The sequence below is a fragment of the Paenibacillus sp. FSL M7-1046 genome (assembly GCF_038007405.1).
Lineage (GTDB): Bacteria > Bacillota > Bacilli > Paenibacillales > Paenibacillaceae > Paenibacillus_AQ.
Map to the genome: position 1 here is coordinate 173,015 of NZ_JBBOXB010000001.1, position 57,671 is coordinate 230,685.

General features: G+C 50.0%; 44 protein-coding genes (2 of these 44 running past the window's edge). 7 read left to right on the forward strand and 37 right to left on the reverse strand.

The features are described from left to right. On the forward strand, window positions 1-195 hold the 3' portion of the coding sequence (locus NYE29_RS00645) for a sensor domain-containing diguanylate cyclase (RefSeq protein WP_340893823.1). The gene continues 1,407 nt to the left of window position 1, outside the view; the window shows 195 of its 1,602 coding nt (coding positions 1,408-1,602); the start codon falls outside the window, past its left edge; the stop codon is at window positions 193-195. Between the two features lie 108 nt (window positions 196-303). Here the strand turns inward: NYE29_RS00645 and pulA are convergent, their stop codons facing one another. From pulA to NYE29_RS00710, 13 genes are all read right to left on the reverse strand, one after another. Beyond that, window positions 304-2,697: a type I pullulanase gene (gene pulA, locus NYE29_RS00650; protein ID WP_340893825.1), complete on the reverse strand. Its 2,394-nt coding sequence runs from the start codon at window positions 2,695-2,697 to the stop codon at window positions 304-306. 380 nt (window positions 2,698-3,077) lie between these two features. After that, window positions 3,078-4,790 (reverse strand): phosphoenolpyruvate--protein phosphotransferase, encoded by a 1,713-nt coding sequence (ptsP, locus tag NYE29_RS00655; RefSeq protein ID WP_340893826.1) that lies wholly within the window; start codon window positions 4,788-4,790, stop codon window positions 3,078-3,080. Continuing rightward, window positions 4,783-5,058, reverse strand: coding sequence for an HPr family phosphocarrier protein (locus tag NYE29_RS00660; RefSeq protein ID WP_038599075.1), 276 nt, complete (start codon window positions 5,056-5,058; stop codon window positions 4,783-4,785). Before NYE29_RS00660 ends, ptsP begins: the two co-directional genes overlap by 8 nt. Before the next feature lie 98 nt (window positions 5,059-5,156). Next, on the reverse strand, window positions 5,157-7,217 hold the full coding sequence (ptsG, locus tag NYE29_RS00665; RefSeq protein WP_340893828.1) for a glucose-specific PTS transporter subunit IIBC: 2,061 nt from the start codon (window positions 7,215-7,217) through the stop codon (window positions 5,157-5,159). Between the two features lie 251 nt (window positions 7,218-7,468). After that, a complete protein-coding gene (gene glcT / locus NYE29_RS00670) occupies window positions 7,469-8,341 on the reverse strand; it encodes a glucose PTS transporter transcription antiterminator GlcT (RefSeq protein ID WP_340893829.1) in 873 nt (290 codons plus the stop codon). A 124-nt stretch (window positions 8,342-8,465) separates the two neighbouring features. Continuing rightward, a complete protein-coding gene (locus tag NYE29_RS00675; protein ID WP_340893831.1) occupies window positions 8,466-10,079 on the reverse strand; it encodes a hypothetical protein in 1,614 nt (537 codons plus the stop codon). After that, window positions 10,072-10,782: an ABC transporter ATP-binding protein gene (locus NYE29_RS00680; protein WP_340893833.1), complete on the reverse strand. Its 711-nt coding sequence runs from the start codon at window positions 10,780-10,782 to the stop codon at window positions 10,072-10,074. The genes NYE29_RS00675 and NYE29_RS00680 overlap by 8 nt, the downstream gene beginning before the upstream one ends. A 74-nt stretch (window positions 10,783-10,856) precedes the next feature. After that, complete coding sequence (locus NYE29_RS00685) at window positions 10,857-12,425, reverse strand: flotillin family protein (protein ID WP_340893836.1); 1,569 nt, start codon at window positions 12,423-12,425, stop codon at window positions 10,857-10,859. Further along, window positions 12,425-12,961, reverse strand: coding sequence for a hypothetical protein (locus tag NYE29_RS00690; protein ID WP_038588227.1), 537 nt, complete (start codon window positions 12,959-12,961; stop codon window positions 12,425-12,427). The genes NYE29_RS00685 and NYE29_RS00690 overlap by 1 nt, the downstream gene beginning before the upstream one ends. Before the next feature lie 231 nt (window positions 12,962-13,192). After that, entirely contained in the window at window positions 13,193-14,356 is a 1,164-nt protein-coding gene (locus tag NYE29_RS00695) for an iron-containing alcohol dehydrogenase (protein WP_340893839.1), read from the reverse strand. Window positions 14,357-14,526: 170 nt separating this feature from the next. Continuing rightward, entirely contained in the window at window positions 14,527-16,107 is a 1,581-nt protein-coding gene (locus tag NYE29_RS00700) for a UDP-glucose--hexose-1-phosphate uridylyltransferase (RefSeq protein WP_340893842.1), read from the reverse strand. Window positions 16,108-16,202: 95 nt separating this feature from the next. Then, the gene (galE, locus tag NYE29_RS00705) at window positions 16,203-17,192 is read right to left on the reverse strand and encodes a UDP-glucose 4-epimerase GalE (protein WP_076111435.1); all 990 of its coding nucleotides are present in this window, start codon (window positions 17,190-17,192) and stop codon (window positions 16,203-16,205) included. A 1-nt stretch (window position 17,193) separates the two neighbouring features. Next, entirely contained in the window at window positions 17,194-18,372 is a 1,179-nt protein-coding gene (locus tag NYE29_RS00710; RefSeq protein ID WP_340893845.1) for a galactokinase, read from the reverse strand. 222 nt (window positions 18,373-18,594) lie between these two features. Here NYE29_RS00710 and NYE29_RS00715 point away from each other — a divergent pair, with 222 nt between their 5' ends. Further along, entirely contained in the window at window positions 18,595-19,461 is an 867-nt protein-coding gene (locus NYE29_RS00715) for an AraC family transcriptional regulator (RefSeq protein WP_076111431.1), read from the forward strand. A gap of 583 nt (window positions 19,462-20,044) precedes the next feature. Here the strand turns inward: NYE29_RS00715 and mgrA are convergent. The 4 genes from mgrA to NYE29_RS00735 all read right to left on the reverse strand — a co-directional run bounded on the left by mgrA (window position 20,045) and on the right by NYE29_RS00735 (window position 23,499). Then, a complete protein-coding gene (gene mgrA / locus NYE29_RS00720) occupies window positions 20,045-21,049 on the reverse strand; it encodes an L-glyceraldehyde 3-phosphate reductase (protein WP_340893847.1) in 1,005 nt (334 codons plus the stop codon). Between the two features lie 128 nt (window positions 21,050-21,177). After that, complete coding sequence (locus tag NYE29_RS00725; protein WP_340893849.1) at window positions 21,178-21,915, reverse strand: NAD-dependent protein deacylase; 738 nt, start codon at window positions 21,913-21,915, stop codon at window positions 21,178-21,180. Window positions 21,916-21,949: 34 nt separating this feature from the next. Further along, window positions 21,950-22,714: an HAD family hydrolase gene (locus NYE29_RS00730; protein WP_340893852.1), complete on the reverse strand. Its 765-nt coding sequence runs from the start codon at window positions 22,712-22,714 to the stop codon at window positions 21,950-21,952. A 44-nt stretch (window positions 22,715-22,758) separates the two neighbouring features. Then, a complete protein-coding gene (locus NYE29_RS00735; protein WP_340893854.1) occupies window positions 22,759-23,499 on the reverse strand; it encodes an alpha/beta fold hydrolase in 741 nt (246 codons plus the stop codon). Between the two features lie 193 nt (window positions 23,500-23,692). Here NYE29_RS00735 and NYE29_RS00740 point away from each other — a divergent pair, with 193 nt between their 5' ends. Beyond that, a complete protein-coding gene (locus tag NYE29_RS00740; RefSeq protein WP_340893855.1) occupies window positions 23,693-24,733 on the forward strand; it encodes an acyltransferase family protein in 1,041 nt (346 codons plus the stop codon). A gap of 200 nt (window positions 24,734-24,933) precedes the next feature. Here the strand turns inward: NYE29_RS00740 and NYE29_RS00745 are convergent, their stop codons facing one another. From NYE29_RS00745 to NYE29_RS00785, 9 genes are all read right to left on the reverse strand, one after another. Further along, complete coding sequence (locus NYE29_RS00745) at window positions 24,934-25,881, reverse strand: ArsR/SmtB family transcription factor (RefSeq protein ID WP_076111420.1); 948 nt, start codon at window positions 25,879-25,881, stop codon at window positions 24,934-24,936. Window positions 25,882-25,926: 45 nt separating this feature from the next. Beyond that, a complete protein-coding gene (locus tag NYE29_RS00750) occupies window positions 25,927-27,351 on the reverse strand; it encodes a family 43 glycosylhydrolase (protein ID WP_340893858.1) in 1,425 nt (474 codons plus the stop codon). Window positions 27,352-27,388: 37 nt separating this feature from the next. After that, window positions 27,389-28,270, reverse strand: coding sequence for a glycoside hydrolase family 2 TIM barrel-domain containing protein (locus tag NYE29_RS00755; RefSeq protein ID WP_340893860.1), 882 nt, complete (start codon window positions 28,268-28,270; stop codon window positions 27,389-27,391). Window positions 28,271-28,381: 111 nt separating this feature from the next. Continuing rightward, complete coding sequence (locus NYE29_RS00760) at window positions 28,382-29,137, reverse strand: sugar-binding domain-containing protein (protein WP_340893862.1); 756 nt, start codon at window positions 29,135-29,137, stop codon at window positions 28,382-28,384. Window positions 29,138-29,160: 23 nt separating this feature from the next. Then, entirely contained in the window at window positions 29,161-30,948 is a 1,788-nt protein-coding gene (locus NYE29_RS00765; RefSeq protein ID WP_340893865.1) for a glycoside hydrolase family 2 protein, read from the reverse strand. Window positions 30,949-31,003: 55 nt separating this feature from the next. Further along, complete coding sequence (locus NYE29_RS00770; protein ID WP_076111414.1) at window positions 31,004-31,939, reverse strand: carbohydrate ABC transporter permease; 936 nt, start codon at window positions 31,937-31,939, stop codon at window positions 31,004-31,006. A 15-nt stretch (window positions 31,940-31,954) separates the two neighbouring features. Then, window positions 31,955-32,854: an ABC transporter permease gene (locus tag NYE29_RS00775; RefSeq protein ID WP_340893866.1), complete on the reverse strand. Its 900-nt coding sequence runs from the start codon at window positions 32,852-32,854 to the stop codon at window positions 31,955-31,957. An 11-nt stretch (window positions 32,855-32,865) separates the two neighbouring features. Next, window positions 32,866-34,611, reverse strand: a complete 1,746-nt coding sequence (locus NYE29_RS00780) for an extracellular solute-binding protein (RefSeq protein WP_340893868.1) — start codon at window positions 34,609-34,611, stop codon at window positions 32,866-32,868. 447 nt (window positions 34,612-35,058) lie between these two features. After that, window positions 35,059-36,012, reverse strand: a complete 954-nt coding sequence (locus NYE29_RS00785) for a glycoside hydrolase family 43 protein (protein ID WP_340893869.1) — start codon at window positions 36,010-36,012, stop codon at window positions 35,059-35,061. Between the two features lie 547 nt (window positions 36,013-36,559). Here NYE29_RS00785 and ilvD point away from each other — a divergent pair. After that, window positions 36,560-38,245, forward strand: a complete 1,686-nt coding sequence (gene ilvD, locus NYE29_RS00790; protein ID WP_340893871.1) for a dihydroxy-acid dehydratase — start codon at window positions 36,560-36,562, stop codon at window positions 38,243-38,245. A gap of 789 nt (window positions 38,246-39,034) precedes the next feature. Here the strand turns inward: ilvD and NYE29_RS00795 are convergent. Then, the gene (locus tag NYE29_RS00795) at window positions 39,035-39,817 is read right to left on the reverse strand and encodes an AraC family transcriptional regulator (RefSeq protein WP_340893872.1); all 783 of its coding nucleotides are present in this window, start codon (window positions 39,815-39,817) and stop codon (window positions 39,035-39,037) included. 363 nt (window positions 39,818-40,180) lie between these two features. Here NYE29_RS00795 and NYE29_RS00800 point away from each other — a divergent pair, with 363 nt between their 5' ends. After that, window positions 40,181-42,637, forward strand: coding sequence for an Ig-like domain-containing protein (locus NYE29_RS00800; protein ID WP_340893873.1), 2,457 nt, complete (start codon window positions 40,181-40,183; stop codon window positions 42,635-42,637). A gap of 170 nt (window positions 42,638-42,807) precedes the next feature. On the opposite strand, the gene NYE29_RS00805 is transcribed toward NYE29_RS00800, so the two are convergent. Beyond that, complete coding sequence (locus tag NYE29_RS00805; protein WP_076111406.1) at window positions 42,808-43,632, reverse strand: NAD(P)H-binding protein; 825 nt, start codon at window positions 43,630-43,632, stop codon at window positions 42,808-42,810. 120 nt (window positions 43,633-43,752) lie between these two features. Here NYE29_RS00805 and NYE29_RS00810 point away from each other — a divergent pair, with 120 nt between their 5' ends. Beyond that, window positions 43,753-44,577, forward strand: a complete 825-nt coding sequence (locus NYE29_RS00810; RefSeq protein ID WP_340893875.1) for a MerR family transcriptional regulator — start codon at window positions 43,753-43,755, stop codon at window positions 44,575-44,577. Between the two features lie 138 nt (window positions 44,578-44,715). Here NYE29_RS00810 and NYE29_RS00815 read toward each other — a convergent pair whose 3' ends face one another. Then, a complete protein-coding gene (locus NYE29_RS00815) occupies window positions 44,716-46,095 on the reverse strand; it encodes a polysaccharide deacetylase family protein (RefSeq protein ID WP_340893877.1) in 1,380 nt (459 codons plus the stop codon). 256 nt (window positions 46,096-46,351) lie between these two features. Between NYE29_RS00815 and NYE29_RS00820 the strand changes: the two genes are divergently transcribed. After that, the gene (locus NYE29_RS00820) at window positions 46,352-47,545 is read left to right on the forward strand and encodes an AI-2E family transporter (RefSeq protein ID WP_340893878.1); all 1,194 of its coding nucleotides are present in this window, start codon (window positions 46,352-46,354) and stop codon (window positions 47,543-47,545) included. Here NYE29_RS00820 and NYE29_RS00825 read toward each other — a convergent pair. The 8 genes from NYE29_RS00825 to tnpA all read right to left on the reverse strand — a co-directional run. Continuing rightward, window positions 47,506-49,311, reverse strand: coding sequence for a peptidoglycan D,D-transpeptidase FtsI family protein (locus tag NYE29_RS00825; protein WP_445322143.1), 1,806 nt, complete (start codon window positions 49,309-49,311; stop codon window positions 47,506-47,508). The two genes, NYE29_RS00820 and NYE29_RS00825, sit on opposite strands and share 40 nt — an antisense overlap. 173 nt (window positions 49,312-49,484) lie before the next feature. Then, window positions 49,485-51,554: a methyl-accepting chemotaxis protein gene (locus tag NYE29_RS00830; RefSeq protein ID WP_340893880.1), complete on the reverse strand. Its 2,070-nt coding sequence runs from the start codon at window positions 51,552-51,554 to the stop codon at window positions 49,485-49,487. A 47-nt stretch (window positions 51,555-51,601) separates the two neighbouring features. Beyond that, window positions 51,602-52,564, reverse strand: a complete 963-nt coding sequence (locus tag NYE29_RS00835; RefSeq protein WP_076111397.1) for an acetylxylan esterase — start codon at window positions 52,562-52,564, stop codon at window positions 51,602-51,604. Between the two features lie 27 nt (window positions 52,565-52,591). Further along, window positions 52,592-53,614 (reverse strand): glycoside hydrolase family 130 protein, encoded by a 1,023-nt coding sequence (locus NYE29_RS00840; RefSeq protein WP_076111396.1) that lies wholly within the window; start codon window positions 53,612-53,614, stop codon window positions 52,592-52,594. A gap of 73 nt (window positions 53,615-53,687) precedes the next feature. Continuing rightward, the gene (locus NYE29_RS00845; protein WP_038588146.1) at window positions 53,688-54,521 is read right to left on the reverse strand and encodes a carbohydrate ABC transporter permease; all 834 of its coding nucleotides are present in this window, start codon (window positions 54,519-54,521) and stop codon (window positions 53,688-53,690) included. A 5-nt stretch (window positions 54,522-54,526) separates the two neighbouring features. Further along, window positions 54,527-55,408: a carbohydrate ABC transporter permease gene (locus NYE29_RS00850; protein ID WP_340893882.1), complete on the reverse strand. Its 882-nt coding sequence runs from the start codon at window positions 55,406-55,408 to the stop codon at window positions 54,527-54,529. 159 nt (window positions 55,409-55,567) lie between these two features. Then, the gene (locus tag NYE29_RS00855; RefSeq protein WP_076111393.1) at window positions 55,568-56,938 is read right to left on the reverse strand and encodes an ABC transporter substrate-binding protein; all 1,371 of its coding nucleotides are present in this window, start codon (window positions 56,936-56,938) and stop codon (window positions 55,568-55,570) included. 402 nt (window positions 56,939-57,340) lie between these two features. After that, window positions 57,341-57,671, reverse strand: partial view of an IS200/IS605 family transposase gene (gene tnpA / locus NYE29_RS00860; protein WP_438495773.1) — the 3' portion only. The gene runs 155 nt beyond the window's last position; 331 of the gene's 486 nt are visible here — the last part of the coding sequence; the start codon falls outside the window, past its right edge; it ends in the stop codon at window positions 57,341-57,343.

A 57,671-nucleotide genomic window follows, 5' to 3' on the forward strand; every position in this document is an offset into this window, starting at 1 on the left:
TCTGTCAACCAAGGCTCCAGCTTTCATACTTCCGCCAGCATAGGCGTAGCTCTTTATCCGCAGCATGGCGGCAGTATCAACGAACTGCTCCGTGCCGCCGACCTGGCGATGTACCGCTCCAAAAACAGCGGCGGCAACGAAGCCAATCTATACAATAAGCTTGTGGATGAAGAACATTCAGACAAGCATAAATAAAGAAACAGGCAGCAAAACAGGCTGTTCCGGAATCACTGCCCAAACGGCGGCGATGCTGGAACAGCCTTTATCAGCTGAGTGGCTATCTGTTTAATCTATAGCTTAACTTCAGCTGCTTAACTGAAGCGGATTATCTCCATCGCCGCTGCTTGCACTGCTGCGGTCTTGCACCACTACCTTAAGTAGCGCTTCATTGCCGGAGCAGTCAATAAAGCGGTCCCCGCTGCCCTTCTCTTCCCAGTCATTCAGCCGCAAAATATATCCAACCGACTCTGTTCCCGGCACCACTTCGATCCGCGCTACCGCACGTCCATCCTCCATCTGCCGGAAATCGCACTGCCCATCCTGGATGCCCGTACCCCACACCCAAAGATTCCAGCCGCGGTAATCGCCGTCGGGGCGGTCATAATGAACCTCAATGATCTTTGCCCGCGGTGCAGGCTCGCCGTAGACATCATACAGTACCATCATCGACAGTCCTTCAAGCTGTACTGTATGATCTGTAGCAATACGGAAGGCTTCTGTACCGGCACCGGAATGATCTACCACAATGTTCCAGCAGCCGCCTGTCTCAGGCAGCTGCTGAGTAACAGGCCCCCAATTGGCGTTGAAAATAACAACGATATTGTTCCAGACATCACCGCCTGCATTATCCTTCAGCTGATAAGCGACGACGCCGTCTTCACAGCGCAGGAACTCCAGTGAGCGCTCGATCTCCTGCCGTCCATGCAGACGGAAGGCCGGATGCTTCCGCCGCAGTTCAATAAGCCCTTTATAATATTGAAAGACAGGCATAAATGTCTCTTTGTTATCCCAGCGGATCGCATTGACCACATCAGGGGAACGGTAGCTGTTATGATCCCCATATTTGCTGCGCAGCATTTCATCTCCGGCATGCAGAAAAGGAATGCCCTGGGAGGTTAAAATGATCCCGTTAGCCAGCAGGGAGCGGCGCACAGTTTCATTGTCAAGAACATCCTGCGGGTCGATTGCGAAGTACGGATTTGCTTTAGCAACCGCCTTTTCGACCTCTCCGCCGCCCTTCAATCTTCCGTTCTCCAGTTCAGGCAGATCCGCCGCCTGGCGCTGGCCTTGGGAAGCAAGCACCTTATCCCACAGATTCAAGTTATCATGAGCGGTTACATAATTCACAGTTTCGACAGGCGAGTCGGTAAATTCATGAATCGCTCCTTTTATTCCCGACGCCACTGCACCTTCTTTGCCGTATTCACCGGTTGCGAAGCCTTTGCCCCAACCATCGCTGTCGCCTTTTATTGCCGCGCGGAAGTTGTCATTGAACACCGCATAACCTTTGCCCCGCTGCACACCCTTCAGCGTTTTGTCCGCCAGCGGAGAGTCCCCTCCTGTCCACGGCTCCCCGTAGATCAGCAGATTCGGATTAATGGCAAGGCGCAGCTCTTCCGTAATTTCGCGCATGGTTACGCTGTCCATCAGACCCATCAGATCAAAGCGGAACCCGTCGATATGATACTCCGAAGCCCAGTATAACAAGGAGTCCTTAATATATTTGCGCACCATAGGCCGCTCTGTGGCAATTTCGTTGCCGACGCCCGAACCGTTGGACAGTCTACCCAAATAATCATGACGGTAGAAATACTCCGGCACCAGCGGCTCGAATGGCCCCTTCTCAACAGAATACGTATGGTTGTACACCACATCCATAATGACCGAAATGCCTCGGCTATGCAGTGCCTGCACCATTTCTTTGAATTCACGGATCCGGGTCCCGGGTTCAGCCGGATTCGTACTGTAGGACCCTTCAGGTACATTATAATGCTGTGGATCATACCCCCAGTTATATTCTGAGTAATGTCCCGCTTCGGTGTCCAGACCATTTGCATTCAGTTCGTTTACCGTCTGGAAATCGAATACCGGCATTAGATGCACGTGGGTAATCCCCAGTTCAGCCAAGTGATCAATTCCCAGTGCATTCCCTGCGGAATCACGTAATCCGGTTTCCGTAAAAGCTTTGAACTTCCCCTTATGCAACATGCCAGAGCTCTCATGGGCGGAGAAATCACGCACATGCAGCTCATAAATTACCGCATCTGCGGGATGTGGCAACTGGGGTGAACGGTCCTCTGCCCAGGAGGGCGGATCGGTTTCACGCAAATCCACAATCGCCGACCTCACCCCGTTTGCCGAAACAGCAGTTGCATAGGGATCGGCGGCCTCCCTTATACTTCCGTCGGCAAATACGGTGCGGTACATATAATATTTGCCTTTCAGATCTCCGGTAAGCTGCGCCTGCCAAACACCGCCGTCCTGGCGCTGCATGGGGATAATCACTCCACTGTCTTTGGAATAAACGGCTGATACATCTGCGCCGTTCCCGCCGGTCTCGTACAATACAACCGATACGGTAAAGGCCGTCGGGGCCCATACTTTAAACTGGCTGCAGCCTGCAGTGTAGGTTACTCCAAGGTCCTTGCCTTCATAAGTTTCTATTATTATCTCTGTATTTATATAATTGCTATTCATTATTCCACCATCCCCCTGTTCTCCGCCATATTGCCGGATAACGGTTTACTTCACTTAAATCCAACTATTTCCACTACGGAAGAAATTAATACTTGCACAGATCTGCAAGCGAAGTCTATAGAGTACTGTCTTTCTTTTGAATCATAATATAATATGTAACACTATGTTCACAGGTTTGGGTTCCACCCGTTTTATGTGCCCACATTCTATTATCGGCTGCTGCGCCCAGGCATTTGAGCTTGTCCTTATAAAGGACAGCACGAACAACAGATGATGTACTGCCGCTGACAACAAAAAAAAGGCCTCCAATAGAGGAGACCGGCAGTAGTAGTTGGAAGAGTGAATTGCCTAAACGGATAATGCAAAAAATCTTTGCGAATTTACTTCACGCTGCTCTGCACAAGTGCAGCAACTTCCTCGGCGGTGCCAAGCTGAAGTGCTTTAGCAGCCATTTCCTTCATGTCTGCAGCGGACAGCTTGGAAATCTGGCTGCGTGCAGGCAGGATGGAGGTTGCGCTCATGCTGAACTCATCGAGGCCCAGACCGAGCAGCAGCGGAATCGCTGTGCTGTCGCCGGCCATTTCGCCGCACATGCCGGTCCATTTGCCTTCAGCATGGGCTGCGTCGATAACGATTTTGACCAGACGCAGGATCGCCGGATTGTATGGCTGGTACAGGTAGGATACCCGTTCATTCATACGGTCGGCAGCCATCGTATATTGAATAAGATCGTTGGTACCGATACTGAAGAAATCCACTTCTTTGGCGAACTGGTCAGCCAGAACCGCCGTTGATGGAATTTCTACCATGATGCCCAACTGAATGTTGTCCGATACTTCCTTGCCTTCTTCGCGCAGCTTAGCCTTTTCTTCCAGCAGCAGATCGCGGGCTGCACGGAATTCGCCGAGCGTAGCGATCATCGGGAACATGATGCGCAGGTCACCGTGAGCACTTGCTCTAAGCAAAGCGCGCAGCTGGGTGCGGAAAATATCCTGACGGTCCAGACACAGGCGGATCGCACGGAATCCAAGGAACGGGTTCATTTCCTTCGGCAGATCCAGGTAAGGCAGCTCCTTGTCGCCGCCGATATCCAGTGTGCGCACAACAACCGGCTTGCCGTTCATGTTCTCAAGCACGGTGCGGTAAGCATTGTACTGAATTTCTTCGGAAGGCAGCTTGTCGCGGCCCATGTACAGGAACTCGGTGCGGTATAGACCTACACCTTCGCCGCCGTTCTCGATCACACCGTTCACATCATTAGGTGTGCCGATGTTGGCAGCCAGTTCTACATGTTTGCCGTCAGCCGATACGGTCGGCTCATCGCGGAGTTTTTTCCACTCGGCGATTTGCAGATCATAGGCTTCCTGCTTAGCTTTATATTCGGCGACTTCAGCATCGCTCGGGTTGATTAGAACATCTCCGCTCAAACCGTCGACAATCACCAGATCTCCCGCCTTGACTTCAGACAGTACATTCTTGGTGCCGACTACCGCCGGAATTTCCAGGGACCGGGCCATGATGGCCGAGTGCGAGGTGCGTCCGCCGATATTCGTCGTGAAGCCCTTCACGTATTTACGATTAAGCTGTGCCGTGTCGGATGGAGTCAAATCCAGGGCAATGACGATAACCTCTTCATTGATTTCCGCAGGACTTACATAGTGAATACCCAGCAGGTGATTCAGGATGCGTTTGGTTACATCGCGCATATCAGCGGCACGTTCCTGCAGGTAAGCACTTTTCATATTTTCGAACATTTCGATAAACTGAGTGGCTACTTCATTTAGGGCATAGTCCGCATTAACCGATTCCTCGCGGATTTTATCCATTACGGGACTGATGAGTTCGGGGTCTTCAAGAATCAGCAGATGGGATTCGAAAATCTCCGCCTTCTTCTCGCCCAATTCAGCGAGCGTGCGCTCCTTAATGGCCTGAAGCTCGCCCTTGGATTTCTCCAGGGCGCTCTCCAGTTTGGCAATCTCGGCTTCCACATCGCTAACAGCAGTCTTCGTGATTGTATAATCCGGATGTTCCAGGATAAATGCACGGGCTACGGCAATACCTGCTGAAGCCGCGATTCCTGAAATTTTATTCATGGAGCTCTCCCAGCCCTTCTTTAATCATCACATCTTGCAGTGCGCTCAGTGCTTCCGCTTCTTCACTGCCTTCAGTAATCAGACTCAAGGTATCGCCAGCTTCAAGGCCCAAAGACAATACGCCGAGAATGGATTTAAGTGTTACTTTTTTACCTTTGGCTTCCGCGAATGCTTCTGTGCCTTTAAACTTTGTTGCTGTATTTACCAGCGCTGTTGCTGGGCGTGCGTGAATTCCGTCTTCGTCAATAATTCTGAATGTTTTTTGCATGATAATATCCAACTCGCTTTCTGTTAATTTGAATGTTTGTCTTATGCGAAGGCCGCACTCCCCTCCATTATAAGGGAAGCGCCATGCCAATGCACATGTTACTGAATGCTGATGATGTCTTTATCGCCTACAGCCACTTTACCCGGCTTCTTCAAGGTAACCGTGGACCCTTCAGGCAGATTGGAGAAGATGACCGGTGAAATAACGGAAGGCGCATGGGCTTTCACGTATTCCAGATCCACTTCCATAATCGGCTGTCCTGCAGCTACAAGGTCGCCTTCTTCTACTAGAATCGTGAAGCCTTGGCCTTTAAGCTTTACAGTATTAACACCAATATGCACGAGCACTTCCTTGCCGCCGTCGGACATAATCCCGATGGCATGCTTGCTCGGGAATACATTGAACACTTTACCGTATACCGGTGAAGCAATCTTGCCGTCATCTGACAGGAAGGCGAATCCGTCACCCGTCATCTTCTGGGAGAAGACAGCATCTGGAACCTGCGTAATATCAAGCAGCTCGCCGTTTACCGGGGACACGATGTCCTCAGGAATAATTGCTGCGCCTTCTTCACCGGCCTGCTTCTCAAGCTCAGGCTGCGGTGCGGCAGCAGCTGAAGCAGCTGGTATTCTGCCGTTCATGACATCCTGTATCTGTGACTTGATTGTATCTGAACGTGTACCAAAGATCGCCTGAACGTTATTACCAACCTCAAGCACACCGGAAGCACCCAGCTTCTTCAGCCGGTTCTTATCTACGCCTGCCTTATCCTTAACCTCGACGCGGAGGCGGGTGATGCAGGCGTCCAGGTGGGTGATGTTTTCTTTGCCGCCCAGTGCGGACAAAATGTTGCGCGGCAGATCATCACCGCTTGTAGATACATTCCCCGTGTTGACGTCTTCCGAATCATCGGATGCATCTTCACGGCCCGGAGTTTTCAGATTGAACTTCCGGATGACATAGCGGAATCCAAAGTAGTAAATCACGGCAATAACCAGACCTACCGGGATAACCAGCCACCACGCAGTACGGTTCGGGATAATACCGAACAGCACATAGTCGATAAAGCCGCCGGAGAAGGTCATTCCGATCTTAACATGAAGGATTTGCATAGTCATAAAGGAAAGACCTGCAAAGACAGCATGCACTGCGAACAGAAGCGGAGCTACGAACAGGAATGAGAATTCCAGCGGCTCTGTAATCCCCGTCAGGAAAGAAGTAAGGGCTGCAGAAATCATCAAGCTGCCGACAATCTTTTTGTTCTCAGGTTTGGCTTCATGGTAGATCGCCAGTGCCGCTGCCGGCAGACCGAACATCATGAACGGATATTTACCTGTTGTAAATGTACCCGCTGTGAAATCCACCCCGTCGCGCAGCTGCTGCATGAAGATCCGCTGATCCCCGCGTACCAGTTCACCGGCTTTATCGACATAACTTCCGAATTCATACCAGAACGGCGAATAGAAAATGTGATGCAAGCCGAAAGGAATCAGTGAACGCTCAATGACACCGAAGATAAAGGCCGACAGCGTCAAGTTCGTGTTGATCATGCTTTGCGACACATAGTTCAGGCCGTGCTGGATCGGCGGCCAAACAGCCGTCAATACAAGACCAAGAATCAGAGAGGTTACTGCCGTCATGATCGGCACAAACCGTTTACCCGCAAAGAAACCGAGATACGACGGCAATTCTATGCGGAAGAACCGCTTATACATCGACGCAGCCAGTATCCCGACCAGGATACCGCCGAAAACCCCTGTCTGCAGCGTCGGTATTCCCAAGACACTGGAATAGGAGAAATCCTTCCAGGTCAATACATAAGCGTTAATGCCCAGTACCGTTCCCATGGTTACATTCATGACGAGGAAACCGATGATTGCCGCAAGACCGGCAACCCCTTCACCACCGGCAAGACCGATGGCTACCCCGACCGCAAACAAGAGTGACAGGTTATCAAAAACAATTTGTCCCGAGTTCATCAAAACGTTGGCAACGGCCTGAACCCCGCTGTTTTCCAGTGCCGGTACGTATTGGAGGAAATCCGGGTTAACCAGCATGTTGCCGATCCCGAGCAGCAAGCCCGCCGCAGGCAGGATGGCTACAGGAAGCATAAGCGCTTTACCGACTCTTTGCAAAACGCCAAACAACTTTTTGAACATTTAGGCCACTTCCTTAATAGTAATTTCGTACAAACAGAAAACCAAAAAAGGCATGAGCAACACAGCATTTAGGTTTGTCTCTCTAACACTAAGGTTAGATTGCCCCAGCTTGGGGCCTGACAACCAAAATACTGTAAATCACTCATGCCTGATCGTATCAGTTACACGTAGGTATTCTGTTTTATTGGAACAGGGAACATTGTAGCACCGATTTTTTGAAGTTGCAAGCATGTTTTTGTAAGGGGTTCATTTCAACCCTCATGCTGCTCCATATCCTCTTCATCCTCTTTCTTCTGGGCCAGGCGCTGCAGATGAATAGTCAGGTAGCTCACTTCAGCCGGATATACCGGAATACGCACCCGCTGCTCAATGACCTTAGTCAGCTTCCAGGCCAGCATGTACATTTCAGGATATTCGCGCTTCATTAAACCGTCCAGAGAAGAAGTCTCCCGCACACTCTCACCACGGCGCAGTCTTTCCAGAACAAAACGCAGGTGGGTGACCAGCCGGGAATAATCCAGAGAATCCCGCGGAACATGATAACTCAGATTATCCTCCACCAGCCCCACGAGATCACCGATCAGCACGGAATGCTGCTTCACCTCGGAGATATGACGGTTGCTCAATGCGCTTACAATATGCAAAGCGACAAAACCGATCTCATCAAAAGGCAGCGTTACCCCCATCGCCTGATTGATCCGCCCGACTGCATATTCGGCCAGACTGTATTCCTCAGGATAAATTTCCCTGGTTTCGTACAGAAACGGATTATGTATGGCGATATCTTGTTCATGACGGCGGATGGCAAATGAAATATGGTCAGTGAGTGCAATATGAATATGTTCATTCAGCGGTTGGCGGCTGCTCTGCATGATATGCAATACAATCTCCTGAACTACCTCGATCAGCTTCTCGTCCACCTGCGGAACGAGCTGCTTGTATTGCTCCTGCTCCTCCTGGCTGCGGAGAATAAACATCTTCTCCACGGAAGACAGACTGATCCGATCACGTATTTTCCGGTTAAAGCCTATGCCCTTGCCGATCACCACAACCTCGGCGTATTGGGGATGCTCGGCAATAATCACATTGTTATTGAGTACCTTAGCCACTGTTATGCTGCTCACTGCTTACACCTCTTTGAATTCTGAATACCTTTGCCGCTGCGGCAGCTGCATAACTTGACAGCATGTGTAGATTATACTTGGCTACCGCCATAACATCAAGATTTCGACTGTGGAAGAGGCTGGATCATTTTACCCGGAAGGTTCTGCCCGAGTATTTATAGACCAGGAATAAGGCGATGGTCATGTAGGCTAACGTGGTCAGCAGTACCATTCCCGCAAAATAAGCCGGAGTACTCTCCAAGCGGAGGCACACAATGGTTGCAGCCAACACAATGCTGTTGACAATGGTAAAGAACGGATTCTTCAAATTCAGCTCTGTGCTGTAAGGCTGGAAAATATAATACATGAACAAGTGATGCACGGAGAAGAACAGGGATAGGCCGAGGATAGCCCCGCAAAAACCAGCTGCATCCGCAATCCCCCAGGTTTCATCCGAAAGCAGAATGAGCAGATTCACAGCTATACAAATAGCTCCGGCCGGAATCAAATTCAGAGCGGTTATTCTCAGCAGCCGAATCCGGAAATTGCTTAGCACCGCCGTCCGTTCCCGGTAGAATCCATACCGCAGCAGACTAATATCGCAGTTGTAAAACATCGCTTTGCAGACCTTCTCACCGATCGAGGTAAAGTTCATAATAAATACAAAATAAGAAAGGCTGCCGATTAAAAAATGTGCCATCTTGGTAAACATTGCCGGTGAGACCATCATCGACAGCAATCCGGCTGCGAACAACACGCCAATGATGAGCATCCGCCGCTGAATCGGCTGTATTAAAAAACGTTTATGCCGGGAGAAAAAGATCGCATTCAGGTAAGCATAGCCGCTTTTCTCCTGAAATTGACCGGGACTCAGCTGTTCCGCTGAAAAATCCTTTTCTTTCGTCTCGACATCCTTCACTCTCGACTCCTTCATCATACGCCCCATATCCAGCAGCGGATCGTCTATTTTGGTCACGGCATCAACCGCACTGCGGTAACGGGGATAACGCGCAATATAAACGGCGGCAACCACTCCTATAGCCGCAATGGCTAAACCTGCCGGCAGGTTGAACAACGTAGAGCTGTCCACATAGGACACTTCTGCATACAGCAGAGCATAGGCAAGCAGAAATCCCACGCCTATGACGGTCCACACCCACCCTGTTTTTTTGACAAGCACAATGTCAGTACGGTCGAAGAGCCATAAATGCAGTGCCTCACTTCCCAAGCGCCAGGCTGTTAACAGCAGGGCAAGCAGCACTCCCTGCCAGACCGGGGCCTGCAGCAATGAAGTGAAGAGACACATGGCCGGTATATAATAAACAAAGAAACTGAAGGTCCGAAGCGACATAGTAGCGTGCATGTACTGATCTGCAGGCAGCCGCATCAGCTTCACACAAATATATTTATCCCGCTTCGGTTCCAGGATGACCGCATTTGATACTGCGGCTACGACACAACTGATTATGACCAGCACTTGCAGATAGAGCTGATACTGTTCAGCAGGCGGCAGTTCCTTGCCGATTGTGATCACCGGCCAATAGACTACAATTCCCAAATAAGCGAATTTGGTCAGAAAGCCCCATATTATCTTCAGAATAAGCACGATTACAGCCAGCGTCTTTTTGAGTCCTGTCCGGGAATACAAGTCATTCTTTGCCATCTTCCCAATTACCGGCAACCGCTGGAGATAATAGATCAGCCGGTTCGCCCCGGATGCGCCCCTGATATCCAGTATGGTGTTCAGCGTCTTAATCATTGCTGCCCTCATCCTTTAGCAAGGTTATGATTCTCTCCTCGAATTCCGGGCTGTGCAGGGTGTCGGCAGGAATCTCCTGAAGTGTCCCGTTATTCAGAATAACGAGCTCGTCGCACAAGTCGGCTGCAAGCTGCAAAATATGGGTGGAGAAAATAATGATATGATCCTGCTTCATCTCCCGAAGCAGCTTCTTGATCTCCAGCGCCACCACAACGTCAAAAGAAGTCAATGGTTCGTCTAGCAATATCAAGGGCGGACGTGTAATGATAAAGCAGAGCATTTGGATCTTGTTCTTCATGCCATGAGAATACCCTTTGATCAGGCGGTGGCGGTCCTCCTGCTCAATCCGGATAATGTCGAAATAGTCTTCGACGCTTTTGCCAGGTTCAATCTTATCGCGGTTAATATCCATATAGAATTTCACAAACTCATAGCCTGTAAGAAATTCCGGCAGAATGGGCAAAGAAAAAACATACCCGATATCCGCCTCGCGGAGCGGACTGCTTACGTCGTTTTCCCGTAAAAAAGCCCCGCCGCTGTCCATTCCGATCTCCCCGCTCAAGCAGTTGAACAGCGAGGTTTTACCGGCACCGTTGCGGCCGAGAAGACCGTAAATCTTGCCTTTTTCAAAAGTGTAATCAATGCCTTTGAGCACTTGTTTATCTCCGAAGCTCTTACGGATGTTATCCAAGAGCAGCTCCATGCGAAGTTCCCCACTCTCCATAAAATTCAAGGTATGGCAGGCAATGCGCCTGTCATACCTTGAGTTATCCCGCATTATCCTTCAAGTTTATCAGTTGGAACCACTGGCACTGTCGGTACTGCAGGTACTGCCGGTACCGCAGGTGCAGCCGATACTGCCGGTCTGTGGTCCGGAGTTCCCGTTTTCCCTTTAGTCAAACCTTTAATCAATGCCTCTACATCAATTCCCGAGACACTCTTCAGCATTTCCGGAGCCGTCGACATCAGCTGGGTCACATAATTGCTGACCCTGGCCGCTCCTTCACCGTTGCCCGTATCCACCACAGTGAGCTTGTCGATGGATGCCAGCGGCTCGGCAATCTTACCGGCCAGTTCAGGCAGCATCTTCACGATGATGTCGAGCACGGCAGCTTCGCCGAATTTCTGGAACGCTTCCGCCAGCTTCTCTTTGGCTTCTGCTTCTGCGAGACCGCGCAGGCGGATAACTTCGGACTCCGCTTTACCTTTAGCCAGCTCTGCGTCGGCTGTTGCCTGGCCTTCCAGACGTTTCTGCTCGGATGTCGCCTTCGCCTGGGTCTCAATGCTGTACTGCAAGGCATCGGCTTCGCGCATCCGCTTGGCCTTATCGGCTTCTGCCGCCTGTTCCACTGCGTAGCGGTCGGCTTCCGCTTTCTTCTTCACTTCCGCATCGTACTGCTTCTCGCGCACCTGGATCTCTTTGGACTGCAGGTCTATCTCGCGTTCCTTACGAACCAGTTCGACCTTCATCTGCTCTTCCACCACCGTCTGCTTGGCGCGCGCCTCCTGGATGTGATAAGCCTGATCGGCTTCCGCCTTGGCTGTATCCTGATCCCGTTTAAAGGCTGCAACCTTCAGCTGATTGTCCTTGGAGGCTTCGGCGATGTTCGTATCCCGCAGCAGTTCAGCCTTTTGCCCTTGCTCCTCGGCGTTCGCCTTCTGGATCCGCGCATCCCGCAGCGCTTCCGCTTCGGCGATTTCCGCATCCCGCTTCACTGCAGCAATCCGCGGTTTACCTAGAGCTTCCAAGTATCCGTGCTTGTCGCGCACATCTTTGATGGTGAAGGAGACAATCTGCAGTCCCATCTTCTTAAGATCGCGCGCTGCTACGCCCTGAACCTCCTGGGCAAACCGGTCACGGTTGCGGTAAACCTCTTCCACGGTCATTGAGCCGAGAATCGCCCGCAGATGCCCTTCAAGCACTTCCTGCGCCTCGCTCTTCAGCCCTTCTATCGGCTTGCCCATGAACTGTTCGGCTGCCGTTGCCACATCTTCGGTAGAACTGCCTACCTTGATAATAGCCACACCGTCGGCGATAACCGGCACCCCTTGCTCAGTGTATACCTCCGGTGTCGTCACATCGAGCTTGTGTGAGAGCAGTGACATGAACTCGGCCTTCTGGAAAACAGGCAGAATGAACGCCCCGCCTCCGCGGACTATCTTGATTTTGCGGCCCGAGCCATCATCTGAGATATGATTGCTGCCGAGAAAGGAACCGGTGACAATCATTCCTTCATCGGGTCCGACCGTCTTGTAACGCGCCCAGAACGCAATCCCAAGCACCAGCAGAACCGCTACAACCACAACAGGAATAAACAAATAATCTGGAATGTCTAAGCCTAACATTAAGAATCCACTCCTTTTCTCTCTTCAAATTCAGTTACCAGCGCAACACCTTCCCGGACCTCTACCACTACAACCTTAATCCCGGCCGGGAGGGAAAGCTGCTCAAAGCTGGCTGCCGTATGCAGGCTGTTGCCTGCACCGAACTTTACCATGATTTCGCCATAGCCCTGTGCCGGAATAGGAACGGTAATTTCTCCGATCTTGCCAGGCAGCTCGCTCATGGAGAATCCGTTTGACATCTCGCTTTTGTCCATCGGTTTGACGACTCCCAAGTAAAGAACCACCCCCATAAAGGCTGCGATCAGCAAGGACAAGGCAAGAACAGCGCCATCTTCCAGCCTGCTGTAACGCGTGAGCAGAATTCCTGCTCCGCCAAATACGGTTACTCCCCCGGCCAGCACAGCAGGGTTCAGGAAATCAAAGGAAGCCACATCAAATATCCCATCCAAAACATTGCCGATCAGATCTCCCACAACTACGCTGACTACGGCAAAAATGACGCCGAGCGCCAAACAGCCCAAATACAGCGTTTGCATTATTTTCTCCTCCCGTCTATAGTTCCGGACTGTCATACTAGTATAAACGTTCAAACCATGTCCTTGGTTTCACAAACTTGGATGATTATCTCAATATTGTATCGTGGAAGCAGCCTTGAACCCAAGCCGGCCTATGCCAACAGTTTATGCAAAAAAGCCGTCCCCATTACCGGGAACGGCTTGATTTCCTGCCCGGAGCTGCAGTTCTGCAGCCCCTTTATGATGGCGTTCTTACAGCGCCATTGTATAAATTTCTACGACATCCTCACGCTCCAGCTTGCGGAAATTACCGAACGGTCCGAAACGTACCGCTTTGTCGGCCATGTTTCCGATTTCGCTGTCATTGATATCATAGTCGCCCAGGGTCTTCGGAGCACCGATGGAATCCCAGAAGCGGCGCAGTGCTTCAATGCCTTCAAGACCGGCTTCTTCATCGCTTTTGCCGGACGGATCAATGCCGAATACGTTCACGGCCAGCTGGCGGAAGCGGGCAGGGTTCGTACTGAGATTGTACTTCATCCATTGCGGGAAGAGGATAGCCAAACCGCCGCCATGCGGGATATCGTAGACTGCTGATACGGCATGCTCGATGTTATGTGTTGCCCAGTCTCCGGCGAAGCCCATGCTGACCATGCCGTTCAGAGCCATTGTGCCGCAGTACATAATCGTTTCGCGCAGCTCGTAATTGTTCAGGTCCCCAATCAGCTTCGGTGCCGTTTCAATAACGGTGCGCAGCAGCGTCTCACAGAAGCCGTCCTGTACAGGCGTGTTGCCGTCGGTATGGAAATAATGCTCCAGAACATGCGACATGATGTCCACCATGCCGTAGACGGTCTGGTCACGCGGCAAAGTGAAGGTGTTCTCGGGATCAAGGATGGAAAATGCCGGGAAGGCATGAACGCTGCCCCAGCCCATTTTTTCCTGGGTGACTTCGTTGCTGATGACAGAGCCGTTGTTCATCTCGGAACCTGTAGCAGCCATCGTCAGCACTGTGCCCAGCGGCAGCGCGGCTTGCGGAGCAGCCTTGCGTTCCACAAAGTCCCACATATCCCCTTCATATTTCGCGCCTACCGCAACTGCCTTGGCACAGTCCAGTACGCTGCCCCCGCCTACGGCAAGGATCAGCTCAATATTGTGCTCCCGGCACAATGCCACACCTTTATGTACAGTGGACAGACGCGGGTTCGGCTCGACTCCGGCCAGTTCGGTCACGACAGCCCCGATGGAATTCAGCTCAGCCAGCACATTATCGTACAGACCGCTGCGTTTGATGCTGCCGCCGCCGTACATCAGTAATATGTTCTTACCGTATTTCGGGACTTCGGTCTTCAGAGCCTGCAATGTTCCTTGTCCAAAAATCAGCTTGGTAGGATTATAAAATTCAAACTTGCGCATATGGGTAAACCTCCATTAGTTGATGAATGTGATGCAATTTCATATTATAGACCTCCGGCGTGTGTCATTCAAATCACAGCGGCTTCCCGTATCACGCCAAGCTGAACGAACTGATAAAAAAAGCCCCCAAACCTGCATGGCCGGGGACATTAATACTAACATTCAGTTGTTTATAGGGCTCCGAAGCTCTGCACAAACCGGCGGAAAGCGGCTTGTCCTTCCGCTGTCCGTTTGTAGACCCCGGCATGCTCCAGAATATGGGTGAATTTGATACCGACCTCATTCTGCACGATTTTGACAGCTTCTTCGTGGTTGTGACCTGTGCCAAAACGTTCGGCCAGCTCTTGTATCCACGAGGCATGCTGTGCAAGCGCGTGATCCGCTTCACTCTTCACGGCGGCCAGCAGCGGGAGATCTCCGGCAAGCACGCCTGCGATAGCATCCAGCTCTTCCTTCAGTCGTCCCGGCAGAATAGCCAGACCCATAACCTCAATCAGGCCGATGTTCTCCTTCTTGATATGGTGCATCTCCCGGTGCGGGTGGAATATCCCTTCGGGGAATTCCCCGCTGGTCCGGTTGTTGCGCAGCACCAGATCCAGCTCGAAGCCGCCGTCTTCCGCCCGCCGCACGATTGGAGTAACTGTATTATGCGGGGTTTCCACACCGTCAACTTCACTGAAAGCCAATACCTCAGCCTCAGGATCGCTGTAGGATTTCCAGGCTTCATAGAGATCGTTGCCGCATTCCAGCAACACTGCAGGGTCCGCTCCATGCAAACGCAGGACCGACATCGGCCACTTCACGATGCTGAGGCTGACGCCCGGGTAGGAGGCATGGGTGAACGTCTGCTCTTTCGGTGCTTTCTGGATCGGGAAGGTGTGGCGCCCGCCCTGAAAATGATCATGGGTCAGAATCGACCCGCCGACAATCGGCAGATCGGCGTTCGAGCCAATGAAATAATGCGGGAAAGCTTCCACAAAGCTGAGCAGACGCTTCAGCGACTCCTTGGTCAGCTTCATCGGCACATGATCGTGATGGAACACAATGCAATGCTCGTTGTAGTACACATACGGCGAGTATTGTAAGAACCAATTCTCATTGTTCAGCTTCAGCGGAATTACACGCAGGTTCTGGCGCGGCGGGTGATTCAACCGTCCGGCATAACCCACATTTTCGCGGCAGAGCAGGCATTTCGGATAGACCGGCGGAGGGAGCAGCCTGGCCATGGCGATTTCCTTCGGGTTCTTCTCGGGCTTGGACAGGTTAATCGTCATTTCGATATCCCCGTATGGTGATTCCTGCAGCCAGAACACATTCTTCGAGATCCGGTCCATGCGGATATAGTTGGAATCGATGCTTAATTTGTAAAAGCGGTCGGTTGCCGCCTCAATCCCCTTCTCAGCCGAGAGGCTATAGAATTGGGCATTGACTTCAGATGGCCGTGCCATCAGCAGGCCCATAATCTTCGCATCCAGCAGATCACGGTACGTATCGGTATTCTCCGGGATCAATCCGATTTCGAAGCCATAATCAATCAGAATGTCCAGCGGTCCCTGCGGGCTCTCAAGCGGTGTTTCACTGAATTCAAGGGCATACGGCTCACTGAAGCCGAACTGGTCCAGCAGTTCATTGCGGCTATAGTCAACATCGGCAGGCTGGATCAGCTCCTGGTGCAGCGCAAACAGCACAAGCTGTTCGATGGCATGCAGCGCCTTCTCTCCGGCCGGAGCGGTATTAATATCGTTAGGCATTTAAATTCTCCTTAATGTGGTGTAGCGAGTTGTCTGCGTCCTTTTGGGGGGCAGCTGGTTCAATAGAAAGCCAGACTACCCCGGACAGCCGGGAGTTATTCTTCTCCGTATCCTTGCGGATTCGCTGAATGCCAGTTCCAGGCGCTCTGAATAATATCCTCAAGGTCCGCATGCTGTGGAGTCCAGCCGAGAATGGAGCGGGCTTTGTCAGAAGAAGCTACCAGCACAGCAGGATCACCGGCGCGGCGCTCTTGAATGACAACCGGAATGTCCAGCCCGGTCACCTTCTTGGCGGTTTCGATCACTTGTTTGACCGAGAAGCCGAGGCCGTTGCCAAGGTTGAAGATATTGCTTGCACTGCCGCTGCGCAGATAGTTGACCGCCCGGACATGGGCGTCAGCCAAATCGCTGACATGGATATAGTCGCGGACGCAGGTTCCGTCTTCGGTCGGATAGTCTTCGCCGAAGACAGCAATGCTCTCCCGCTGCTTCAGCGCGGTTTGCAGCACCAGCGGAAGCAGATGGCTCTCCGGACGGTGGTCTTCGCCAATCTTGCCGCTGGCATGTGCCCCTGCAGCATTGAAGTAGCGCAACGCCACGTACTTGATGCCAAGCACCTTGTCAAACCAGGCCATCATGCGTTCCATCGTCAGTTTGGTTTCACCGTACACATTCGCCGGCTCTGTGCGGTCGGTTTCCTCGATCGGCACCTTTTCCGGTTCGCCGTAGGTTGCGGCCGTGGAGGAGAAGACGATTTTGTCCACACCTGCATGCTGCATCGCTTCCAGCAGACACTGTGTACCATATACGTTGTTGTCATAGTATTTGACCGGGTCCTTCATGCTCTCGCCCACCAGCGAGCTTGCGGCAAAATGGATCACCGCTTCAATCTTGTTCTCCGAAAACAGCTTGGCCAGCAGCGCCTTGTCCCGCAGGTCACCTTCATACAGCTTGCCGCCCAGCAGCGCCTCACGGTGGCCTGTCAGCAAATTGTCGATAACCACAACTTCCTCGCCCCGCTCCAGCAGTTCAGCTACTGTATGAGAACCGATATACCCCGCTCCACCTGTTACCAAAATCGCCATCTCACTTCACTCCTTTCAATTCTTCCACACCATTGCCGATACCGCATACGTAGAATTCGCCTACCAGACCGGATCTGGTGGTATAGGCTTCACCGACTTGACGGATAAAGCGTTCGACATCATCCTCATGCACCAGTGATACCGTACATCCGCCGAATCCCGCACCGGTCATCCGCGAGCCAAGGGTTCCGGGAATCCGCTGCGCTTCTTCAACCATAATGTCCAGCTCCTCGCAGCTTACTTCATACAGATCACGAAGCGAGACATGGGAGTCATTCATATATTGACCAAACTGCTTCAGGTCATTGTTCTTAAGTACTTCAACCGAGTCAAGCACACGCTGGTTCTCTTCCACTACATGGCGGGCGCGGCGTCTGACGGTTTCATCTGTAATTTTGTGCTGATGGATTTCAAATTGCTGAGGTTTCAGCTCTGCCAGGTAAGACAGGGAAGGAACCTCCTGCTTCAGAATGGACAATGCTTCGTCGCACTGGCTGCGGCGTTCATTGTATTTGGAATCCACGAGACCTCTCTTCTTGTTCGTGTTGCCGATCACCAGCTTGTAGGCGCCGGTCACAAATGGAATCAGGTTGTACTCCAGCGTATCGCACATCAGCAGAATCGCGTGGTCGCGCTTGCCGTTGGCTACGGCGAACTGGTCCATAATTCCGGAGTTTACGCCGACATACTTGTTCTCCGCACGCTGGGACAGCAGCGCAATTTCTACTGTATCCGTATCCCCACCCAGCAGTGTCAGGAACGCGAAGCCGGTAACCACCTCAATGGAAGCGGAGGAAGAAAGGCCCGAACCGTTCGGAATATCACCGTGGAACAAGAGATCGTAGCCGCCGGAAACCGGAAGGTCCTTCTTCGCCAATTCCACCATGACGCCAATCGGATAGTCGATCCATTCCCCTGTTTTGGCCTTGCCGATTTCGCTGAAGTCCATGGAAGCTTCATAAGGAAGATTCGTCGATGCGAATTGAACCTTGCCGTCGCTGCGCGGGCGTACAATCAGTGTTGTGCCGAATTCCAGCGCTGCCGGCAGTACATAACCCCCATTGTAATCCAGATGCTCTCCAATAAGATTGACACGGCCCGGTGCGTAGAAGACGCGTGCCTCTTCGGTACTCTCCCCGTACTTCTCAATAAATTTGCTGTTAAGTTCCTGTATGCTCATTAGTGCCACTCCATCCTTTCGCTGCTCTTGCTTCAACTTGGAATCAGTCTTGCTGTCTTCATGGTTATATTATAATAAAATCAGACTTGCCCTGATAATGCAATCATGTGTGCAATGCATGGATAAATGTGACTTCCGTGTTATAATCGGAGGACGGGCATTTCCAGCGATTACCCGTTCCCAAAGCGGTGACAGCGTTAACTCCAGAAAGGAAGCTTCTTCGTGGAACATACTTATTCCGTAGGGTCAAATCCCGTCTATTATGATAAGCAAAATCTGCATGTACTGTTTGCCGGCGAAAGCCAGACCTTGCCGCTGCATCAGGCCGGTCCCAAAATCTATGATTATTACCTGCTTCACTTCATTGAATCCGGCTCCGGGACCTTCCGCACCGAGCAGCGCAAATATGAGCTGGGACAAGGCGACTGCTTCCTGATCCATCCCGGCCAGCTGGTCAGCTATCTCTCGGACGAGAAGCAGCCCTGGCGCTACCGCTGGGCCGCTTTCACCGGTGCGGAAGCCGACGCGCTTGTGCTGCAGACCGGCTTCACGCCGCAGAAGCCGGTGCTCTCCACTGCTGAAGGCAGTGTCATCCCAGCCGCGATGGCCGGGATGATGCAGGCATTTTACGCCAATAAGGAGAGCGCCCACCTGACTTCACTCGGCTATCTGTATCTGATTGTCGGAGAAGCCGCTGAGCGGCATATCTCCTCCTCCAGGCTGTCGGGGGCAGAATCACAGGTCAAGCGCACCGTGAAGCAGATGATCCACTATATGGCCTCCCAATATGCTCACCCGGTCTCAATTGAGCAAATGTGCGGCAGCCTCGGCTATAACCGCGCTTACCTGTCGCGGATCTTCAAGCAGGAGACCGGTCTCTCACCGGTGACCTATCTGCTTAAGCTGCGCATCGAGAAATCGCGCCAGCTGCTGCGGGAACGTCCAGAATTATCCGTAGAGCAGGTTGCGGCATCCGTTGGACTGACAGATGCCCTGTATTTCTCCCGCCAATTCAAACGCTTCTGTGCCCAGTCCCCAACCGCTTACCGCATCTCAACGGCCAGACCCGGGGAGAAGCAGCAGCCTTGAGATCTGTGTTATTGAGGCCAGAATTCTGTACACCATCCCGAACCCAATAAGACACTGCGGCTCGCGATAGCCGCGTTGATCTCAGTCCACCCGGCAATCCTGCTGAATTCTCTGCACCTTGCCGTGGCCCGCGCTGAACCCTCTCACCTTATTGTGTGATGCGCTACCACACGGTATCAAGCTGATTAGTTAACCTCGTATCCCTCCGGAGATAACATGCTGCAAACGGACTCCATAGCCACTATTACGCTGATCCACCTGTCTTTTACACAAATTCGGACCTCAGAGGCGTTATTTCCAATATTGCGCGTGTTCTGCCACTTTTCAGATAGAATAACGGCTATACGGTCCGTTTGTGTAAGTTTTGGATGTTTCTCCCCGAAATAACGTCCCCTCAGTCCGATTCGCACCTCACTTCATCCCCCTCTATTCCCTATGTTATGTCCATCCCTTTCCCAGGTTGCCCTATTCCTAATTGTCCAACTACAGCAACAGCCCGTCTTCCGGTCAGGAAGCGGGCTGTGCAGCAATAGGCCCCTAAACGGGATGCATATGGAGGCCATACATGTAGTGGATGTGAAGCTTACACATCACTCTCTGTCTTGAGGATGGTCTCGATCCGATCCAGCTCCTCCTGGGTAAAGTCCGCATGGGACAACGCGGCGATGTTCTCTTCGATCTGGCTCACCCGGCTTGCGCCAATCAGCGCGGAGGTCACTCTGCCGCCGCGAAGTGTCCAGAGGAGCGCAAACTGGGCCAGACTTTGGCCGCGCGCGACAGCCATCTGGTTAAGGGCCCGGATCTTGCGCTGCACCTCCGGTGTAATCCGGCTTTCATTCAGCGCGGTGGATGGGCCGGCCGCCCTTGAATCCTCAGGGATGCCATTCAAATATTTATTGGTCAGCAGGCCCTGGGCCAGCGGAGTAAACGCAATGCTGCCTATACCGTTCTCTTCCAGCACATCCTGCAGTCCACCTTCGATCCAGCGGTCCAGCATCGAATACCGCGGCTGATGAATCAGGAGCGGAGTGCCGAGACCCTTCAGAATGCTGACCGCCTCCACGGTCTGCTCCGCCGTATAGTTGGATAATCCGATATATAGCGCTTTGCCTGACCGCACGGCATAATCCAGCGCGCCCATCGTTTCTTCCAGCGGTGTCTCGGGGTCCGGACGGTGAGAATAGAAAATGTCGACATAGTCAAGACCCAGCCGTTTCAGGCTCTGATCCAGACTGGACAGCATATATTTGCGTGAACCCCATTCCCCATAGGGTCCAGGCCACATATAATATCCCGCCTTAGTAGAAATCACCATCTCATCACGGTAGGGGGAAAGGTCACGGGCGAGCACCTTGCCGAACAGTTCCTCTGCCGAGCCTGCGGGCGGGCCATAATTATTGGCCAGATCAAAATGGGTAATGCCGAGATCAAACGAACGGGTAATCATCTCCCGGCCATTCTCATAAGTGTCGATCCCGCCAAAGTTATGCCAGAGTCCCAGTGATATCGCCGGAAGCTTCAGTCCCGATCTGCCAGAGCGGTTGTACTGCATAACTTCATACCGTTCATCGCTAGCCACATATACCATTGCTTATCCCTGCCTCTCGTATCCTCAGTTGTCACATTACCCTATTTTAAACCACTGGAGGCCGTTGTAATCTTGTAATCTGAAATCACCTGCAGTAATACGCACAGGATGTGAGATCTATAAGATTCTCAGAGCTGTTCCTGAACGGCTCCCATCACTTTCCCGATCCGGTCGGTAATAATCAGATCCGCCCTATGGTCATACGGTGTCGGGTCACGGTTCAGCAGCACCGTATGCCGCCCCCGGAAGTAGGTGACGAGGCTGGCTGCAGGCTGAACGGTCAGCGAAGTGCCGCCGATAACAAGCAAATCTGCAGCCGCAATCGCTGCGACCGCCCCAACCAGCACATCATGGTCCAGCTGTTCCTCATAGAGCACCACATCCGGCTTAATGATGCCGCCGCATTCCGGGCAGAGGGGCGCGCGTTCAGCAGACTGAATCACCTGCTCCAGACCGTAATAACGGTTGCAGCCCATGCAGTGATTGCGGTGGATAGAGCCATGCAGCTCCAGCACCACACGGCTGCCGGCCAGCTGGTGCAGCCCGTCAATATTTTGCGTAATGACCGCCTTCAATTTGCCTTGCCGCTCCAGCTCTGCCAGCAATAAATGAGCACCGTTTGGCTCTGCCTCCGGGTGAATCATTTTGCTGCGGTAGAAATCAAAAAAAATGTCCGGCGAGGACATAAAAAAACTGCGGCTCAGCATCACCTCGGGCGGATAAGGCGAGTTATGCTCAGTCTGGTATAAACCCGCCGCTGAGCGGAAGTCCGGAATACCGCTCTCCGTGGATGTTCCGGCTCCTCCGAAAAAAACGATGTTTCCGCTATCCTTGATCCAGGAAGCCAAAGTTTGCAATGGATCCATAGTCTGCACACGCACCCTTTCTACGAGTTATTTGTTAACAGGTAATGCGGAGCTCATGAAAGCCGGAAACGACGATGTCGGCATCCTGCAGATGTCCAGCCGCTCCGGCAGAAGAGATGCCGACCGATAAGCGCAAGCCCGCACCTTTGCCGAGCTGCATATCCGCATTGCTGTCACCGATAATAACAGTCTGCTCCGGCAGCAGGCCCAGTTCCCGGCAAGCGGTTTCGGCCATCTCGGGATCCGGTTTGCCATTCGATACCCGGTCCCTCGTGACAATAGTATGGAAGTAACCGGTTATTCCAAGTAAGTCCAGCTGCTCACCTGTGGTCTTGTCACCATCGGATGTAACTACACCCAGCTGCAAGGAAGCATCGGCACATTGCTGCAAGAACGGCAGCAGGTCCGGCAACGGCTCGATTGTGCGGCGTCCGCGTATTCCATTCATCGCATCCTTGGCAATGGCCTTCACACGGACCAGCGCTTCATTCCAGGGAACTCCGGCAGTGTACAGCTGCCACGCGAGAATGCCATAACTCTCTTCCGTAGTTGCCATAGAGAGAGGCCCGGCGGGATCATAGCCTATTACCTTACCTTCAGCATTATGAGATGTGCCAAGCACCTTGGACAGATCAACATGCGATCTGGTGCCGATAAGGGCAAGCTCATTGCCGAGACCTAGCAGCACCTCCTCTGCCCAGCTACCCCAAGTGGCGAGCAGGTCGAGCAGTGTTCCATCCTTGTCAAACAATATGCCTTGGCAAGGCACGGAGAGATCCTTTACATGCAGCAGTGGCATCATACGTCTCCTCTCATCTATCTATAGCCATGATGAATAGCCCGCTACCGCAGATTCCCCATCCAGTCCAGCATCGTTCGTGCTGTGCGGGCCTGCTGATCATCCTCGGTAATCGTTGCAGTACCGTCACCTTTTTGTGGCCCATAACTTCCAAACTGGGCATGATTTCCGCCCAGAATCGAGAAATATACCGTATTGCCCGGCAGATAGGAACGTCCCTCGTTGTATTTGTCCCTGTCAACAACCTCATCCTCCGTACCGAGCAGGGATAATACGGACAATGTAGTGTCCTTCAGACTACCTTTCTCATCGGGATAGGAAGCGAGAAAAAAAACACCCTTCAGCTGATCCGGATGCTCTGACGCATAACGGGACGCCATCACACCGCCCAGCGAATGACCGCCGAGCACAAAAGACTGCTTGGGATGCACGCGGATGATTTCATCTGCGGCATCGCCCTTGATGACCGCGAGATTCAGCGGCATGCGGGCTATATAGAATGGATGCCCGGCAGCGGCAATCCGTTTGGCCAGCGGGGCATAAGCCTCCGCTTCCACCAATGCGCCGGGGTAAAAAATTACCGCCGTCCCCAAAATGACCGTGGGCTCAAAAGAGATCCAGTTGTCGTTCTGTTCAACAGACACACCTCCGGCGGACACTAGCGCAGACTCGGCCTTCTCTGCCGGAGTATAAGGGGTTAAGTATTTCCACAAGAGCAACCCCGCCACAATTAAAAACAAAAGCAGTGCTATGAGGATGCTGCGTCTGGTGATTCTTTTTTTCAATAGTGTTCACTCCCGGGTACTGCATACAAAAATTATAGAGGAATCAAGTAAATCAAACAACCTTCAACACATCGCCACAATTGAGTCTTGTGATAGCGCTTACCATTGTGATGTATTTCACAATTTATTCTTCGAAAATCTTGTATTTTAAAATTAAAGTAATTTCCACAGTGCATAATTTGGAGGTTAGGTCATGACCAGGGAAAACACGCTGGAAACGCGCGGAGAAACTTTTTTCCTTAACCTGCGTTTCATGCTTATTGTTACCGTATTTGTAGGCAACGCCATTGAACCTTTAATTAGCCGCATGGATGGAATGCACAGTCTTTATCTGTGGATCTTCAGCTTTCATATGCCGCTCTTCGTGCTGGTAACAGGCTATTTCGCCAGAAAGAGCCTCACCGGGTCCGCAGGCCGCAAGGTGCTGCTGCAGATCGCAATGCAATATCTTATTTTTCAAAGCCTATACTCAGCCCTGGACGTTTCCCTCTTCCATGTATCCAATATCCATCATTCCTTCTTCGCCCCTTATTTGCTCCTATGGTTCCTGGCCAGTCATGCCTGCTGGCGTCTCCTGATGCTGGGGATGGGCAAATGGTCCCGAGCGGCACAAATCACCTTCGCCGTAGCGGCGGGAGTGGCCGTCGGATATTTACAGCTTGACGGGGTCTGGTTCAGCATCAGCCGCACCTTCGTATATTTACCCTTCTTCGTAATCGGCTATCATTTTTCATTTAGTACCTTTGCCAAATGGGTTCAGAAGTATGTCAAAATTGCAGCAGCCGCATTCTCTGTCCTGATTTTTGCCCTCCTGGCTGTACTGGGCTCCGGGTTTCCAATGGGCTGGCTGTACGGGAGCATGACTTATATGCAGCTTGGGGCAGGCGAATGGTATGCGGGTCTGTACCGGCTGGCTGTCTACGCTCTGCAAATCACCGCTTCCCTGGCTTTTCTGGGCTGGGTGCCTTACCAGGTTAGCCGTATGACTGACTGGGGCCGCCGCACACTCTATGTCTTTCTGCTGCATGGCTTTATCGTGCGTTTGGCCGCCATTTCCGGAGTCTACGCCTATATCGGCAACGCCGCCGGGACAGCTCTTCTGCTGCTCTGCGCAATCCTCTCTACGGTGCTGCTGGCCCAGCCCGGGGTAAAACGTCTGCTTCACCCGATTGTCGAGCCTTCTGTCGACTGGATGATCACCCTGCAGCGGACCGCCCTGCGCCGCACACCCTGACTCTAGCGTGCTATAGAGGCAGCAAGCTCCGTCTTCTAACGATACGCACAGCTGTTATTTTCCTTATTGAATAGTGAACATTCGCGGAACGTCCACTCAAGCTCTTATCTATGATCGTTCGAAACAATAAAAGGGGGTGTCTAAAAGCCAATTCCTTCACGGCTTTTAGACACCCCCTTGATGATGGAGAGTAGATAGAGCTACAAGTTTGCTTCATCCTGCTCCATCGTATATTTCACCTGCATAATAATATGCTGTTCGTAATCTCCAAATTGGCGGCCAAAAAGGTTCAACCCGCCCTGATGAACAGCATCAGGATTGATTCCAATGCGCAGCCGCAATTTGGGGCTGCGGTTAATCAGAAGATCATCTAAGGTAACACCCGATACCTTCTCCATATCGAGCGTCGTCTTTTCATGGTCAACACGCCAGGTCTTGAGAAACCCGTATTGTGTGGATCCATCCCACCACCAATTCGGATTCAGTTTGCCGCGCCGGTCACCGAAATCACCGGGACTGGTCCACATGCCGATCTCCGAACCATTCACCCATACGGAAATATTCGAAGGCCAGTTCTGGTCATAATTCGGAGCTTCGGAACACATCTCCATAGACAGCTCAAGCGATTCAATTCGCGCTCCGGAGGGGATATCCATAGGCAGCAAATATTCCAGGAATCCTTTACGGAGCCAGATCAGCTGTGCGTTGACATGTTTAGGGTGATAAAAGCTTGACGGTTCATCATCTCTGATAATAAGGCCCTCGCTATTCGCCATCCCGCATGTAGGAGATACCTCACAATCGCTGTAATGGCCGATCGGCATCTCTACTTCATAGACATGGGTAACTCCCGTCGACATCGGCTCTTTCAGATTCAAGGCAATGTGGAGATCATCGTAATTCCTGCTGCAGACTTTCATCGCCCCGCGGGAGGCCGGAACTAATTCTGTATGAATTAATTCAGCTGCTTCCAATACTTTGATATTGCTTGCTACCGTCGAAACCGGAAGCTTCAGCTTCTCGGCTATTTCGATAATATTTAAGTTTTTAGAGTTTAAGAGCCGAAGAATATCAACCCTGGAACGGGTGGATAAGGCATGGGTCACCGTGACCAGTTTGTCCGGGTCATTTAAGCTAAGTTCCAGCACAATTCAGCTCTCCTTATTTCCTAATCATCATACTTATCTTACTTCTTAATGAATTGAAAAACAATTAGGTCTGCTGTTCACAGGCCTGATATCAATGAAATCAATTTCTCCGTATCCTTCGCCTTTCGCAAACCGGATCTTGTTCTGTCCTGCCTTCAATTGCACCCGGGCTGTGGAGAGCCCCCAGTTCTCCCAGCCTTTATTGGTGATGTAAAACGGGCTGGAAGGTCCTGAATTGACACTAAGCTGAAGATTGGACCAATTCCCGCCAGCCGTTCCGTTCGCCGTCCGGGCCAAAAGAATATATTCGCCTGCAGATGCCGCCTGAACTGAAAATTCCACGTAGCTCGCCGCTGTATCCAGATGACCCGCTTTAAGACCTCCCGAGCCCTTGGGACTGGCTGAGGCATAAGCCTCTCCACCAAATATCCCCTCTTCCCCTTCATAACGGAAATGAGGGGCTTCGCCGGATGGCAAAGCAATCGGGTGATCAGGATCTGTGGGAGCACCGAGATTAGGCGTCTGGTCGGCATTCCAGCTGAAGGGCTGCGTGCGAACCTCGCGGTTCCATCCAGCTCCCCTGTATTTGGCGACATGGTAGACGATCCAGTCCTCCGTGCCATCTACAGATGTAGTAAACGAATGATGCCCCGGCCCGTAAAGTCCGTTTGCTGAACTGAATATAGGCTGGCTGCGTTTAACCCATGATGCGGGATTCATTAGATCACTCGATGTGTCTGCTGTGATCAGTCCCAGACAGTAATCATCGGTCCAGCTTCCGCTTGCCGAATAGACCAGACTGATGACACCCCCGCGCACTATCACCTGCGGGCCTTCATTTACATGCGGGGAATGGTTGGTTTCCCAGCTATGGGTGGGTCTTGAAATCTCTATGCGGCCGGAATCAATCGTCCAAGGATTGCTCATATGGGCAATGTAGAGATTTTGCCGCACATTGATATCACCCTCCCAGCCCGACCAGATAAAATACAGCTCGCCATTCACCTGCAGCACAGTGCCGTCTATAGCCCATTTGTCGGATGCATCTGTGATCTGGCCCTTAAACTGCCAGGTTCCCGTTGTCGGATCAGCGGAGGTATTCTCCATGACATACATCCGGTGGTTCACATTGTCTCCGTCATCCATCGCGTAGTAGATGTACCAAACCCCGTTAATATAATGCAGCTCAGGTGCCCATATGCCGCTGCCGCCTGTATTCACAACCTTAGTGGGAGCAGCATCTATCGTAGTCAGCTGGGCGGACTTCCAGAGGGTAACATTGCCGCCGGTTGTTTTGGTGAAATAGTAGAACCCGTCTGTATGCTTATAAACCCACGGGTCCGCTCCATCCTGCATGACTACGTTGTAGAAGTTGTTATGGCTGGGGACGGCATATGTCTCCTGACCCATTGGAAGAATTAGGAGTACGCCTATGGCCAGCAGCCACTTATTGCGGACATTTCCCTTCATAACCCTTCACGTTCCTTTCGGATGATGTTAGAAGGCTCTACTCTTCGATGGCTGCCTTGCGCGAATTAATGCGGCGAATCACTTCGGGATCAAATTTCGGCTGCCGGTCATAGGTATACAGGCCATTCACTTCCTGCTCCACGTCATATAGCTGGGTATAGCAGAAGCCGAACATCATCGGATGATCCAGCAGAACCTGGGTCAGTCCCTCGTAGCGTTCAATAAACGCTTCTTCAGTTGCCGGCCGGTCCCCATAACCCCAGGACTTCTCGTCTTTCTGCTGCGGATTCCACCAAATTCCGCCGTACTCGCTGATGAAATAAGGCTGGCCTTCATACGTTTGCCGATCCGGGAAGGTATTGAACACTTCTCCGCCATCCTTCATCGGTTCATATCTTTCCCGGAATGTCTGCGGGTTCTGATCATAATCATGCAGATCAAAAATATCCGTCACCACATGGAAATTGCCGCTTGTATCAATTACGGGACGCGTCGGGTCCATTCGTTTCGTAACCTCGTATACAATCCGCAGTACATCGTTATTTTGCTTGGTGCCGTCTCTGTCCCAGGTTTCGTTAAAAGGACACCAGCCGATCAGCGCAGGATGATTGTAATCCCGCTGCATGCCCTCAAGCCATTCCGGAAGGAATTGGGCCAAGCTCTCCGCTCCAGTGATATTCAGCCCCCAATTCGCATGCTCTCCCCATACCAGATACCCTAATTGGTCAGCCCAATACAGAAAACGCGGCTCGAAAATCTTCTCATGAAGTCTCGCACCATTAAAGCCCAGTCCCATGGAGATTTCGATGTCTTTGCGCAGATCCTCATCGCCTGGAGCGGTATAGATCCCCTCCGGATAAAATCCCTGATCCAGCACAAGACGCTGAAACACCGGTTTTCCGTTGATCAGGAATTTCATTCCATCCAGCAATACGGTTCTGAGGCCAAAATAAGAATCGACCGTATCGCTCTCCCGGCCCTGGGTATGCAGGGACAGCTTCAGGTCATACAGTCTGGCATTGCCAACCTTTCACAGGTGAACCTCCGAGAGCGGAAGGGTAAGTTTTACGGAGTGTCCGGAGACAAGGACACGGGTCTCCCCAACGGATCTGCCGTCATACAGAGCAGAAGCGGTAAGCGTGCCTCCCGATACATTTCCGTGCACCTTGACTTCGAGATGCACGCTAGAATTGTCGGGATCGGGGACAACCTTCATGTCCGACAAATAAACGTCGGGCACCTGCTCAAGCCAAACTGTCTGCCAGATCCCCGTGGTACGTGTGTAATCGCAGCCATGCGAGTGGAACATTTCACTTTGTTTGCCCCGCGGCTGGCGCCCGGAACGGACATCGTCTTCAGCATAGACGGAAATGACATTTCCGCCTGGCAACAGATTGGAGGTAATATCAAAGCTGAACGGAGTGTACCCGCCGCGGTGCGTGCCTACGGAGACTCCGTTAACCCATACCTCCGTCATGTAATCAACTGCACCAAAATGCAGCAGCGTTCTGCCATTGGTCCAGTTCTCCGGCAAAGTAAACTCCCGTTTATACCATACGGCTGCCATAAAATCTGTATATTCTACGCCGGACAGCTTGCTTTCTGGACAGAAGGGAACCGTTATCGTTCCCGAGAGATCATGTCCTTTGTCATGGTAACCGCGTTCTTTTCCGCTTTTGCCATGATCAATCTCAAATTGCCATTGACCGTTCAGATTGATCCACTCGGTCCGGACAAAGTCGGGACGGGGATATTCAGGACGGGGAAGCGTTGGTAGATGCGCCATTGTGTAACTCCTTTTGTGAAATATTATTTATTATGGATAAACATCATAATATTGCGAATGGCTTCAAGTGGCGCTTTGGGCGTTCTGTCGTAAGTGAGCAACCCATTGATTTCCTGTTCGACATCTGTCAGCTGGGTATAGCAGTAGCCTTGAATCACCGGTGAAGTGAACATCGGGTCCACCACTGCCTTAAGCTTAATCAGGAAGTCCTCCTCATTCTCTGCTCCCGAGTAACCCCAGCCCTCCCAGTCGCTTTTCTTGAAGGCAATCCCGCCAAACTCCGATACGAGAATCGGCTGGCCTTGATAGGAAGCTCCGCCGACAAATATTTTACGGTTCGCCGGCATCGCATTCACGGCGGATTCTGCCGTGGCATATCTTTCTTCCAGAACTTCCTGGCGACTTTCATAGTCGTGAATGGTTACCAGATCCGTAGTCATATGCTCCCAACCATCGTTATAGATAACGGGTCTCATCTCATCCAAAGATTTTGTTAAATGATACATTGCCAGTCCGTGCTGCTGCTGGCGTGTATCAATCTGGACATTGGGAACTCCCCAGCTCTCATTCAGCGGAACCCAGGCCACGATGCTTGGATGATTATAGTCCCGCTCAATAATCTCCTGCCATTCGCTGGTGTACCGCCGGACATACTCTTCAGAATATTCATAGGCATTGGCTGCTTCACTCCAGACGAGCAGGCCAAGCTTGTCGCACCAGTACAGGAAACGGGGATCTTCTGTCTTCTGGTGTTTTCTCACTCCGTTAAATCCCATTTCCTTCGCCAGTTCCACATCACGTTTCACGGCTTCGTCCGTAGGCGCGGTTAGAATTCCCTCCGGGAAGTATCCCTGATCCAGCACCAGTCTCTGGAAATACGGGCGGTTATTCAGGCACAGCCTGCCGTCCTCAATAGATACCTTGCGCATGCCGAAATAACTCGCAGCCTCATCGACTACCTCGCCATTCCGAAGCAGCTCGAATTGAATGTCATACAAATTCGGATGCTCGGGGCTCCATAGGCGTCCAAGACCATGATCCGTAAAATCACCCAGTCCGAGGGTCCGTTGCTGCTCGGCATTCCTGATCGCGTATTGATCTTCCGCAACCACTTCACCGCTATACGATAACGTTATGCGAAGTTTAAGCTCATCTGCAGCCTTAAACCCCTGGAGGAACGTCCGGATGCGGATTTCATTGCGGTCAATGTCAGGTGTCAGCCTAGTTTTGCTCAGATGTACCGCTGACAACGGTTCGATCCAGACACTCTGCCAGATTCCGGTCGTGCGGGTATAGAAGATGGCAGCGGACTGTTCCAGCCAGTATTGCTTGCCCCGCGGCAAGGTTACATCCCGGCTGAAATCTTCCGCCCGCAGCACAATCGTGTTGCTTCCTTTAATCAGCGACGGTGTGATATCTGCCTGAAACGGCGTATGACCGCCTGCATGTGACGCCACCAGCTGCCCGTTTACCCAGACCTTTGCCAAATAATCCACTGCACCGAAATGAAGGACAAGCCGCTTGCCGTCCCAAGCCTCCGGGACCTCGAAGCTTCTTCTATACCACACCACATCATGAAAAGAGGGATCTTCAATGCCGCTCAGCTTACTCTGAAACGCAAAGGGCACTTGGATGGTTTCTGTAAATAAAGCGGGAGCATCGGCCAGGTACCATCGTTCATCCTCACCAACCCGTTCATCATCAAAACTAAAATCCCATTCTCCGTTCAAGCTCAGCCACTCTTTGCGGAGAAACTCAGGCCTTGGATACTCCGGACGCGGAACTTGTGTATTGCTTACCTCTGTCAACATGGTGTACTTCACTCCTGTTTATTAATTTCTATTTCATTTTATATAGTCGATTGCCTCATCCTTTGATCGAACCTACGTAAACCCCTTTAACAAAGTATTTTTGCAGGAAAGGATATACCACTAATATAGGAAGCGTAGAAACGACGATCGCACAATATTTAACGAGTTCGCGGAAAGCCGTTTGGCTCTGTGCACTGTCGATGACTACTCCACCTGCGCTGCCGATTGAGGTTGCGGTTGCGTCATTGGCTACTAATATTTCCTTCATTAATAACTGCAGCGGGAACAGCTCTCTGTCTTTTAGCAGCACCATCGCATTAAACCAGGAGTTCCAATTCCCGACAAGGTAGTATAAAAAGATTACGGCCAGTGTGGCTTTGGACAAGGGCAAAATGACTTTCGTTAGAATATGGGCCTGGCTCGCCCCGTCAATCGTAGCCGCTTCTTCCAATTCCTGCGGAATGGCTTGAAAGCTGGTCCGTAAGATAATGATGTTCCATGTACTTAAAGCGCTTGGCAAAATCATGGCCCATAAATTATTGTATAAGCCGATATCCTTCATTAATAAGAACCAGGGAATCAGCCCTCCGCCAAAGAACATGGTGATCGTAATCAGGATCATGATAAAGTTTTTGAAGTATAAATCTCTCCTGGATAACACATAGGCACCCAGTATGGTCATGATCATATTGACTAACGTGCCTAACCCTACATAGATAATCGTGTTTTTGTACCCGTTGATCAGACTGTTGTCTTTAAACACCAGCTTATAGCCGTCCAAAGTGAATCCCAGCGGTCTCAGCAAAATTCCTTTATGAGCCACTAAGGAGCCCGGGTCGCTGACGGAAGCAAACAAGATATGCAGGATAGGATAAAAGCACACCAGCGTTAATGCGGTTAATAAGGCATACAGGGTGAAATCAAATATTCTGTCCCCTGTGGATCTATGCTTCCTGATTTTTTTCTTTTTAGGCTGCAGGTTATCTTTCATGGCTGTCCCTCTTTCTTACCATAAGCTGACCTCGGATCTGCGTATGGCTATTCTATTGGTCATCCACAGCAGCCCGAAGTTAACGATCGAACTGATTAATCCCACGGCCGTAGAATAACTGAGACTGGCTTCTCTTAAGCCGCGGCGGTAAACATAGGATGCAATGACATCAGCAGTATCGTAGATCAGAGGATTGTACAGCAGAATAATTTTTTCGTAACCGGAAGACATCAACCCGCCGATTGCAAAAATAAAAAGAATGATGATAACCGGACTGATCTGAGGCAGCGTAATATGCCACATTTTCTTTATCCGCCCTACGCCATCAATTTCAGCCGCTTCATATAATGAAGTATCAATGGAGCTCATCGCGGCGAGATAAATGATGCTGTCCCAGCCGATGCTCTGCCAAATGCCGGAGAACGTATAAATCGGCCGGAAGTAAGAAGAATAGCCAAGCAGTGAGGAGTACTCTTTTCCGGTTATAAATTGAAGTATTTGTGTAATGATCCCCTCATCTGCGGCAAAAATATGAATGATCCCGCATACAACCACCAGTGAAATAAAGTGAGGCATATAGGTAATGGTTTGAACCGTTTTCTTAAACTTGGCCCCGCGGATTTCATTCAGCATTAAAGCTAGAATAATCGGCGCGGTAAATCCGAAGGCGATCCCCCAAACATTCAAAAGCAGGGTATTCTTAACGACTCTCCAAAAATACGGCCCTTGGAAAAAATCAATAAAATGCTTAAACCCTACCCAGTCGCTCTCGCTAAACCCCAGCAAGGGCTTGAAATCCTTGAAGGCGATCAGAACTCCCCACATGGGCCCGTAGCAGAAGATCAGAAACCACGCAACTACAGGAACAGCCAACAGATAGACAAACCAGTTCTTCTTCAAATCCTTTTGGATCATGAAACAACCACCTATCGTTTGTTATATCGATCCAAGGCTGCCTGATGGATACTTAAAAATTCGTCCAGTCCCATACTCTGAGCTTCCTTTAAAAATTTATCATAGGCATCAACCGGCATTTCACCCATTATGATTTTTGCAAAATACTCTCCACGGAGTGTCGACAGCTGGTTGCCAAGCTCGGCTTCCCGTGAGGCTTCCTCTTTGGTAAAGGAAATCGGCGGCATTGCCATGCTGGTATCCATATTTTCAGTCCAGAATTTCCGGATATCGCCGGAGTAGCTTCCTTTGGTGGCGATCAGCGGGTTGGCATGATGCTCATCACGGATATTCGGCCAGCTATGCATGCGGTATTTATATAAAGTAGTCGATACCGGCTGACCTTCAGGGTCCTTAAAGATATAACTGTCCTCCGGATAATAAGGCATTCCCGTCTCATCTATCAGATGTACCTTTCCGTATTCGCCAAAGTTAATCAATTCCCAGCCCTTTTTGCTGTAATTGAAATCGAGCCAGGCCATTGCCGCTTCCACATTCTCGCTTTGGGTAGTGATCGCAGCTTCAGTCCCTGCCCTTTTAAAATTCTTGTACGTAGTGGCCGATTTATCCCCCTTGTTCAGAACCGGATTCAGCGCTCCCACAAAATCGATATTGCTCTGCTCTTTCCAGTAGCTCCACATCGTATCCGGAGAATCCATCATCACAGCGGTGTCCCCCGAAATAGCGCTTGCCATTCTTTGGTTAAAGTCGGCCGTTGCCCAATCCGGGTTAAGCAGTCCTTCTTTGTTCCATTGCTGCATGGTCGACAGGTATTCTTTGGCTTTCGGCTGTGCCGGTCCCCAGGCCACTTTGCCGTTCTCATCGAGGAAGGTCCAATCCCATACTCCATATGCACCATTAATGATGCCGGTAAAGATTTGCCCGTAAGAGGATCCGTAATTAAGCGGTGCTTTGTATCCGGCTTCCTTTGCTTTGGTCAAAAAGGTATGCCATTCATCAATCGTATTCGGAATTTCAAGCCCTGTTTTGTCCAGCGCCTCCTGCTTAATCAGCGTTCCAAACCAGGTCCATTCGGAATACGGGGCGATCCCGTAAAAGCCCAGCAGCTTGCCGTCGTCAGTGACTGTTGTTTTTCTTCTCGATTCATCGGAATTGCGCCATTTCGTATAGTTCGGTGCATTTTTTTCCATCAGATCTGTCAGATCGATATAAGCGCCGTCATTTACACCCGCTTCCAGACCGCCCGGATAACGCCCCGGCTCAATGATAATGTCTGGAAGATCACCTGAAGAAATCATCAAAGTAAAGGCGTCGGCTTCCTGGCCGATTGGCGGCGTGATGAAATTTACCTTGATTCCTGTTAATTGCTCCACCTGTTTTTGGACCACATGATTGTTCATATCCGGGATATTGGAATTTGCTGGCATCCAGACATCCAGAACAACGTCTCCTTTAACAGGATAAGCTGAATAATCGCTTGGAATCACTTCATCATAAACGTCGCCGAGGTATGTATCATTCAAGGAATGATTCACTTCGTCGGTTTGCTCCTGTGTGGGCGCTTTATTGCCGCGTATGTCTCCGCTGATATCTTTAAAAGCAACCGGGTCTTGTGCATTGGATGTGTTCTCTTTGTTGGAGTTACTGCTATTTCCGGCCCCATCTTCTGCCTTATTGCCACTGCATGCTGTTACAGTCGAAATGATCAGTATTAATACAAATAAAAGACTTAAAAGACGCTTTGTATTGTTCTTCATACTTAACCTCCCACTATAAAATAAGTTCCGCAATATCTTAGGCGAACCCAACGTTTGAAACCACGCTCCTTTGCACCATGCCACTACTCCCCTTTTACCTGTAAAATGATCAGACATAAAAATCATGTGATTGATACAGCTTTTCTGTATCTTAAATCGAATTATAAGCATGTTAATCTCTATTGTCAACGCTTTCAAACAATATTTTTGTAATGTTTTAAGTCTCTATTAAACAAATAATCGGCCTATCAGACTACTATTTGAGTACAAAATGATTTTAAAAAACTATGTAATACCTAATAACGCTTGATAATCAGCCGTTTAATCCGTTATTCACAGCAGAATGTTTTCTGGACTTCAATTCGCATGAAAAGGCCATTTGTTACAGTATTATTGTAACAAATGGCCTTTTCTATCTTGATTTTATATTTGTTTGATCCTCAGCACTTATTCGCCCGACGGCACGGTCAAGACATGATTATCGCTATAGGGAACCCCGAAATCCGGTGTTCCATCCGGCTTCCACCCGAATTTCTGGATCCGGGTTGCCCGCAAAGCTACATCCGCTCCAGCGGCAGGAAGCGCATGATAGACGATCCAATCCTCCCGGTCATCGGGTGATCGGGTAAAGCTGTTATGTCCGGTAGCATAAATCCCGTTCTCCACACTTTTGCAAAATACAGGCAGCATCGATTTCTCCCATGATAGCGGTTCCATAGGATCAAAAGCTTCGCTCATTGTGAGCATACCCAGTGCATAATCCTCAGACCATGTTGTGCTCGCCGAATATACCAGAAAAATACGGCCGTTGCGCTGCAGGATCACCGGGCCTTCGTTAATGGCCATACCGCCTTGTTTCTCCCAAGACAAGGTTGGAGCGGTGAGCAGACGATGTTCCCCTGCAACCGTCCAGGGATCACTCATCCGCATAATGTAAACAGCTGATCCGTACTCAGGGAAATGGCCATATCCGGCATACAGGAAATACAGCTCATTCCGCAGTCTCATCACCGTACCATCCAAGCCAGGAACAGGTGTCTGCAGCGCGCCTTTCCACACCCACTCCCCTTCCAGCAGATCAGACTGTTCGTTCTCCAGCACACAGATTCGGCGCGACTCATCGCCTCCGCCGTCATTGGCGGTGTAGTAGATATACCATTTGTTATCCAAGTGATGAATCTCCGGCGCCCACAGGTTGTAGCTGTAGCTGCCTCCCGGTTCGGGAGACCAGATTAATTTCTTACGGCCTTCCGCAAGACCGGTCAAAGTACTGGATTGGGTGAGTTCCAGACCTTTGGAGCGGGTAGACATGAAGTAGTAGCAGCCATCGGTATGTTTGAATACCCACGGGTCAGCTGAACTTGCTGCAATCGGATTAAAAAAGGTTGTACGCTGTGACATTTTCTTTCCTCCTCAGTGATATGATGGACAATCCCGGATCTTCCAGCACCTCCCATAAAAAGCTAAGTACCATCTTACTGAGGTCTCCTTAAGTTGTCTAGAGTGGGAGGAAAATACAATCCCGCTTGTCCGTTAGCTTCTTCCGGATTATAATCCCCTTTGGATGCACTTCCAAATAATTCCTCCCCCTCCGGGGATAGGCTTTTTCTGCGCCCCTCGGCCCATTGCGTCATCCGACAAACTTCACATTGTCCGGTAGAAAAAAGAGGCCTTTTGTGATAGACTCACTAATAACAATGGCTGGCTGCTATTCATGGCAGCTTACCGTTTAAGCTTAATCGGTCTTATTTTTTATAGAAACGGCTTCGCCCTACTTCTCCTTTAAGAAGCTGGACCCCGTTCTATCTATAAACCGCAGACACGCAGCTTTTGGGATTGTGATGCGTTAATGCGACACTATACGACACCAGGCAAAAACTTCCGTAGTGAGCTTGGATACATTCACGGAAGCTGAAGCTAACAAACTTTTCAGGGGGGAAATTTCATTATGGCAGCCAAGAAAATGCGTTCAGACATGATTAAAAAAGGCTTTGACCGGGCTCCACACCGCAGTCTCCTGCGGGCAGCCGGAGTAAAAGAGGAGGATTTCGGCAAGCCGTTTATCGCGGTCTGCAATTCCTATATTGATATCGTTCCGGGTCATGTGCATCTTCAGGAGTTCGGCAAAATTGTTAAGGAAGCCATTCGTGAAGCTGGCGGCGTTCCCTTCGAATTCAATACGATCGGTGTAGATGACGGAATTGCGATGGGCCATATCGGTATGCGCTATTCGCTGCCAAGCCGCGAGATTATCGCCGACTCGCTGGAAACCGTCGTTTCCGCCCACTGGTTCGACGGCATGGTCTGCATTCCTAACTGTGATAAAATCACCCCGGGCATGATGATGGGCGCACTGCGCGTCAACATCCCGACTATCTTCGTCAGCGGCGGCCCGATGAAGGCCGGCGTAGACAGCAAAGGCAAGAAGTTATCCCTTACCTCTGTATTTGAAGGCGTAGGCGCCCATCAGGTCGGCAAGATCAATGATGCTGAGCTGCTGGAGCTTGAACAATTCGGCTGTCCGACCTGCGGCTCCTGTTCGGGCATGTTCACCGCCAACTCGATGAACTGCCTTGCGGAAGCGATGGGACTGGCGCTGCCGGGCAATGGTACAATCCTGGCTGTAGCGGAAGAACGCAGAGATTTTGTCCGCAAATCGGCGACCCAGCTCATGGAGCTGATCAAGCTGGATCTCAAACCACGCGACATCGTGACCCAGGAATCTCTGGACAACGCTTTTGCTTTGGACATGGCGATGGGCGGCTCCACCAACACCGTACTGCATACGCTGGCATTGGCTCAGGAAGCAGGCATCGACTATCCGCTCGAACGCATTAATGAAGTAGCGAACCGCGTGCCTTATCTGGCCAAACTGGCTCCGGCCTCCGATATCTTCATCGAGGATGTAGACCGGGCAGGCGGCGTAAGTGCCGTGCTGAACGAGCTGTTGAAGAAACCAGGCGCCATCTTCGGCGACTGCATGACCGTTACCGGCAAAACGCTGGCTGAAAATGTCCGTGGACATGAGATTCAAGATACCACGGTTATTCATACGCTGGACAAACCCTACTCCGAAGTGGGCGGTCTGTCCGTGCTATACGGCAATCTTGCACCGGAAGGTTCCATCATCAAGGTTGGTGCCGTTGATGCCTCTGTAGGCGGCTACCATAAAGGTCCGGCAATCTGCTTCGATTCTCAGGAAGAAGCGCTGGAAGGCATCGCGAACGGCAAAGTCAAGGAAGGCCATGTCGTGGTTATCCGTTATGAAGGACCGAAGGGCGGTCCCGGCATGCCGGAAATGCTCGCACCGACTTCGCAGATCGTCGGCATGGGTCTTGGTGCCAAGGTCGGCCTGATCACCGATGGCCGCTTCTCGGGCGCGTCCCGCGGCATCAGCATCGGCCATATCTCTCCGGAGGCGGCTGAAGGCGGCCCGATCGCTTTTGTCGAAGATGGCGACATCATCGAGCTGGACCTCAACAACCGCAAGATCGAACTGCTGGTTGAGGAAGAAGTCCTTGCAGTCCGCCGCAGCGGCTGGAAAGAGTTCGAGCCGAAAGTCAAAACCGGCTATCTGGCCCGTTACTCCAAGCTTGTTACCAATGCCAGCAAGGGCGGCGTGTTGAAGATCTAATCAAGCTTTAAGGCATCAGCCTAATTATAATTCAGACAAAAAGAGCAGTCCCCACTACGTATGTGGGACTGCTCTTTTGTTTAGCTGATTCGATCATTTCTGTATGTAGTCCGCGTGCAGACGATTCAGGTGCACTTCTACCTCTCATTTCACTAGGGCGTGTCTTCAAACCGCTTCTCCGCCAAAACCGCTGCTGTATGCCCAAGTAATCATGGGTACAGTACCATTTTCTGATCACACGCGGAGAAAGGCATTTCGCCAATAGGTAGTTTTTGTGATGGAGGCTTACGTCTCGGGGTTTCAGAGACTTCGCTCTTCTTCCAAAGGCGTGTGTGCGTCCGGAAAGTGTATTCCTCGCTCTGAGCACAAACGGACCGAGTTGCACTTATTTGGGGTTTTTAACCTGTTACAGGAGGACAACGGACTCCAGCGCAGTTATTTCTCCCTGATAGCCGTTTTTAGATAGAATGCAGAGCTGATAAGGTCGCCTGGGTCCGCATAAGAGAATAAACAGGGGTTTTACTCTCCATAGCGTCTCCTGAGTCCGTCCGAATACACGAACCCGCTGCGGGTTTTTAGGGACCCTACTTTCAATACTAAATCCCCTGCTTCCCCAGAACTCTTCCAGAACTCTTCCAGTTTGAAGTCACGCTCTAGGTAGCGTAAATGCGGCTTAGTTCATCCTTCTCAAATGCCTGACCGATAAAGAACTCAACATCTTTAGGCCTAAGAACTTTCACGTTTAAATGTTCAACACATATTCTATTCGCCCAGACAACAATCTTATTTTCAATCCTCAAATACTTTTCGGCGGAATTCATTAGGGGTTATTCCATATTCCTTTTTAAAAACACGATAGAATGAGCGCAAACTGTTGAATCCGGAATCAAACGCGATATCGGTGACCGGATGGGTAGTCGATAACAGCAACATGTGGGCAAAGGCTGCACGCTGTCCATTGATGTAATCCCGAAAGGAAATGTGGAACTGTTCAGAAAAGATGCGGGAAATAATAAACTTGCTGATGCCAAGCTCTTTTGAAAGCGTATCCAGATCTATATGATCTAAAAAGTGAATGTCGATATAAGCGAGAATTTTGGGAATGAGATCCATTTCTTTCTTGTAGTCTACTTTTTTCATTAACAATAATGGTAGAGCGTGCCCTAGTACTACAGAGGTGTAAGCCTTGAGCAAACGATTGTCACATTGTTCTTTGTATAGTGTATACAAGGTTGTCAGCAGGCCCGGAAGCATCTGATGCTTGGGGATTACAGGGTTATCCGGGACATGATTAAACAACTCCCCCGTGAAATCCCCCGGAAATGTAGCATCGAAAAAGATCAGCAGGATCTGGTTCTTCTCTATCGTTTTGTAGCTATGAGGTTGATTGGAAAAAATGATCGCCATGTCCCCCTCTGACAAAACATAATCTTGTCCATTGATGCTGATATTGATTTTGCCGGACAAAACCATCGTGATCTCTACATTCTTATGCAGATGAAGAGGATAGGTGTTATTGGTTGAAATAAAGGAATGAAACGCCTGGTCACGATGCTGATATTTAATATTCATGTCTTCCTCCCTATCGTCACGGAATACCAAGCAGTGAAATTTCTGCAATACTAAGAACATAATATGGATTTGCTCATCTGCGCAAGAACCAAGAGCAATAGTTGGCACAAAATAATTTCTTTTTGGCAGGTAAATGCGGCCTAAAAGTTTTAAAGTATTAGCAGTAGTCTGCTTGTTGCAGTAAAAAGAAACAAAAAATCACGTACGTACCCACAACATTTGACTGAAAGGAGGAAGTATAACAGGAGCACTGCCTCAAGATAAGGCTGCATCCATGTTATACGTCAAAAGATGAACAGAAAGAGTAAAAGATTCAACAAGGTTTTAGCCGTTTTCACGAGTATTTCGGTAGCGTTTTCATTTTTGGGAATCCAGCCTCTTGATGCCTCAGGACAGGCAGATGGAGACAAGATTTTTACAGGTGCCTCAATTATAGCCTTTCCGGGCGCGGAAGGTGGAGGCGCCTATACCAGCGGTGGCCGGGGAGGCGATGTATATATCGTAACCACCCTCAAAGATTACGCTGTCAATGACAAACCGATTGAAGGGTCTCTTCGGTATGGGATTGTATCTACACCTAAAGAGGGGCGTACGATTGTTTTTCATGTTTCCGGAACGATTGAACTGAAAAGTACCCTGCGGCTCAACAATATCAAAAACCTGTCCATCGCCGGGCAAACCGCCCCAGGCAACGGAATCACGATTGCAGGTTGGGATACCGATATCAGCAATTCGGAAAACATCATTCTTCGCTATATCTCTTTCCGTCCGGGTGCCACCAATGTATTTAGCGGCAGCGATTCGATGGATGCGCTTTGGGGCAGGGACAACAACTACTTCCTTATTGACCATTGTTCCTTCAGCTGGAACACGGATGAAACCTTATCGTTATACAGAGGCGAAAACGGTACAATCCAGTGGTCCATGATTTCGGAAAGTCTGACTCTGTCCGGGCATACCAAAGGAAGACATGGCTATGGCGGTATTTCAGGCGGAGATAAAACAACGTTCCATCACAATCTGTACGCGAACCACACCTCGCGAAACCCAAGGCTGGGCGGTGGTTATGCAGGTGCTGCGGATGCAGAGCATGTCGCAGTTGTTCAGTTCTCCAACAACGTAATTTATAATTGGGGCTTTAATGGAACTTATGGCGGGGGTTTTACCTTTACTAATTTTATGAACAATATCGAAATTGCCGGTCCAGGTACAAGAGATAACGTGACTCAAAGGGTTATTGATGCCGGGGAATCCAAGAAGCTTGGCGGCTTCTACATCGCGGGGAACCGAATCAACGGGGAGCTTACTGGTTTGCTGAATGAATCCTCTGATACTGTGAAATTTTCCGGTGACAACAGCGGTGACCAAATGACGAACTTAGTAAGCAAGCCGTATCTTTCGGCGGACAGTACGGGAGTAAATCACGGTACTACCAATAAAGCATTTGATGATTACGTTAATTCCGGTGTAAAACCCGCTAACCAACCGTTACTGAAAAGCATTCTGCAACAAGCGGGAGCTACCTATCCGCGTCGCGGCGCTATCGACGCAAGAATTGTTGCGGAAGTAGAGCAAGGCTCGGGAAGATATATCAACACGGAACATGAGGTTGGGGGATATATCTCGGCCTTTGGTGTCGTAGAAGAACAGAGAGAGGATCAATTTGACACCAATCAAAACGGTATAGACGACAAGTGGGAAAAGAAGAATAATATCTGGGGCATCAAGGATGCCTATAAAACAATTACAGAAAGCGGTTATACATGGCTTGAACTTTATACTAACGGTCTTGCCGGTATGGACCATGTTGCCGAAAATCCCGAAGCCAGCCTCATGGCACCAGGGAACAATGCCCAGTTTGCTTTAGGGAAAGAGATCGAGGTTAAAATCAAAGCTTCTTCCAAATTCGGACACAAAATAAAGAAAGTTGCTGTATACAATGGATCTAAATATCTTGGAGATGCAGTGAAGAAAGGCAACACTTACACCTATTCGATCAAGGGACTAGAGGATGCTTCCCACTATATCTCTGCAAGAGTCACGGACACCAAAGGAAATGAGACACAAACCACTGCCGCCAACATCCATGTCAATACCTCCTCCTCTGCTTTGGCTGGCAAGGGCTGGACCTCCAAAGATATCGGCAATCCGGACATTAAAGGTTCCGGAAGCATGACAAGCGATGTGATTACTGTTAAAGGAAACGGAAAGCTTGGAAGTAGCGAAGGCAGCCTTGAACGATCAGATGCGAACAATGCGGCCAAAGACGACTTTCACTTTGTGTATAAAGAAATGAACGGAGATATGGCGGTTACCGCGAAGCTGGAGAAGATTGGAGACGTTGACAACCACGCCTTCACAGGACTGATGATCCGCGATGACTTGAAAGAAGACAGTGCTGCTACGGCCCTCGGCCTCTCCTGGGTGAAGTTATTTAAAGCTACCGCCTGGTCATCTTATCTGACGGGAAGAAACCTTAAGGGCGGAGCATTTGATGTATTGACCGAAACTTTAGACAGCCCTTCTGCTGCCGAAAAAGCCGGGATTCAACTACTTCCGGATATTCCGTTCAAGATTAATGGTGTGGAACAAGGCTATTGGCTTAAACTTGGCCGTCAAGGAGATGCTTTCTATGCTTATGGATCTATAGACGGAAAAAAATGGACGCTGATCGGCAAGCGGACAATCGTTATGCAAGGTTCGGTATATGTCGGATTTGCCGTTGACAGCAATGATGTTGCAAATGTGATTGAGCAACTGAACTATGCAAAGTTCTCCAATATTACTGTAGAGAATAAATTTGCCCCTATTGGCGACTAGACTGTACCCGGGGATGCTATGAATAAACGCTAAATAGTGTGATCTTCTGCACAGATGTTACACCAACACGGCAGCCGGTACAACGGCTGCCGTGTTGGTGTGTTTGTTAGGATAAGGTTACCCGTTCGTTCAGCGGGCAATACCTGTAAATACGCTGAGGACATCTTATTTTACTCAAAGTAATGTTTGTTTTCACTAACCCATTGAGCAAATGTTCTTGCTGGTTTTCCTGTTATTTGTTCTACTGTCGGTAAAACTTTACAGTTGCTTTCTGGTGGATTCTTTACCATTCCTATGATGAAGTCTTCTATGAATTCATCATCAAATCCTTGAATTTTGGCGTTTTGTCTTACTTGTTCCTCAGTCAGTTCAATTAGCTCAATCGGTTTGCCAATAATTTTAGAAATCTGTGTAACCGCACTCCTGTTAGATAACGATTGTGGACCAGTTAAAGTATATATCTTTCCATGATGACCTTCTTCGGTGAGCGCTTTAACTGCAACAGCGGCAATATCTGCTTCGTGAATTCTAACGCTCAAAGCATCAGGGAATCCCGTTCTTACAATCCCTTCTTTTTGAATGGATTCTGCCCAAAAATAAAGTGCATTCTTCATAAATTCTGCCGGCCTTAAGATTGTCCAGTCCATACCGCTATCTTGAATGATTTTCTCGATAGAGTTTCCTTCATAATCCATCAACGCTACAATCTTTTTAATGTTGGCCTCTTTCGCCAATTGAATAATTCTTTGGTTTGCCAAAAATCTAGCTTCTGTTTGCTCGCTCTGCGTAATCAAAAATAGACTGTCAACAGTTTGAAGATGTACTTGTAGGGTTTCAGGATTGTTGAGGTCTCCTGCTACAGAATGGACTTCAGGTGAAAAACTTGAGTTTTTGGGGTTGCGAGACAAGGCCCTTACCTCAACACCATTTGAAAGAAGTTGTTCTACAATGTGTCCGCCTACTGTTCCTGTTGCTCCTGTAACTAAAATTTTCATTCCTTATTATCCTCCCATATTAAAATTCCAATTAGATCAGAATCCCCGTATTCTACTGCTATTCAAAGGTTACTTGGTTATAATAAAGTGTGGTGTAACACTATAGTCAAGGAGGATTTTATGGAGGGGAATTTTCAAACTCATTTAACTTCTGGCCAATTTGCAAAAGTGTTGGGTATTAGCAAGGATACATTATTTCACTATGATCGACTTGGAATTCTTTCTCCTGAATTTACAGCTGAAAATGGGTATAGATATTATTCAATTAATCAAATTGATGTCTTTAAAGTGATTGCAATACTTAAAGAATTAGAAATGCCTTTAAAAGAGATAAAAGAATATTTAAAAAAAAGATCACCTCATGCGTTCATTGCCCTACTTGATAAAGAAGAGAAGCTGCTGAATTCAAAAATTAAACAGCTTCAAAAAATGAAAAGTATAATATTAGAGAAGAAACGAATTACCCAAGCAGCCACTGAGATCATTTCAGCTGATATTGTTATGGAGAAAAATAACGAAGAGTTTTTGGTAATAACAGAGGCTGATCCTTACACAAATGATAAAAGCATTTACGATTCCATGATCAAACACGAAAAGTACTTGAATATTTATAGTATTGAAGCATCCCATTCAGTAGGCTGGATGAGAAATACAAAAAGAGTTTTAGCAAATGAACCATTCAATTATGATTACCTTTTTACTCGAGTCAGTAAAGATTCAAATTTTTCAAATTTCCAGCGGGAAAAAGGGACATATTTAATCGCATATCATACAGAGGGATACTCAAGTATAAGTGAAACTTATGATCGAATAGTTAAACATGCTAAGGATAAGAACATAGAAGTAGAGGGATTTTTTTATGAGGATGTTTTGTTAGATGATCTTTCAGTTAGGGGCTATGAGGAGTATTTAATTAAAATCTCTGTTCGAATTTCCAAGATGTAAAAAACAAAAACTATTCCGCATATTATATTCACGATAAATCATGAATCTAACAAAAAATGCCCCGTCAGCCAATTACGGCTGCCGGAGCATTTCAAGTTCAGCTATATCGAATTATATATTAGTTCAGGAACCCTCAAATCAATGCATAACCGTCGCTCCCGGCAGTTCAGCTTCCAGGGTCAGCTCTTCTTCGCGTTTGCGCTCACGCGGGTTCGCTTGTTTCTGCGGACGCTGCTGATTCATCTGATCCAAGAGCTGTGAGATGGGCATCAGGATCATCTTAGGGATCAGAGCCTCGCTGCGGACTTTCAGCCTCTCTCCGCCTGAGGGATGAATAACACTAAGCAGAAGACTTAAATAAAACTTGGAGGAACGGGCAAACCAGCCGTTCGGCAGATCCAGGACCATGAAGCCAAATTTTTCCGGCCCGCGGTTGAGCATGCTGACACCGTATAGCGCCTTGGCCTCGGCCAAATCCACATCGCCGGCTATTTGCTCCGCAAGCACCGGCAGATCCTTTTCCATCCTGCGTATCATGCGGATCGCAAGCTGTGCTGAAGAGCGGGAATTCAGGCCAATCTCGAACAGCTGCCGGTTGTCGATGTGCAGCTCAATGACCTTATCGCCTTTGTTCAAGACCTCGCCGCCTTCCATCTGCACGGTGCCGCCTTGATATTTGCGCAGCCGGTAATGGAGGAACGGGTCAGCCGGTGAGATCGTCTTTAAGCGGAAGAGGAACTGGAAAACTTGCTCCCAGGCCAGCCACAGGCCGACAATCAGCCGTTTGCCGTAGGAGATCCGCTGAATCGGCGAGTTCTGCACAGTCTTGATCATCTGGTCGATCCGGATGCTGCGCAAGCCCCGAAGCCGCGCTTCCTCCAGCATCCGTTCCAGGGCAACCAGCATATGCTCCGGCGCTTTCGGATCTGCACCGAGTGTTGTCCCGCAATCATGGAGCAGCATCACTTCGCCCGGGTTCAGCTTGTCGATCAGCTTCTCGGTCAGCCGGTCTGCGCCGAGCTTCTCTTTCCAGTCGCCGAACATAGCCGACCAGAGCACAATTTGAACCTGGCGGCGTTTGGAGAAGTCGAACAGATTGACTATCCCCCACGGCGGACGGTAATAGGTGCTCCGCTCCCCGGTAATACTGTAAATAATATCATCCGTGCGTTGAATCTGCCGCCTGACAGTAGCGGGACGCATCACCCAGTTGCTCTTGTGCACATAATTATGAATGCCGATAAGATGTCCCTCATCATGCATACGCTTAATAAGTTCCGGATTCTGTTCGGCATGCGCCCCGACTACAAAGAAAGTCGCTTTGGCATCATAACGTTTAAGCAGATCCAGTAAAAGTGGTGTATAGTGCGGATCAGGACCATCATCAAAGGTCAGTGCAAATTCGGAGCGCCCAATCCCTTTGCGGAATACGCGGTAACCGAAGATCCGGCTGATCATTCCAGGAATGAACGCATAAAAGGTCGAGATGTAAAATAACCAGAGCAGCAAAGTCTGCATGTATATTCACCGCTTTTCCAGAGTTGACTTTGGCTCGTCTTACGTCTGCAAGCAGATATTCGGGTACGGCCAAGTAGAGTATAATATGCCTCGCGGTTTTTAGGTGAGCAGAATCCCACGAAAAAACGTTACCCCCTATTTTAACACAGGTACCAAAGAAAAAGACGCTTTTTTATTAAAATCGTGTACAATGAATTGGAGTCTAAATTGTCAAATTTTCTAAAAAAGTAATCTGAAAAAGGAGTCGTTTATACTTATGCTGCCGCTGTACAAAAAATATTGGCGCACCTTCTTTGATATTGGTTTGGTGGTGCTGACGGTGTATCTCGTAATGCTAGGTTTCAGCAAGCTGTATCAACTGGCCGCACCGGTATTCCTGTCTTTTTTTGTATTCCTGCTGATCGAGCCGCTGGCCCGCTTCCTGAACCGCAAGGGACTGGGCAAACCGTTCGCCTCCGCAATTTCCGTACTGCTGTTTCTGATTATTCTGCTGGGCGTCTTGTTCGGTGCAGGACTGCTCATTGCGACAAAGGCCCTTCAATTCTCGGATAGCTTACCTGAATACACAAAGATGCTTCAAATGCATTTTAAAGAAACCACTACTTATCTTCAGCATCAGATTGATGCGCTGCCGCCTGATCTTACAACAAAAATAAATGGCTATTTCACCGATGCCACCAACATTCTTTCCAAATGGATGGTCAGCTTCTTTAAGTATATGGTCGGTGTGCTTGGCTCTTTCTCCTCCTTTATGGGTAATTTCGGCGTTGCCATTATTCTCGCTTTTTTCCTCAGCATGGAGATCAAGGACTGGCGCAAGATCGCTCATGATAAAATGCCCAAGACCTTTAAGACGGCTTTCGCTTTCGTCCAAGACAACGTTTTTAAAGCCATCGGTTCCTATCTCAAAGCCCAGCTGATCTTGATCAGCATCACATTCGTTATTGTGCTGGCCGGCCTGTTCATACTGAGAACGGGAAATGAGATCACCATGGCGCTGGTATGCGCTGTATTTGATGTGCTGCCGCTCCTTGGGGTATCAACGATTCTGATTCCCTGGATCATTTATTTGTTTATCGTGGGCAATACTTCGCTTGCGATCGGACTGCTCGTCCTTCTGGCGGTTGTGCTGATTGTGCGCCAGCTGCTGGAGCCGAAGATTACCGGCAATTCAATCGGCGTATCCTCAGCGTTTCTGATGTTGTCCTTTGTAATCTTCTCCATGTCCGCCTTTGGCGTGGCCGGACTGATCCTGTCCCCGATCCTGCTTATTCTGATCAAGGAGCTGATTCAACAGGGTTATCTCCAGCGCTGGATCTATCTGCCTCAGGAGGAATTTATCGTTTCGCCGTTCGCGGCAGCCGAACCTTCAACAGCCGGAGGACCCGTCACCGGTGAAACAGAACCCTCTCAAGCTCCCGAAGACGCGGCCAACAAGTCGAATACCTGACCAAACAGCTTGGTTGCCGTATGGGCACTGCCAGGGGCCACATTCTCCACAGCGATGGATACGGCATACCGTGGACGGTTAACCGGACCGTAGCCGATAAACCACTGATTGTTGCGCGGCGCTCCCTTCACTAGGGTCTGGGCCGTGCCCGATTTGCCGGCCAGCGGCCAATGTGCTTCTTGCAGGCGTCTGCCGGTTCCCTCTGTGACGACCAGCCGCATCCAGGACAACAGCAGCCTGGACGTCGACTCCGAGATTTGTCCGGCGGAAGCCGGAGCCAGGTGTCCCGGCAGCTCCTTAAGCGTCTGGCCGTTTCTGAACGCGACCCGCTGCAGAATGCGCGGTGCTCTGACCTTGCCGCCATGCAGCAGCGTGACGACGAGATTGGCCGCCTGCAGCGGCGTCACTCTTACATCCCGCTGGCCAATGGCTGTCTGCACCCTTGCTCCGCCGTCATCCGGCAGCAGGGTCGTAAAGATCGTTCCTGGCTGCTCCCCGGCGAGCGGCCGGAGCAGCGGCAGGCCAAGCGTGTCCTTCGCTTGCCAGCCTACATCTCTTCCCAGGCCAAGCGCCAGTGCAGTGGCCTGAAGCTGCGCGCCGCTCAGCCGCTCGGCGAGGGAAGCAAATACTGTATTGCAGGACACGGCGAACCCTTGCGCCAGCGTAAGGGAACCGTGTCCTTTGCCGTTCTGGCAGGACAGACCGTATTTGTCATAATGCCCCGAGCAATAGAACTTCTCGTCCGGCGAGGTGATCCCGGCCTCCAGCGCGGCTGCGGCCGTTACAATCTTAAAGATGGAGCCGGGTGCGGCTGCCTGCAGTGCCAGGTTATTCCACTCCCCGCCTTCAGGCGAAATATGCCCTGGATTATAAAAGGGCAGAGACACCATCGCCTGTATATCACCATTTTTGGTATCCAGCACTACCACCGCGCCCTCTTTCAATCCCGCCTCCGTAACCAGCTGCTCAATTCCTGCTTGAAGCTGCTTATCAATCGTCGTATAGATCGACAAGGGGTAATAGGGATTCCCTGGCGCCTTCACTTTTATAGGGCTTCCCGGAAGCCGGTTGCCACGCGCATCCACCTGGGCATATGCCTCCGTGTGACCAACACCTTGAAGCAGCGGTTCCAGGGTTTTCTCAAGCCCATCCGTTCCGGTCAGTGGAGTTCTTAGTCCCGTGGGCGAGTCCTTTGCCTTCGTCTTGGAAGCCTCCGACATATACCCCAGCCATTGCCGTCCTGACGCTTCATTCTCATATCTGCGGGAGAACGGCAGGACTCTGACCCCGCCCAGACCCAAATGCTCCACTTCTTGTGCCTGCTGCGGTGTTAGCGCCTGGGGGGTCTTGGTTGTGGCAGAGGGCCATAGAAACGGCTCTTTTACTCCGGAGATTCTGCTCTGGAGCTGCTCATAAGGGACTCCGAGGATCGCGGCAAGACGACGTTGAGGTTCCGTTCCCGCTTCCGTTCCCGGGCTAATGGCAGCAGCAGGTTGTTCTTCCTGCGGAAAAAAGGCTGCCGCCCAAACGGTTTCACCGGCAAGCGGCTTTCCGCTGCGGTCATAGAGCCGGCCACGCCCGCTGTCCAGCACAGTCTCCCGCTCACTCTGAATCTCGGCCATCCGGGCAAGAGAATATTCCGCACCGGGGACCGGCTGATTCTTAAGCAGCAGTTGAACCCATGCCAGCCTTAGAATGAGTACTGCAAGCAGTGCCGACAAAATAAGCAGGCCCCAGAATATACGTTTATGGATTACCTTGTGCAATGCCATTCCTCCTGAATGTATGTGCGGATCAGCCAACTGCGTTGTTCCTGGGATCTATTATGCCCACCTTGCTGATTTATTACATGAGACGGTTCAAGGTATGGCAAAAAACCGCTCTACCCGTAAAAGGGAGGAGCGGTGTAATGGATGTATTGCTTTTTTGCATCAAACGGTTAGACACTAAATTTGGACAGTCTTTCCTTAAGCATGCTTGAAGCATGTTCCAGCTTGCCGGAAAGTTCAACCAGATAATCACTCACATTCTGCTGCTCACCGCTTAAGGAAGCAACCTCCTCGGAGGCAGCTGATGATTCCTCGGCGAAGGAGCTGACATTGCCAATCGTCTCTGACAGCACTCGTTGTGACTGGTTAAGTCCGTCGACCGATGAAGAGACAGATTCCAGCCGGTCGATGAAATGATTCATCTGTTCCTGTACGGATACGAAGATGTCGCTGGTATTGCGGACAGAAGTCACCTGTTCATTGAACAGCGGAGCTACATCCGACAACGCAGCCACAGTCTCATTCATATCGTTCATGATCTTGTCGGTAATCTCGGCGACAACCGTAATGGAACGCTTGGATTGGTCAGCCAATTGGCGGATTTCATCGGCCACGACCATAAAGCCCTGGCCGGCCTCCCCCGCTCTTGCCGCTTCAATCGTAGCATTCAGTGACAGGATATTAGTCTGCTGCGTAATATTCTGCATAACCTCAAGCACTTTAATTACCGAAGAAGCAGTTTCCTTCAATTCATTGACTTTCACCACGAGATGATGGGTCATTTCGCCTGTCGTTTGTGTTCTGCCCAGCAATTCCTTTAACTTCACAACGCCTTCTTCACTAGCTTGTCCTACACTATGCGCCGTGCTTTCCATCTCATGGGCGGCAGCAAAAACCATACCCATCTGCCCAGAGATTGCCGCCGTCATTTCGTTTCCGCGGTCCGCTTCCAGAGCCAGATTGCCTGCACCGCCGGCAATCTCTTCGGTCGCCGCAGCAATATCCATTGCCGCAGCAGCCGTCTTGCGTGAAGCGCTGCCTAATGCATCGGCGGTCTCCAGCACTTCGCGGGCGGTCTCGTTGGTATGGACAACCAGCTCTGTAATCCGCTCCATCATTGCATTGAAGGAGCTGGATAACTGGCCGATCTCGTCGCGGGAAGTGATCTTGGTCCGCACACGCAGATCGCCTTCGGCTCCCTGAAACATCAAGTGCCTTAGCTTTGAGAGCGGCCTCGATACCATCCTTACTATCCACAAGCCGATCATAATGGCAATTACTGCCGCTGCGCCAACCGCTATGTACGTAGTGTTAAGAATACGCCCGGCATCTTTGATCAGATTCTCAGCAGGCACCACCCCGAGTACTTTCCAGCCGGAGCTCTCTAGTGTGCCGTACACCGCAAGAATGGATTCGCCTTCCTCATCCTTGGTCGGCAGCGAGCCTGAGGTTTGATTAACGCCTTTCAGCAGCGTTCCGCCCAGCCGCAGATAGGTATCCGCCTCCTGGTGCTGTGAAGAGGCAATCAGCTCATCTTTGTCCGTCAGTAATTGAATGTAGGAGTCCATTCCCAGATTGACTTTGCTGAGCTGGTTCTCCAGTTCTGTAGTCTTGATATCGCAGACAGCGATGTAACCGGTGCCGCCGGCATCCCCCGCGATGGATTTGGCGAAATGCAGCACTCCCGACTGGTCCCCTTGCTTCAATGCCTGCGTAATCCATAAGCTCTGCGGTTTCTCCTGCAGCTGCTTGAACCAGGAGGATGCGCGGATCTCCTCCACAAAGGCGCTGTCAGTCGTTCCCGTAGCAGAGATAGGGAGACTGGCATTTAACGGTACAAGGTACACGGCTTGAATCCCGCTTACTGCAGAGAGCCAATGTTCCAGCTCCCCGGTGATCACTTTAGACTGCTCCTGATGTTGCCCGATATTTGCAGCAGACTGATTTCCTTGCATTACGGCTTTCTGAATATCCTTGTTGTAGAAAAGCTGTCCCAGGCTGTCTTCAAACCGCAGCAATATTACGTCCAGCTTCTCTGCCGTTTGCAGGACCGTCTGCTCATTGGAGGACAGCGCGTTGTTCTCGATCGTTTGTCTGGCTACGGAATACGAGGTGTATCCGAGGGACAGGACAATTCCCATCGTGGCGATGAAGAACACGAGAAATAGCCGCATCCCCAGCGACTTGGAGGGATGCAGCCGGGTTAGGAACCCTTTACTGCCTTTTGCTTGCTTGCTCAAAAAAATTCACCGCCAAATCTACTGTTTTCTTGCACGGATTACACCCGTTACAAGGTCATGAACGTCTGAAGCGTCCGATCAGCAAGATATGGAAGATACTCATGACCGTATTCATAATAAACCATGAGGTCTTTTGATGCTGTGATTTTATTGTATGCAGCAAATTGTGTCGAAGGAGGACAGATCGTATCCGCCAAACCGGTCACCCACAGCACTTTAGCCTGGATGCGGTCCGCCAAATTCTGAATATCAATATAACCCAGCCGGTTGAAAATCTCGTCCTCGCGCAGATGATGCGGATCAAAAAAGCGGAAATAGTAGTTGATCTCCTCATACGCCGAGGTTGTGATGTTCGTTTCCCAGGCCCGTTTGTAATCGGACAGGAACGGATAGACCGGCACAGCTATGGCAATGCGCGGTTCAAGCGATGCGCAGGCTACAGTAAGTCCGCCACCTTGCGACAGGCCGAAAGCGCCAACCCGCGCCGGGTCAACTTCAGGCATCGCCATCAGAATACGCGCCGTCTGGGCGGTATCCAGAAATACGTTGCGGTAATAAAGGTTATCGGGATTGGGATCATCAATACCACGGATAATATGACCGCGGATCGTGGTGCCCTGCACTGTAAGATTGTCTTCGGACGGCCCGCCCTGTCCCCGGCAGTCCATTGCCAGCACGCTGATTCCATGAGCGGCATAAGTGACCTTCTCCATCCAGTCCCCGCTGTCGCAGGAGTAACCGTGGAACATGACAACGCCCGGCCCCTTCTCTTGCGCCGCCTTCTTCGGTCTTACATATTTGCAGTGCACTCTTGCTCCGCCTACGCCGGTAAAATAGAGATGGAAACATTCCGCCAGCTCGCTGGTAAATTCCGCAGGCACAAGTTCATAATCAAGCGGCTGGGCGTTAAGGTCGTTTAGCGCCCGTTCCCAGAATAGATCGAAATCCTCCGGCTTCGGGCTGCTGCCCTCATAGGCTTTTAATTGGGGCAGGGATCGTTCGTTAGTCACTTATCATCTTCTCCTTAACCGCCTGTATTAGATCTTGCCCAAGCCCGCATCGTCGCCGACTTCCTCATGGGTATCAATTACATAATTAACGATTTCCTGAACAGTCGTATAAGCAACGCCTACATAAGTATCTGCAGCGCCGTAGTAGATCGCGATGCGGCCGGTTTCGGCATCATTCAGCGTAGCGCAAGGGAAGAGCACGTTGTTCACGAAACCTCTTTCTTCGTACCATTCTTCCGGTGTCAGGACGAAGTTCCTGGAGCGGTATTTCACTCTCGACGGCTCATCTTTATCCAGAATAACTGCGCCCATGCTGTATACCAGACCGTTGCAGGTTCCGGTTACGCCATGGTAGAACATCAGCCAGCCTTCGGAAGTTTCAATCGGCGCAGGGCCGCCACCAATTTTGGTGCTCTGCCACCAGCCTTGACCTCCTTTGGTCATCACATGGCGGTGTTTGCCCCAGTAGACGAAGTCAGGGCTTTCGCTCAGGAACACATCCCCGAACGGGGTATGTCCGCTGTCGCTCGGACGGGAGAGCATCACGAAATTGCCGTTGATTTTTTTAGGGAACAGCACGCCGTTACGGTTGAACGGCAGGAACGGATTTTCCAGGCTGATGAAGGTTTTGAAGTCCTGGGTTTTCGCTACACCTATAGCCGCGCCGTAGAAATCCGTACACCAGATGATGTAATAGGTATCTTCGACTTTCACCAGACGAGGGTCGTAGGCATAACGCGGCATGTACGGATTGCCTTCTTCATCAATGAATTGAATCGGCTGATCGTCGATTTTCCAGTCCAGACCGTCAACACTGTAGCCCATCCGCAGATGTGGACGGGTCGTGTTGTCCTCTACGCGGAATACACCGAGAAAGCTGCCATCATAAGCAACAACCGCACTGTTGAAAATTCGTGCAACCCCTTTAGCCGGATTGCGCTTAATTACCGGGTTATCATTATGTCTCCAGACCGGGTTTTCGTTTCCTGCAGGTCTGTCCTGCCATGGGATATTCGGCAAATCATTTCCAATCAACTTTACTTCTTTCATAGTTAAGTCTCCCTCCAAAGGTACTGCAGCCCCGCTGCAGTTCTTAAATGTAATGTGTTGAATCTACCTGTAACTATTTTACAGAACCTTGCGCAAACCCGTTATAAATATATTTTTGCAAAGAGACGAAAGCGACCAGTGTCGGAATAATCGCAATCATGATCGCGGCGCAGATAACCTCCCACTGCGAACCGTACGGGCCTTTAAATTTAAACAGCGCAGTCGAGACGACCTGCAGGTCACTTTTTGGCATGTACAGGAATGGGGTGTAAAAGTCATTGTAGATATTTACGCCCTTTACGATAATGACCGTTACGATGGCAGGACTCAGCAGCGGCAATATAATCCGCCAGTAAATAGTCCAATACGAAGCCCCGTCCAGCATCGCAGACTCATCAAGCGACTCCGAAATCGAATCCAGAAACTGCATGAAGATGTAAACGGCGATAATATCTGTACCCAGATACATCAAAATCGGCGCCCAGCGGGTATTGAACAGCTCCAGGGAGTTGATGATCTGGAATGTAGCCACCTGAGTCGTCACACCCGGAATCAGTGTAGCCAGCAGGAAGGCGCCCATCATCAGCTTGCTGCCTCTGAATTTGAAGCGGGACAGGATATAAGCCATCATCGAACCGGTCAGCGTTGCACCGGCGATTGAAATCACCACGATAATAATCGTGTTCTTGAAGCCGAGCAGCATTTTGCCGTCGACAAAGGCCTTGGTGTAGTTCGAGAAATTCAGCCAATTTTCCGGCAGTGTTAACGGTCCGGTCGAAGCATATTCGGCGTTTGTTTTGAGTGAAGCGAAAAGGACGACAACGATTGGAATAAGTGCCACCAGTGCTCCTAACAGTAAGGTGAGGTATTTGAAGAAAGAAGCAGCGGTATATTTAAAAGTATGCATAGCTCTTACTTCTCCTCCTTGATCAGAACACGCTGTAAAATGGTAACAAGTATAACTATGCCCAGAAGCAATACGGCCATTGCGGAAGCAAGGCCAAGCTTGCTGTATTTGAAGGCCACATCGACGGTCTGGATGACAAACGTGCTGCTGCCATTGGACCCGCCGGTCATGACATACGGAATTTCGAAGACACCGATCGCTCCGCTTACCGCGAGAATCAGATTGAGCTGCAATATACGTTTGATGCTCGGAATAATAATATGTCTGAACTGGTGCCAGCGGTTAGCGCCGTCAATTTCCGAAGCTTCATAAATATCACTTCCGATCGAGGAAATCGCTCCAAGGAAGATGATAAAGTTCATTCCCATGTATCTCCAGACGGAGGCAAAAGCAAGGGAAATATTGATCAGATGAGGATTTAGCAGCCATTTCTGCTGCCAGGCTCCAAGTCCCAACAAATCAAGCAGTGTATTGAGAGTCCCTTCCGGCTTGAAGAAGAACAGGAAGATAAAACCGATAGCCACCCCGTTAAGCAGTGTCGGGAAGAACAGAATTCCCTTGAACCAATTTTTCATCCGGACATTAAAGCTTAGAATGGTGGCAAAATACAGCGCCAGTCCCATTTGGATAAAGGTAGCGAAGAAGTAATACAAACTGACTTTAAATACGGAAAAATACTCCGGTTTGGTGAAGATCGTCTTATAGTTTTCGAGCCCTACATATTCCATCTTCTTGCTGAGTCCATCCCAGCTCGTGAAGCTGTACTGGAACATCTTGAACACCGGTAAATACGAGAAGGTTAACAGTAAAAGAAGCGGAACCAACGAAAATAGAAAAATAATCAAAATCCGCTGATTTTTATAACTCAAGTTAGACAATTTGGGCACTCTCCACACCTCCTAAGAAACAAATGCTTTATACTCCAAATCCAGCTCCAGGCCGCAAAAGTGAAGGGGAAAATGCCTTTTTGAGCATCTTCCCGTTCTCTTGAATCTTTCTTCACCCTGCGTTTTATCAAGTTAAAATGTTATAGCAATCACCGGCACTTACTTCGCAGCAGTAACCTTTGCTCTTGCTTCTTTCCATTTATCGTTCAGATCTTTCATGATATCGTCATAGGAATCTTTGCGGTTACCGATAGCCGCTTCAATGATCACTTTCTTGAAGTCAGGCTGCCAGAGACCAATTTGAGCTTCCTTATCGATGGCATCAACCCAGCCTTCTTCTCCAGCTTTAGCAGGAGCCAGTGTATCAAAGGTTACTTCCGTGCCTTCAAATTGTTTGAGGATTTCAGGAAGCTCAGCACCCTTAACCGGGCTCATGCCGCCGCCTTCAGTAGTCGGATAGCCGGATTCATTAATGAACCAGTCCAACCAGGCTCTTGCTGCTTCTTTATTTTTACTGTGAACGCTGACACCCAGGTTGTAGTCATCAGACAGTGGAACCAGAACCTTCTCGGCATTGGTAGGGAATGGCATGAAGCCTACATCGTCAGGATTTGTAGCTACTCCTTTAATTTGGCCGATCGCCCAGGATCCGAGCATCATGGTACCGATTTTTCCGTTAGCCAGGTCAGCCTTGGAAGATTCCCAGTCTGTTGTTGTAGGATCTTCTTCAATCAAGCCGTTCTTAGCTGCATCGTACAGTACTTTGTACAGGTCATAGTGAGGTTGTCCCTTAACGAAGTTGTCATCGGAAGCTACTTGAGCGATATTCACATAATCGCGGTTGCCGGCAACGGTAGCCAAATCCGATTCCCATTGAGTCAATGTCCAACCGGCTGCATAGTTCGTGTACAGCGGAACAGCTTCGGTTTTATCTTTGATGCTCTGCAGAGCCGTCATGAACTGGTCCATCGTTCTCGGTGTTTCCGTAATGCCCGCATCTTTAAATACTTGTTTGTTGTAAATTACGCCGGAGAAGTTAACAGTGATTGGAACACCGTAGGAAACTCCGTCTACCGAACGTTCTTCAAGCCCTGTATATTTCTGTTCAAGGTCGGACATTTGGCCCAGCGGTTCGAAAAAGTCCGGCAGATCCTTGATCGCTACGCTTGTAGGCAGCAGCAGCACGTCACCGTAATCGTCAGTGCTCATACGGATTTTGATTTGATCCTCATAGCTGGAAAGTGCTTCAAAGTTCACTTTTACGTCCGGATATTTCTCATTGAATTTTGCTGCGTAATCTTTGAATACGGTATCAACAATATCCGTTCTTTGTGTAATCACAGTGATTTCGCCTTTGATGTCCTTGGCGGCATCACCTTCAGGAGCAGCAGTAGCCTCCGTGTTGGTTCCGGCGTTTCCTTTATTGTTCGCTGTTTCATTCTCCGCATTGTTGTTCGATGAACAGCCTGTGAACAAGCCAGCCATTAGCGTAAGTCCCATTAAACCAGCCATTACTTTGCTTTTCTTCATTGCTTTTGACCCCTCTCTTTTAGTCACGTTTCTAAATAACAAAATACTAACACTCCATATCACTCATGATTGAGATAAATCACCGTTAATTCGTGTTTTGTCTGCAATCGTTATGAAAAGAATGATGGTATCGCTTACAAATATATTATAAATCGTTTCCAGCACCAAAACGATGGTTTCAATTGTTTTTTCTGGTCTTAAATTTGTTATTTTTGTTTTTCTAAATTTAAATTTGTTATCTACCTTATATTAAATCAAAACCACCCGTCAAACGGGTGGTTTGCTCTGAGGCTATAAGCCTCTGGTGCCGGCTAGCGTCTAAAGGCGCTGGCTTTCACTTCGTTCAAGCTACTATGCCTTTGCCTCTTTTGCCTACCCCTGAAGGGGTGCTTGGACTACCGGCTACCCCTTAAAGGGGTTTTCGTACTCTTTCACACTCAGCTTATCCAGCGCAATATCGTGACTTTCCTGCTCTTGGATGTATTTCTTAATTGTTGCCTCGTTGAGTCCTACGGTGCTTACGTAATAGCCTTCCGCCCAAAAATGACGATTTCCATACTTATACTTTAAATTTGCATGCTTATCGAAGATCATCAGCGCACTTTTCCCTTTTAGGTATCCCATAAAACTAGATACACTCATTTTCGGTGGGATACTGACCAGCATGTGGATATGATCTGGCATGAGGTGTCCCTCGATAATCTCTACCCCTTTATAGCCACAGAGTTGCTTT

Bases quoted from the DNA above. Each gene is read 5' to 3' on its own strand.
- NYE29_RS00700 (WP_340893842.1), bottom strand. From the start codon at position 16,107: ATGCCTAACGATATTAATACCGCTCCGGCCGGAGAGAAGGCGCTGCAT.
- NYE29_RS00770 (WP_076111414.1), bottom strand. From the start codon at position 31,939: ATGAAAGATAACCTGCAGCCTAAAAAGAAAAAAATCAGGAAGCATAGA.
- NYE29_RS00685 (WP_340893836.1), bottom strand. From the start codon at position 12,425: ATGTTAGGCTTAGACATTCCAGATTATTTGTTTATTCCTGTTGTGGTT.
- NYE29_RS00855 (WP_076111393.1), bottom strand. From the start codon at position 56,938: ATGAAGAAAAGCAAAGTAATGGCTGGTTTAATGGGACTTACGCTAATG.
- NYE29_RS00675 (WP_340893831.1), bottom strand. From the start codon at position 10,079: ATGATTAAGACGCTGAACACCATACTGGATATCAGGGGCGCATCCGGG.
- NYE29_RS00795 (WP_340893872.1), bottom strand. From the start codon at position 39,817: ATGAATATTAAATATCAGCATCGTGACCAGGCGTTTCATTCCTTTATT.
- NYE29_RS00840 (WP_076111396.1), bottom strand. From the start codon at position 53,614: ATGAAAGAAGTAAAGTTGATTGGAAATGATTTGCCGAATATCCCATGG.
- NYE29_RS00660 (WP_038599075.1), bottom strand. From the start codon at position 5,058: ATGCAAAAAACATTCAGAATTATTGACGAAGACGGAATTCACGCACGC.
- ptsG (WP_340893828.1), bottom strand. From the start codon at position 7,217: ATGTTCAAAAAGTTGTTTGGCGTTTTGCAAAGAGTCGGTAAAGCGCTT.
- NYE29_RS00785 (WP_340893869.1), bottom strand. From the start codon at position 36,012: ATGTCACAGCGTACAACCTTTTTTAATCCGATTGCAGCAAGTTCAGCT.
- NYE29_RS00690 (WP_038588227.1), bottom strand. From the start codon at position 12,961: ATGCAAACGCTGTATTTGGGCTGTTTGGCGCTCGGCGTCATTTTTGCC.
- NYE29_RS00730 (WP_340893852.1), bottom strand. From the start codon at position 22,714: ATGCCACTGCTGCATGTAAAGGATCTCTCCGTGCCTTGCCAAGGCATA.
- NYE29_RS00740 (WP_340893855.1), top strand. From the start codon at position 23,693: ATGACCAGGGAAAACACGCTGGAAACGCGCGGAGAAACTTTTTTCCTT.
- NYE29_RS00755 (WP_340893860.1), bottom strand. From the start codon at position 28,270: ATGAAATTCCTGATCAACGGAAAACCGGTGTTTCAGCGTCTTGTGCTG.
- NYE29_RS00780 (WP_340893868.1), bottom strand. From the start codon at position 34,611: ATGAAGAACAATACAAAGCGTCTTTTAAGTCTTTTATTTGTATTAATA.
- NYE29_RS00765 (WP_340893865.1), bottom strand. From the start codon at position 30,948: ATGTTGACAGAGGTAAGCAATACACAAGTTCCGCGTCCGGAGTATCCA.
- NYE29_RS00805 (WP_076111406.1), bottom strand. From the start codon at position 43,632: ATGAAAATTTTAGTTACAGGAGCAACAGGAACAGTAGGCGGACACATT.
- ptsP (WP_340893826.1), bottom strand. From the start codon at position 4,790: ATGAATAAAATTTCAGGAATCGCGGCTTCAGCAGGTATTGCCGTAGCC.
- pulA (WP_340893825.1), bottom strand. From the start codon at position 2,697: ATGAATAGCAATTATATAAATACAGAGATAATAATAGAAACTTATGAA.
- NYE29_RS00695 (WP_340893839.1), bottom strand. From the start codon at position 14,356: ATGCGCAAGTTTGAATTTTATAATCCTACCAAGCTGATTTTTGGACAA.
- galE (WP_076111435.1), bottom strand. From the start codon at position 17,192: ATGGCGATTTTGGTAACAGGTGGAGCGGGGTATATCGGTTCTCATACA.
- NYE29_RS00680 (WP_340893833.1), bottom strand. From the start codon at position 10,782: ATGGAGCTGCTCTTGGATAACATCCGTAAGAGCTTCGGAGATAAACAA.
- NYE29_RS00815 (WP_340893877.1), bottom strand. From the start codon at position 46,095: ATGCAGACTTTGCTGCTCTGGTTATTTTACATCTCGACCTTTTATGCG.
- NYE29_RS00725 (WP_340893849.1), bottom strand. From the start codon at position 21,915: ATGGATCCATTGCAAACTTTGGCTTCCTGGATCAAGGATAGCGGAAAC.
- NYE29_RS00775 (WP_340893866.1), bottom strand. From the start codon at position 32,854: ATGATCCAAAAGGATTTGAAGAAGAACTGGTTTGTCTATCTGTTGGCT.
- NYE29_RS00820 (WP_340893878.1), top strand. From the start codon at position 46,352: ATGCTGCCGCTGTACAAAAAATATTGGCGCACCTTCTTTGATATTGGT.
- NYE29_RS00750 (WP_340893858.1), bottom strand. From the start codon at position 27,351: ATGAAGGGAAATGTCCGCAATAAGTGGCTGCTGGCCATAGGCGTACTC.
- NYE29_RS00810 (WP_340893875.1), top strand. From the start codon at position 43,753: ATGGAGGGGAATTTTCAAACTCATTTAACTTCTGGCCAATTTGCAAAA.
- NYE29_RS00760 (WP_340893862.1), bottom strand. From the start codon at position 29,137: ATGGCGCATCTACCAACGCTTCCCCGTCCTGAATATCCCCGTCCCGAC.
- NYE29_RS00845 (WP_038588146.1), bottom strand. From the start codon at position 54,521: ATGCATACTTTTAAATATACCGCTGCTTCTTTCTTCAAATACCTCACC.
- mgrA (WP_340893847.1), bottom strand. From the start codon at position 21,049: ATGGTATATGTGGCTAGCGATGAACGGTATGAAGTTATGCAGTACAAC.
- ilvD (WP_340893871.1), top strand. From the start codon at position 36,560: ATGGCAGCCAAGAAAATGCGTTCAGACATGATTAAAAAAGGCTTTGAC.
- NYE29_RS00710 (WP_340893845.1), bottom strand. From the start codon at position 18,372: ATGAGCATACAGGAACTTAACAGCAAATTTATTGAGAAGTACGGGGAG.